This window comes from Streptomyces lavendofoliae (genome assembly GCF_014649735.1).
Taxonomy (GTDB): domain Bacteria; phylum Actinomycetota; class Actinomycetes; order Streptomycetales; family Streptomycetaceae; genus Streptomyces; species Streptomyces lavendofoliae.
The window spans coordinates 54,922-109,125 of the sequence record NZ_BMTP01000004.1; the positions used below are offsets into that span (position 1 = coordinate 54,922).

Annotated in this window: 57 protein-coding genes and 2 tRNA genes (2 of these 59 cut by a window edge); 26 read left to right on the forward strand and 33 right to left on the reverse strand. The window is 71.6% G+C overall.

From position 1 onward, the window contains the following. The 4 genes from IE109_RS08670 to IE109_RS08685 form a co-directional block, all read left to right on the forward strand. On the forward strand, positions 1-142 hold the 3' portion of the coding sequence (locus tag IE109_RS08670) for a HelD family protein (protein WP_189550197.1). 1,838 nt of this gene lie to the left of the window's left edge; the window shows 142 of its 1,980 coding nt (coding positions 1,839-1,980); its start codon lies beyond the left edge, outside the window; it ends in the stop codon at positions 140-142. A 238-nt stretch (positions 143-380) separates the two neighbouring features. Further along, positions 381-785, forward strand: a complete 405-nt coding sequence (locus IE109_RS08675) for a helix-turn-helix domain-containing protein (protein ID WP_189550198.1) — start codon at positions 381-383, stop codon at positions 783-785. A 26-nt stretch (positions 786-811) separates the two neighbouring features. Next, the gene (locus tag IE109_RS08680) at positions 812-1,363 is read left to right on the forward strand and encodes a hypothetical protein (RefSeq protein WP_189550199.1); all 552 of its coding nucleotides are present in this window, start codon (positions 812-814) and stop codon (positions 1,361-1,363) included. A 209-nt stretch (positions 1,364-1,572) separates the two neighbouring features. Next, a complete protein-coding gene (locus IE109_RS08685) occupies positions 1,573-1,911 on the forward strand; it encodes a DUF2516 family protein (RefSeq protein WP_189550200.1) in 339 nt (112 codons plus the stop codon). Between the two features lie 48 nt (positions 1,912-1,959). Here the strand turns inward: IE109_RS08685 and IE109_RS08690 are convergent, their stop codons facing one another. From IE109_RS08690 to IE109_RS08700, 3 genes are all read right to left on the reverse strand, one after another. Next, entirely contained in the window at positions 1,960-3,327 is a 1,368-nt protein-coding gene (locus tag IE109_RS08690; RefSeq protein ID WP_189550201.1) for a PP2C family protein-serine/threonine phosphatase, read from the reverse strand. Between the two features lie 228 nt (positions 3,328-3,555). Next, positions 3,556-4,641, reverse strand: a complete 1,086-nt coding sequence (locus IE109_RS08695; protein WP_189550202.1) for a C40 family peptidase — start codon at positions 4,639-4,641, stop codon at positions 3,556-3,558. A 177-nt stretch (positions 4,642-4,818) separates the two neighbouring features. Then, entirely contained in the window at positions 4,819-5,634 is an 816-nt protein-coding gene (locus tag IE109_RS08700) for a class I SAM-dependent methyltransferase (protein WP_189550203.1), read from the reverse strand. A 283-nt stretch (positions 5,635-5,917) separates the two neighbouring features. On the opposite strand from IE109_RS08700, the gene mshA reads away from it, so the two are divergent. Together mshA and IE109_RS08710 are read left to right on the forward strand one after the other, a co-directional pair. After that, entirely contained in the window at positions 5,918-7,297 is a 1,380-nt protein-coding gene (mshA, locus tag IE109_RS08705; protein ID WP_189550204.1) for a D-inositol-3-phosphate glycosyltransferase, read from the forward strand. Then, positions 7,290-7,778 (forward strand): type III secretion system chaperone family protein, encoded by a 489-nt coding sequence (locus tag IE109_RS08710; protein ID WP_189550205.1) that lies wholly within the window; start codon positions 7,290-7,292, stop codon positions 7,776-7,778. The genes mshA and IE109_RS08710 overlap by 8 nt, the downstream gene beginning before the upstream one ends. Positions 7,779-7,915: 137 nt before the next feature. Here IE109_RS08710 and IE109_RS08715 read toward each other — a convergent pair whose 3' ends face one another. Continuing rightward, positions 7,916-9,214, reverse strand: a complete 1,299-nt coding sequence (locus IE109_RS08715) for an MDR family MFS transporter (protein WP_189550206.1) — start codon at positions 9,212-9,214, stop codon at positions 7,916-7,918. 116 nt (positions 9,215-9,330) lie between these two features. Here IE109_RS08715 and IE109_RS08720 point away from each other — a divergent pair, with 116 nt between their 5' ends. Further along, a complete protein-coding gene (locus tag IE109_RS08720; protein WP_189550207.1) occupies positions 9,331-10,092 on the forward strand; it encodes a phosphoglyceromutase in 762 nt (253 codons plus the stop codon). 153 nt (positions 10,093-10,245) lie between these two features. On the opposite strand, the gene IE109_RS08725 is transcribed toward IE109_RS08720, so the two are convergent. Both IE109_RS08725 and phoU read right to left on the reverse strand, forming a co-directional pair. Further along, on the reverse strand, positions 10,246-10,395 hold the full coding sequence (locus tag IE109_RS08725) for a hypothetical protein (protein WP_189550208.1): 150 nt from the start codon (positions 10,393-10,395) through the stop codon (positions 10,246-10,248). Between the two features lie 141 nt (positions 10,396-10,536). Then, complete coding sequence (phoU, locus tag IE109_RS08730) at positions 10,537-11,217, reverse strand: phosphate signaling complex protein PhoU (RefSeq protein WP_064067559.1); 681 nt, start codon at positions 11,215-11,217, stop codon at positions 10,537-10,539. A gap of 201 nt (positions 11,218-11,418) precedes the next feature. Here phoU and phoR point away from each other — a divergent pair, with 201 nt between their 5' ends. Both phoR and phoP read left to right on the forward strand, forming a co-directional pair. After that, the gene (gene phoR, locus IE109_RS08735; RefSeq protein ID WP_189550209.1) at positions 11,419-12,645 is read left to right on the forward strand and encodes a two-component system sensor histidine kinase PhoR; all 1,227 of its coding nucleotides are present in this window, start codon (positions 11,419-11,421) and stop codon (positions 12,643-12,645) included. Continuing rightward, positions 12,642-13,322 carry a two-component system response regulator PhoP gene (gene phoP, locus IE109_RS08740; RefSeq protein WP_064067557.1) on the forward strand — a complete coding sequence of 227 codons (681 nt, stop codon included), beginning with the start codon at positions 12,642-12,644 and terminating at the stop codon, positions 13,320-13,322. Before phoR ends, phoP begins: the two co-directional genes overlap by 4 nt. A gap of 127 nt (positions 13,323-13,449) precedes the next feature. Here the strand turns inward: phoP and IE109_RS08745 are convergent, their stop codons facing one another. Next, a complete protein-coding gene (locus IE109_RS08745; protein ID WP_189550210.1) occupies positions 13,450-14,136 on the reverse strand; it encodes a DUF461 domain-containing protein in 687 nt (228 codons plus the stop codon). Between the two features lie 639 nt (positions 14,137-14,775). Here IE109_RS08745 and IE109_RS08750 point away from each other — a divergent pair. The 6 genes from IE109_RS08750 (at position 14,776) to IE109_RS08775 (ending at position 20,923) form a co-directional block, all read left to right on the forward strand. Beyond that, positions 14,776-15,258 (forward strand): CarD family transcriptional regulator, encoded by a 483-nt coding sequence (locus tag IE109_RS08750; protein WP_003953493.1) that lies wholly within the window; start codon positions 14,776-14,778, stop codon positions 15,256-15,258. 271 nt (positions 15,259-15,529) lie between these two features. Beyond that, the gene (gene ispD / locus IE109_RS08755; protein WP_189550211.1) at positions 15,530-16,267 is read left to right on the forward strand and encodes a 2-C-methyl-D-erythritol 4-phosphate cytidylyltransferase; all 738 of its coding nucleotides are present in this window, start codon (positions 15,530-15,532) and stop codon (positions 16,265-16,267) included. Continuing rightward, positions 16,257-16,745, forward strand: coding sequence for a 2-C-methyl-D-erythritol 2,4-cyclodiphosphate synthase (gene ispF / locus IE109_RS08760; RefSeq protein WP_189550212.1), 489 nt, complete (start codon positions 16,257-16,259; stop codon positions 16,743-16,745). Before ispD ends, ispF begins: the two co-directional genes overlap by 11 nt. A gap of 45 nt (positions 16,746-16,790) precedes the next feature. Further along, the gene (gene cysS / locus IE109_RS08765) at positions 16,791-18,188 is read left to right on the forward strand and encodes a cysteine--tRNA ligase (protein WP_189550213.1); all 1,398 of its coding nucleotides are present in this window, start codon (positions 16,791-16,793) and stop codon (positions 18,186-18,188) included. A gap of 63 nt (positions 18,189-18,251) precedes the next feature. Further along, on the forward strand, positions 18,252-19,202 hold the full coding sequence (gene rlmB, locus IE109_RS08770) for a 23S rRNA (guanosine(2251)-2'-O)-methyltransferase RlmB (RefSeq protein WP_189550214.1): 951 nt from the start codon (positions 18,252-18,254) through the stop codon (positions 19,200-19,202). 95 nt (positions 19,203-19,297) lie between these two features. Continuing rightward, positions 19,298-20,923: a DoxX family protein gene (locus tag IE109_RS08775; RefSeq protein WP_189550215.1), complete on the forward strand. Its 1,626-nt coding sequence runs from the start codon at positions 19,298-19,300 to the stop codon at positions 20,921-20,923. Positions 20,924-21,266: 343 nt separating this feature from the next. On the opposite strand, the gene IE109_RS08780 is transcribed toward IE109_RS08775, so the two are convergent. The 3 genes from IE109_RS08780 to IE109_RS08790 all read right to left on the reverse strand — a co-directional run bounded on the left by IE109_RS08780 (position 21,267) and on the right by IE109_RS08790 (position 23,741). After that, positions 21,267-21,977 carry a nucleotidyltransferase family protein gene (locus IE109_RS08780; protein ID WP_189550216.1) on the reverse strand — a complete coding sequence of 237 codons (711 nt, stop codon included), beginning with the start codon at positions 21,975-21,977 and terminating at the stop codon, positions 21,267-21,269. 39 nt (positions 21,978-22,016) lie between these two features. Next, positions 22,017-22,430, reverse strand: coding sequence for a hypothetical protein (locus IE109_RS08785; RefSeq protein ID WP_189550217.1), 414 nt, complete (start codon positions 22,428-22,430; stop codon positions 22,017-22,019). 213 nt (positions 22,431-22,643) lie between these two features. Continuing rightward, positions 22,644-23,741 (reverse strand): ABC transporter ATP-binding protein, encoded by a 1,098-nt coding sequence (locus IE109_RS08790; protein ID WP_189550218.1) that lies wholly within the window; start codon positions 23,739-23,741, stop codon positions 22,644-22,646. Positions 23,742-23,925: 184 nt separating this feature from the next. On the opposite strand from IE109_RS08790, the gene IE109_RS08795 reads away from it, so the two are divergent. Beyond that, positions 23,926-23,999 (forward strand) — tRNA-Thr (locus IE109_RS08795). Positions 24,000-24,045: 46 nt separating this feature from the next. Here IE109_RS08795 and IE109_RS08800 read toward each other — a convergent pair. The 5 genes from IE109_RS08800 to IE109_RS08820 form a co-directional block, all read right to left on the reverse strand. After that, a complete protein-coding gene (locus IE109_RS08800) occupies positions 24,046-25,443 on the reverse strand; it encodes a tyrosine-type recombinase/integrase (RefSeq protein ID WP_189550219.1) in 1,398 nt (465 codons plus the stop codon). A gap of 63 nt (positions 25,444-25,506) precedes the next feature. After that, complete coding sequence (locus IE109_RS08805) at positions 25,507-25,710, reverse strand: helix-turn-helix domain-containing protein (protein WP_031135784.1); 204 nt, start codon at positions 25,708-25,710, stop codon at positions 25,507-25,509. A 462-nt stretch (positions 25,711-26,172) separates the two neighbouring features. Continuing rightward, positions 26,173-27,648, reverse strand: coding sequence for an AICE element replication initiation protein (locus IE109_RS08810; protein WP_189550220.1), 1,476 nt, complete (start codon positions 27,646-27,648; stop codon positions 26,173-26,175). Between the two features lie 2 nt (positions 27,649-27,650). Further along, complete coding sequence (locus IE109_RS08815) at positions 27,651-28,499, reverse strand: bifunctional DNA primase/polymerase (protein WP_189550221.1); 849 nt, start codon at positions 28,497-28,499, stop codon at positions 27,651-27,653. Further along, the gene (locus IE109_RS08820) at positions 28,496-29,197 is read right to left on the reverse strand and encodes a DNA cytosine methyltransferase (RefSeq protein ID WP_189550222.1); all 702 of its coding nucleotides are present in this window, start codon (positions 29,195-29,197) and stop codon (positions 28,496-28,498) included. The genes IE109_RS08815 and IE109_RS08820 overlap by 4 nt, the downstream gene beginning before the upstream one ends. A 256-nt stretch (positions 29,198-29,453) precedes the next feature. On the opposite strand from IE109_RS08820, the gene IE109_RS08825 reads away from it, so the two are divergent. Then, positions 29,454-30,431 (forward strand): HNH endonuclease, encoded by a 978-nt coding sequence (locus IE109_RS08825; RefSeq protein ID WP_229890795.1) that lies wholly within the window; start codon positions 29,454-29,456, stop codon positions 30,429-30,431. Positions 30,432-30,440: 9 nt separating this feature from the next. Further along, entirely contained in the window at positions 30,441-31,070 is a 630-nt protein-coding gene (locus IE109_RS08830; RefSeq protein WP_189550223.1) for an HNH endonuclease, read from the forward strand. A 77-nt stretch (positions 31,071-31,147) separates the two neighbouring features. Here the strand turns inward: IE109_RS08830 and IE109_RS08835 are convergent, their stop codons facing one another. The 8 genes from IE109_RS08835 to IE109_RS08870 form a co-directional block, all read right to left on the reverse strand. Further along, positions 31,148-31,594: a hypothetical protein gene (locus tag IE109_RS08835; RefSeq protein ID WP_189550224.1), complete on the reverse strand. Its 447-nt coding sequence runs from the start codon at positions 31,592-31,594 to the stop codon at positions 31,148-31,150. Between the two features lie 156 nt (positions 31,595-31,750). Then, complete coding sequence (gene traB / locus IE109_RS08840; RefSeq protein WP_229890797.1) at positions 31,751-33,817, reverse strand: plasmid transfer protein TraB; 2,067 nt, start codon at positions 33,815-33,817, stop codon at positions 31,751-31,753. 13 nt (positions 33,818-33,830) lie between these two features. Beyond that, positions 33,831-34,376, reverse strand: a complete 546-nt coding sequence (gene traA, locus IE109_RS08845; protein WP_189550225.1) for a plasmid transfer protein TraA — start codon at positions 34,374-34,376, stop codon at positions 33,831-33,833. 17 nt (positions 34,377-34,393) lie between these two features. Further along, complete coding sequence (locus IE109_RS08850; protein ID WP_189550226.1) at positions 34,394-34,891, reverse strand: hypothetical protein; 498 nt, start codon at positions 34,889-34,891, stop codon at positions 34,394-34,396. A 27-nt stretch (positions 34,892-34,918) separates the two neighbouring features. Continuing rightward, positions 34,919-35,257, reverse strand: a complete 339-nt coding sequence (locus tag IE109_RS08855; RefSeq protein ID WP_189550227.1) for an RRQRL motif-containing zinc-binding protein — start codon at positions 35,255-35,257, stop codon at positions 34,919-34,921. Next, positions 35,257-36,267 (reverse strand): DUF2637 domain-containing protein, encoded by a 1,011-nt coding sequence (locus IE109_RS08860; protein WP_189550228.1) that lies wholly within the window; start codon positions 36,265-36,267, stop codon positions 35,257-35,259. The genes IE109_RS08855 and IE109_RS08860 overlap by 1 nt, the downstream gene beginning before the upstream one ends. After that, positions 36,264-36,788, reverse strand: coding sequence for a hypothetical protein (locus IE109_RS08865; protein WP_189550229.1), 525 nt, complete (start codon positions 36,786-36,788; stop codon positions 36,264-36,266). The genes IE109_RS08860 and IE109_RS08865 overlap by 4 nt, the downstream gene beginning before the upstream one ends. Beyond that, positions 36,785-37,048, reverse strand: coding sequence for a DUF6284 family protein (locus tag IE109_RS08870; RefSeq protein ID WP_189550230.1), 264 nt, complete (start codon positions 37,046-37,048; stop codon positions 36,785-36,787). Before IE109_RS08870 ends, IE109_RS08865 begins: the two co-directional genes overlap by 4 nt. Positions 37,049-37,756: 708 nt before the next feature. Between IE109_RS08870 and IE109_RS08875 the strand changes: the two genes are divergently transcribed. Beyond that, a complete protein-coding gene (locus tag IE109_RS08875; RefSeq protein ID WP_189550231.1) occupies positions 37,757-38,515 on the forward strand; it encodes an XRE family transcriptional regulator in 759 nt (252 codons plus the stop codon). 2 nt (positions 38,516-38,517) lie between these two features. Then, positions 38,518-38,991: an NUDIX domain-containing protein gene (locus tag IE109_RS08880; RefSeq protein WP_189550232.1), complete on the forward strand. Its 474-nt coding sequence runs from the start codon at positions 38,518-38,520 to the stop codon at positions 38,989-38,991. Here IE109_RS08880 and IE109_RS08885 read toward each other — a convergent pair. Continuing rightward, on the reverse strand, positions 38,979-39,545 hold the full coding sequence (locus IE109_RS08885; RefSeq protein ID WP_189550233.1) for an HD domain-containing protein: 567 nt from the start codon (positions 39,543-39,545) through the stop codon (positions 38,979-38,981). The genes IE109_RS08880 and IE109_RS08885 overlap by 13 nt on opposite strands. 1 nt (position 39,546) lies before the next feature. Next, positions 39,547-40,008, reverse strand: coding sequence for a GntR family transcriptional regulator (locus IE109_RS08890; RefSeq protein ID WP_189550234.1), 462 nt, complete (start codon positions 40,006-40,008; stop codon positions 39,547-39,549). A gap of 142 nt (positions 40,009-40,150) precedes the next feature. On the opposite strand from IE109_RS08890, the gene IE109_RS08895 reads away from it, so the two are divergent. Beyond that, entirely contained in the window at positions 40,151-40,774 is a 624-nt protein-coding gene (locus IE109_RS08895; protein WP_189550235.1) for a hypothetical protein, read from the forward strand. Positions 40,775-41,011: 237 nt separating this feature from the next. On the opposite strand, the gene IE109_RS08900 is transcribed toward IE109_RS08895, so the two are convergent. Continuing rightward, positions 41,012-42,775 carry an AIPR family protein gene (locus tag IE109_RS08900; protein WP_189550236.1) on the reverse strand — a complete coding sequence of 588 codons (1,764 nt, stop codon included), beginning with the start codon at positions 42,773-42,775 and terminating at the stop codon, positions 41,012-41,014. A 504-nt stretch (positions 42,776-43,279) separates the two neighbouring features. Here IE109_RS08900 and IE109_RS08905 point away from each other — a divergent pair. Further along, positions 43,280-43,372 (forward strand) — tRNA-Ser (locus tag IE109_RS08905). Between the two features lie 101 nt (positions 43,373-43,473). Here IE109_RS08905 and IE109_RS08910 read toward each other — a convergent pair. Next, positions 43,474-44,865, reverse strand: coding sequence for an NAD(P)/FAD-dependent oxidoreductase (locus IE109_RS08910; protein ID WP_189550237.1), 1,392 nt, complete (start codon positions 44,863-44,865; stop codon positions 43,474-43,476). A gap of 47 nt (positions 44,866-44,912) precedes the next feature. Between IE109_RS08910 and IE109_RS08915 the strand changes: the two genes are divergently transcribed. Further along, a complete protein-coding gene (locus IE109_RS08915) occupies positions 44,913-45,812 on the forward strand; it encodes an aminoglycoside phosphotransferase family protein (protein ID WP_189550238.1) in 900 nt (299 codons plus the stop codon). 161 nt (positions 45,813-45,973) lie between these two features. Continuing rightward, complete coding sequence (locus tag IE109_RS08920) at positions 45,974-46,450, forward strand: GNAT family N-acetyltransferase (RefSeq protein ID WP_189550239.1); 477 nt, start codon at positions 45,974-45,976, stop codon at positions 46,448-46,450. Here IE109_RS08920 and IE109_RS08925 read toward each other — a convergent pair. From IE109_RS08925 to IE109_RS08950, 6 genes are all read right to left on the reverse strand, one after another. Beyond that, positions 46,447-47,391, reverse strand: a complete 945-nt coding sequence (locus IE109_RS08925) for a hypothetical protein (protein ID WP_189550240.1) — start codon at positions 47,389-47,391, stop codon at positions 46,447-46,449. The genes IE109_RS08920 and IE109_RS08925 overlap by 4 nt on opposite strands. A 162-nt stretch (positions 47,392-47,553) precedes the next feature. Next, complete coding sequence (locus IE109_RS08930; RefSeq protein ID WP_189550241.1) at positions 47,554-48,552, reverse strand: zinc-binding dehydrogenase; 999 nt, start codon at positions 48,550-48,552, stop codon at positions 47,554-47,556. A 193-nt stretch (positions 48,553-48,745) separates the two neighbouring features. After that, on the reverse strand, positions 48,746-49,951 hold the full coding sequence (locus IE109_RS08935) for an FAD-dependent oxidoreductase (protein WP_189550242.1): 1,206 nt from the start codon (positions 49,949-49,951) through the stop codon (positions 48,746-48,748). Positions 49,952-50,292: 341 nt separating this feature from the next. Next, a complete protein-coding gene (locus IE109_RS08940) occupies positions 50,293-50,793 on the reverse strand; it encodes a hypothetical protein (protein WP_189550553.1) in 501 nt (166 codons plus the stop codon). Between the two features lie 194 nt (positions 50,794-50,987). Continuing rightward, the gene (locus tag IE109_RS08945) at positions 50,988-51,593 is read right to left on the reverse strand and encodes a response regulator (RefSeq protein ID WP_189550243.1); all 606 of its coding nucleotides are present in this window, start codon (positions 51,591-51,593) and stop codon (positions 50,988-50,990) included. Further along, positions 51,590-52,654, reverse strand: coding sequence for a sensor histidine kinase (locus IE109_RS08950; RefSeq protein WP_189550555.1), 1,065 nt, complete (start codon positions 52,652-52,654; stop codon positions 51,590-51,592). Before IE109_RS08950 ends, IE109_RS08945 begins: the two co-directional genes overlap by 4 nt. 212 nt (positions 52,655-52,866) lie before the next feature. Here IE109_RS08950 and IE109_RS08955 point away from each other — a divergent pair, with 212 nt between their 5' ends. Both IE109_RS08955 and IE109_RS08960 read left to right on the forward strand, forming a co-directional pair. Continuing rightward, entirely contained in the window at positions 52,867-53,439 is a 573-nt protein-coding gene (locus IE109_RS08955) for a GlcG/HbpS family heme-binding protein (protein WP_229890799.1), read from the forward strand. A gap of 29 nt (positions 53,440-53,468) precedes the next feature. Next, positions 53,469-54,204: the 5' portion of a M1 family metallopeptidase gene (locus tag IE109_RS08960; protein WP_189550244.1), read on the forward strand. It continues 650 nt past the right edge of the window; only the first 736 of its 1,386 coding nucleotides appear in the window; the start codon lies at positions 53,469-53,471; its stop codon lies beyond the right edge, outside the window.

Genomic DNA, 54,204 nt, shown 5'->3' on the forward strand with positions numbered 1-54,204 from the left:
CGTCGTCGTGGCCGAGCCGGCCGACGTCGTCGCGGCCGAACCGCGTGGGCTGAACCGTCTGTACGTGGTCCTCACCCGCGCGGTCTCCCGCCTCGACGTCCTGCACAGCGCGCCGCTGCCCACGCCGCTGCGACGGTCCTGAGCGCCTCGCCGGCCGGGTCCCGCGGCACGCCGCGCGGGCGGCGCGGCGCGGCGCGGAGGACGCGACGGCGAGGGAGACGACGAGGAGCCCGTGCCGACACCGGAGGCCGACCGGTAGCCGCCGTGAGTGCCTCGGCCGGTCCGCCGGCGCCCGCGAGGGGCGCTCGGCCCGGGACGCCACGTAACACTTTTGCAAGCACTCGCTTGCAAAAGTTAGCAAGTGGGTGCACCATCGGGGCATGGCATCGCTCAACGTCGGCAATCTCGGTGAGTACCTGCGCGAACAGCGGCGTAACGCCCAGCTGTCACTGCGTCAGCTCGCCGATGCCGCCGGGGTGTCCAATCCGTATCTGAGCCAGATCGAGCGCGGGCTGCGCAAGCCGAGCGCGGAGGTCCTCCAGCAGGTCGCCAAGGCGCTGCGGATCTCCGCCGAGACGCTGTACGTGCGGGCCGGGATCCTGGACGAGCGGGAGCGCGAGGAGCTGGAGACGCGTGCCGTCATCCTCGCCGATCCGTCGATCAACGAGCGGCAGAAGCAGGTGCTGCTCCAGATCTACGACTCGTTCCGCAAGGAGAACGGACTCGATACGGAGACGAAGACGGGTGCCGACACCATCGAGGACGGCACCTCACCCGAAATCTGACTCCGCTATCCGGGAGGACCACAGTCGTGGCCATCATCGAAGAACTCCGCACGCCCCTCTACTTCGCCGCCGGTACGGCCGACCTCGCCGTGCAGCAGGCCAGGAAGGTGCCCGGCCTGATCGAGCAGATCGCCGCGGAGGCGCCCGCCCGCATCGACGCGGTGCGCAACACCGACCCCAAGGCCGTGCAGGAGAAGGTGAGCGCCCAGGCCAAGGAGGCCCAGGCCAAGGTCACCGAGGTGCTCGGCTCCCTGGACACGGACCTGAAGAAGCTCGGTGAGAGCGCCCAGCACCTGGCGCTGCGTGGCGTCGGCGCGGCGGCCGAGTACGCGGTCAGGGCCCGGGAGGCGTACGAGAAGGTCGCCGAGCACGGCGAGCAGGCCGTCAGGCAGTGGCGGGGCGAGGCGGCCGAGGAGATCAACGAGATCGCCATCGCCGTCGAGCCGGACCCGGAGCCGAAGGTCGCCGAGCCGGAGCCCGAGCCCGAGGCGCCCGCCGCGAAGAAGACCCCTGCCGAGAAGAAGGCCCCGGCGCCGCGCAAGCCCGCCGCGAAGAAGACGACGGCCTCCGAGTCCTGAGCGCCCCGTGCCGGCGCGGGGCCCGGGTGAAGCCCGGCCCGCCGGGCACGGCCCGCCCCCGCCGAGGCCCGTCCGCCGCCCGCCCGTCGGCCGCCCACCCGGCCCGCCCGCCGTCGGCGGGGCCGGCCGGGCACGTTCGGGGTGGCCGGGGCGTTGTACGGGTACCTTGGCCGCGAGGTGTCCCACCCACTGACTAGGCGGTGCTCAGCATGTTGCTCGCTGGATTCAGCACGTTTCTCTTCCTGCTCAACCTGGCGATGCTCCTGATCGCCGTGATCGCCCTGTTCATCGCCGTCACGGCCCGCGAGGACGCCTACCGCGCGGCCGACAAGCAGACCAAGATGTTCTGGCTCGTCATCCTGGGCGTCACGGTCGCGGTGAACCTGCTCGTGCCGATGCTGTTCCTCCAGATCGCCGGGCTCGTCGCGTCGATCGTGTTCATGGTCGACGTCCGCCCGGCCCTCCAGCAGGTCTCGGGCGGCAGGGGCGGCCGGCGCGGCGGGTCCAGCAGCGACGGGCCGTACGGCCCCTACAACGGCGGTCGCTAGCCCGGGCCGGCACACCCGCGGGCACGCGGGGCGCCGGTAGCCCCCGGGTCAGCGGCGCCGGGGCGCCCGGTGGCCCGTCGCCGGGTCCGGGCGCGCAGACCGGTCGGCCGCCGCGGTGGCCGCCTTCTCGCGGGCGAGCAGCACCACCGCCACGTCGTCCGTCAGCTCCCCGCCGTTCAGCTTCCGCACCTCCGCCACCGCGGCCTCCAGCAGCTCCTCGCCGCCCAGGCCCCGCGCCAGCTGGCGGTTGATCATCTCGACCATGCCGTCCTGGCCCAGCCGGGGCGTGCCCGGCCCCGCCGAGCGGCCCTCGATCAGACCGTCCGTGTACATCATCAGGCTCCACGCGCCGCCCAGCTCCACCTGGCGCCGGGGCCAGCGGGCACGCGGCAGCAGCCCCAGTGCGGGGCCACCGTCCTCGTACGGCAGGAGCCGTGCCGCGCCGCCGGGCCGGGCGATCAGCGGCGAGGGGTGGCCCGCCAGGCACAGTCCGGCGCGGCGCCCGTCGGGCGCGATGTCCACCGTGCAGAGCGTCGCGAAGATCTCCTCGTTGTCCCGCTCGTGCTCCAGCACCTGCTGGAGCGTCGAGAGGAGCTCGTCACCGCACAGGCCCGCCAGCGTCAGCGCCCGCCAGGCGATCCGCAGCTCCACGCCGAGCGCGGCCTCGTCCGGCCCGTGCCCGCACACGTCGCCGATCATCGCGTGCACGGTCCCGTCGGGCGTGCGGACGGTGTCGTAGAAGTCGCCCCCCAGCAGTGCGCGCGAGCGCCCCGGCCGGTACCGGGCGGCGAAGCGCAGCTCGGAGCCCTGGAGCAGGGGGGTCGGCAGCAGACCCCGCTCCAGGCGGGCGTTCTCCTGCGCGCGCAGCCGGGACTCGGCCAGCTTGACCTGCACCGAGTCGGCGCGCTTGCGCTCCACCGCGTACCGGATGGCCCGGCTGAGCAGCGGTCCGTCGAGCTCCTCGCGGCACAGGTGGTCCTGCGCCCCGACGCGTACCGCCTCGGCCGCCAGCGCGGCGTCGCCGGAGGGGATCAGCGCCAGGACGGCGTGGCGCGGCGCGAGGCGCAGCACGTGGTGGAGCGGGGCGAGCCGGTCCCCGTCGTCCGTCCGGCAGGAGGCCAGGTCGAGGTCGACGAGTACGCAGTGCACGTCGTCGGTGAGCAGCCGCTCGGCCTCGGTGAGGTTGCGGGCGGTACGGACGCGGACCCGGTTCCCGGACGCGTCGATCAGCTCGGGGACGGTGAACGTGCCCGCGGGGTCGTCCTCGATCACCAGGAGGACGAGGTCGGTGCCGCCGGCGGCCGGGGCGGCCGGCGCCTGACCCGGCGTGCGCGAGCCGCCGGTGGCGTCCGGCGTGCCCGGGGTGCCCGGCGTGCTCGGTGTGCTCACCCTCTGTCGCGGTACGGGTACGGGCATCGGTTCGGTTTCCTTCCCTCCCCCCGAGGGCACGGCGGCGCGTCGGTCGACACACCACCGACGGGGACCATAGCGGTCCGCGGCGGCCGAGCGGAATGGTGATCGGCGAAGAGCCGATGGCATATGCCGCGCAGCGGGAGGTAGTTGGGCAGCCCGTCATGACGAACGTCACGCGGAGCGTGTAGGCCCGGTCACATCCCGGACGTATACGACACGCGTGCGCGCCTCTCACTTGTCCGGGCGCACGACTCCGAGGATCGCCATCGAGCCCGCGCCCGCCACCGTCACGTTCCGTCCCGGCCGGGGGGCGTGGATGATCGCCCCGCCGCCGATGTAGAGGCCGACGTGGCTGGCGTCCGCGTGGTAGATGATCAGGTCGCCCGGCCGCATGTCCTCGACGGCGATGCGGGGCAGCAGCCGCCACTGCTCCTGCGAGGTGCGCGGGATGCCCGTGCCCGCCGCGGCCCACGCCTGCGACGTCAGCCCCGAGCAGTCGAAGGACCCCGGGCCCTCCGCGCCCCACACGTACGGCTTGCCGAGCTGCGCCTTCGCGTACGCGATCGCCTTCCTGCCCTGCGGGCCGGCGTCACCGCCCGCCCCGCGGAGCACCCCGGACCCCAGCCACGCGGTCTGCGCCCGCGCCTGCTCCGCCCGCTCCAGCCGCAGGAGCCGCTCGCGCTCCTCGGCCGCGAGCCGGGACTCCAGCCGCTTCGCGGCGGCGATCTTGGCCTCGATCCGCTTCTTCGCCCCGGCCTGCTGGAGCCGGTTGGCCTCCAGCTCGGTCCAGTGCGCGCCGGCGTCCTTGGTGTACGTCTCCAACTCGGCCTGCTGGCGGCTGAGTTCGCCGAGAAGGTCCTTGGTCGCCTTCTGGCCCTGCTGGAGGCGGCCCACGCCGTTGAGGAAGAGCTGCGGGTCGTCGGTGAGGACGAGCCGCGCCTCGTCGGGCATGCCGCCGTTGCGGTACTGGGCGCGGGCGGCGGCCCCGGCCCGGTTCCTCAGGTCCTCGATCCGGGCCCGGCCGTCCACGATCGCCCGCCCCAGCCGCACGATCTCGGCCGACTGCTCCTTCGCCCGCTCGTCCGCGAGGTTGTAGGCGTCGGTGGCGGAGGCGGCCTGGCGGTACAGGGCGTCGATCTCCCGGCGTACCTCGTCGAGGCTCTTGCCCGGGGCCGGGGAGGTGGGCGGGGCCACCGGGAAGCCGGGGGAGGCGGGGGGCGGGGTGGGCGCCGCGTACGCCGCCTGGGCCGGTGACGCCAGCACGGTCAGCGCGCAGACCACGGTGAGCGCGGCGGTGGCACAGCGGCGTCGGTTCACAGAGACCCCCATCTCCCCATCTGATTTACCGTCAGTAACTTTGGGTGTCGACCGAGATGGTGCCACGGCGGTGGCGAAAACGACAGGGTCGCGCCCACAGGGAGGGGACGAAGGTCCGGCGCGAAGCGTTCCGTTCGGGACGAGCCGGTTCACGGCGAGCCGGTTCCGCACACGCCTTCAGTACGCGCCCGGCGCCAGCGCCGACCAGCGCACCGTCACCTCGCCCTGGCGCCACCGCCGCCGGCCGTCCTCCAGCGGCCAGTCCGCCGCCAGGTCCCGCGCCGTCCTGATCCACCGCTGCCGGGCACCCAGCGAGGCGTACGGCGCCGCCGCCGCCCACGCCCGGTCGAAGTCCCGCAGGAACGCGTGCACCGGCTCACCCGGCACGTTCCGGTGGATCAGCGCCTTCGGCAGCCGCTCCGCCAGGTCCGAGGGCCGCTCCAGCGACCCCAGGCGCGTGGCGAACGTCACCGTGCGCGGCCCCTCGGGCCCCAGCGCCACCCACACGTGACGCCGCCCGATCTCGTCGCACGTCCCCTCCACCAGCAGCCCACCGGGCGCGAGCCGCGCGCACAGCCGCGCCCACACCGCGGCGACCTCGTCCTCGTCGTACTGGCGCAGCACGTTCGCCGCCCGGATCAGCGCCGGGGAGCCGTCCACCGGCACCTCGAAGCCGCCGTGCACGAACGTCAGCCCGTCGCGCTCGTACGGCCGGGCCGCCTCCACCCGGGCCGGCTCGATCTCGACACCCACGACCCGGACGCGGGGGTCGGCGTCGCCGCGCAGCCGGTGCAGCAGCTCCACCGCGGTCCAGGGGGCGGCCCCGTACCCGAGGTCCACCGCCGTGGGCGGTCGCTCGCCGCGGCGCAGCTCCGCGCCGTGCGCGGCGGCGATCCAGCGGTCCATGCGGCGCAGGCGGTTGGGGTTGGTGGTCCCGCGGGTCGGGGTGCCGACGGGGCGGGTCCCGGCGGGGCGGGTGGTGCGCGGGGCCATGGGGACGAGGGTAAGCGGTACGGGACGCCCGCCCGCCACACACGCGTGGCGCCGTCTCCCGGAGGCGCGGCGCGGCCGCCCCGGCGCACCGCACGCGCGGCCGCCCCGGCGCACCCTGCGGCCGGCGTCGGCCCGCGCGCGGGCGTCGTCACGCGCGCGTAATGAATTGGCAAAGCGGAAATGCGGCGGCCCGGTCCGCTGTTGTCGCTGACGGGAGGGCCGTACGCACAGGCGCGGGCGTGTCCTCCGCTTGCCATGCCCGCACAGCGGAAGGACTGCCGACGTGAGCCAGTACGTGTCCCGGTTCGCCGGCACCCTGGCCGGGCCGCACCGGACCGCCGGACCCCACCGGCTGCCCTCGTCGCACCGGCTCCGGCTGCCCGGCAGGGCGCGGGTGCCGCGCCGGGTCGCCATGCTCAGCGTGCACACCTCCCCGCTGCACCAGCCCGGCACGGGCGACGCGGGCGGCATGAACGTCTACATCGTCGAGCTGGCCGAGCGCCTCGCGGCGATCAACATCGAGGTCGAGATATTCACCCGGGCCACCACCGGCGGGCTGCCCCCGGCCGTGGAGCTGTCGCCCGGCGTCCTCGTCCGGCACGTGGACGCCGGCCCCTACGAAGGGCTCGCCAAGGAGGAGCTGCCCGCGCAGCTGTGCGCCTTCACGCACGGCGTCATGCGGGCCTGGGCGGGCCACCGGCCGGGCCACTACGACCTGGTCCACTCCCACTACTGGCTCTCCGGTCATGTCGGCTGGCTCGCCGCCGAGCGGTGGGGCGTCCCGCTCGTGCACGCCATGCACACCATGGCCAAGGTCAAGAACGCGGCGCTCGCCGAGGGCGACACCCCCGAGCCCCCGGCCCGGGTGATCGGCGAGACCCAGATCGTGCGGGCCGCCGACCGGCTGATCGCCAACACCGCGGGGGAGGCGGACGAGCTGGTCCGCTTCTACGAGGCCGAGCCCGCGAAAGTCGCCGTCGTGCACCCGGGCGTGAACCTCGACCGGTTCCGGCCGGCCGACGGACGGGCCGCCGCCCGCGCCCGGCTGGGGCTGCCCGCCGACGCGTTCATCCCCGTGTTCGCCGGGCGCATCCAGCCCCTGAAGGCGCCCGACATCCTGCTGCGCGCCGCCGCCCGGCTGCTGGACGAGGACCCGTCCCTGCGGTCCCGGATGCTCGTCCCCGTCGTCGGCGGACCCAGCGGCAGCGGGCTCGCCAGGCCCGAGGGCCTGCAGAAGCTCGCCGCGCGCCTGGGCATCGCCGACGTGGTGCGCTTCCACCCGCCCGTGGGCCAGGAGCGGCTCGCCGACTGGTTCCGGGCGGCGTCGGTGCTCGTCATGCCGTCGTACAGCGAGTCCTTCGGGCTCGTCGCCATCGAGGCGCAGGCGGCCGGCACCCCGGTCGTCGCCGCGTCGGTGGGCGGGCTGCCGGTGGCGGTACGGGACGGCTCGACCGGCTACCTGGTGCGCGGCCACGACCCGGCTGACTACGCGGTCGCGCTGCGCCGCTTCGTCGACGACCCGTCACTGACCGACCGCCTGGGCGCGGCGGCGGCACGGCACGCCGGATCCTTCGGCTGGGACACGGCGGCGGCGGGGACGGCGGACGTGTACACCGCGGCCATGCACGAACACCGCCGTGCCGTACGCTCACGTCATGGCTGACGCCCGGAAGATCATCGAGTCCGCGCTGACCGACGCCGAGCTGACCTGGGAGTCCCCGGAGCCCGGCTCGTACGTCGTCACCCTTCCCGGTACGCGCAAGCTGTCCACCACGCTGTCACTGCGCCTGGGCCGGCACTCGCTGTCCCTGAACGCGTTCGTGATCCGGCACCCCGACGAGAACCAGGCGGCCGTCCACCGCTGGCTGCTGGAGCGCAACCTGCGGCTGTACGGGGTGGCGTACGCGGTCGACGGACTCGGCGACATCTATCTGACCGGCCGGCTGCCGCTCTCCGTGGTCACCCCGGAGGAGCTGGACCGGGTGCTCGGCTCGGTCCTGGAAGCGGCGGACGGCGCGTTCAACACGCTCCTGGAGCTGGGTTTCGCGACGGCGATCCGCAAGGAGTACGCCTGGCGGGTCTCGCGCGGCGAGTCCACGCGCAACCTGGACGCCTTCAGCCACCTGACCCGCCCGGAGAAGTGACCCCGGTCCGGTGACCCGGTCCCCTCGCGGGACCTCACCCGTGCGCACCGCCCGCCGCCCGCCACGCGCGTGACCGGGGCGTACGGCACCCCCGTGACCGTACGGCCCCGGAACCCCCACGCGGCGAGCGCGCCCTCTCAGGCGCCGACGGCCTCCCGGGGCGCCGACGCCGACGCCGGCACGGGGGCCGTCTCCCGGCCCTTCACCGCGTCCGCGTCCGCGTCCGCCTCCTCCGGCAGGCTGCGCATCAGCAGCCAGTAGCCGAGCCCGGCCGCCGTCCCGAGGACCGCGCACGCCCCCCACAGCCACTCCGCGCCGAACCGGTCGATCGTCCACCCGGACATCAGCGGGGCGATCAGCGCCGCGACCGACCACGACATCGTGTACACGCCCTGGTAGCGGCCACGCCCGTGCACCGGCGACAGGCGCACCACCAGACCCGTCTGGGTAGGGGCGTTGACGATCTCGGCGAGCGTCCAGACGCAGACGGTGAGCGCGTACGCGGCCACCGACCCGGCGAACGCGGTGAGCCCGAACCCGTACCCCGCGAGCAGCGACGAGACGATCAGCAGCCGTCGCGGGTCGCGGTGCTCGATGTACCGGGTGACGGGGATCTGGAGCGCCACGATGAGGACGCCGTTCACCGCCAGGGCCAGTCCGAAGTCCGCCGCGCCGAAGCCGTCCGCGCCCATGGCGACGGGCAGCCCGACGTAACCCTGCTGGAAGATCAGCGAGACGAGGAAGGACAGGCCCACCACACCCATGAACCGCCCGTCGCGCAGCACGGTCCCCATGCCCGTGACCGGCTCCGCGGACTTCCCGCCGGCGGCCGGGGTGTGCACGGGACGGGACTCGGGAATCCGGAGGAACACGAGCACCGCGCAGGTCAGGGTCAGCACCGCCTCGCCGAGGAAGCCGGCGAGATAGCTGTACTCGGCGAGGAAACCGGCGCCCGCCGCCGAGACGGCGAACCCCAGGTTGATCGCCCAGTAGTTGAGGGAGAACGCCCGCACCCGGTCCTCGGGCCGGACGATGTCGGCCATCATCGCCTGCACGGCGGGCCGCGAGGCGTTCGAGGCGGCACCGACGACGAACGCCACCGCGGCGATGGCGACCGGGTGCTGCATGAACCCGAGCACGGCGACCGAGACGGCCGTCGACACCTGTGCGATCAGCAGAGTGGGACGCCGGCCGAGCCGGTCGGTCATCACCCCCGCCCCGATCGACGACACCACGCCGCCGAGCCCGTGCAGCGAGGCGACGAGACCGGCGTACGAGGCCGAGTAGCCGCGGTCCAGGGTCAGGTACAGGGCCATGAAGGTCGCGACGAAGGCGCCGAGCCGGTTGATCAGGGTGCTGACCCACAGCCACCAGAACGCCCGCGGCAGGCCCGCGACACTCTCCCTGGCCGCCCGTCTGAGCGCGGTGATGGACATGCGTGACCCCCCGTAAGTGGCTGAACCGGTGATCGAAAATTACGGGCCCCTGCCCGGGGGATCCACTGGATTGACGGGAGCCGTCAAGTGTCATCGCGTCCATTAATCTCGTACGCATGGCCGACGCACCGTACAAGCTGATCCTCCTCCGCCACGGCGAGAGCGAATGGAACGCGAAGAACCTGTTCACCGGCTGGGTGGACGTCAACCTCACCGAGAAGGGCGAGAAGGAGGCCGTCCGCGGCGGTGAGCTGCTCAAGGACGCCGGTCTGCTCCCCGACGTGCTGCACACCTCCCTCCAGAAGCGCGCCATCCGCACCGCGCAGCTCGCGCTGGAGGCCGCCGACCGCCACTGGATCCCGGTCCACCGCTCCTGGCGCCTGAACGAGCGGCACTACGGCGCGCTCCAGGGCAAGGACAAGGCGCAGACGCTCGCCGAGTTCGGCGAGGAGCAGTTCATGCTGTGGCGCCGCTCCTACGACACCCCGCCGCCGGTCCTCGCCGACGACAACGAGTTCTCGCAGGCCGGCGACGCGCGGTACGCCACGATCCCGCCGGAGCTGCGCCCCCGCACCGAGTGCCTCAAGGACGTCGTCGTCCGCATGCTGCCGTACTGGTACGACGGCATCGTCCCGGACCTGCTGGCCGGCCGCACGGTCCTGGTCGCCGCCCACGGCAACAGCCTGCGCGCCCTGGTCAAGCACCTGGACGGCATCTCCGACGAGGACATCGCGGGCCTGAACATCCCGACCGGCATCCCGCTCTCCTACGAGCTGGACGCCGACTTCAAGCCGCTGGTCAAGGGCGGCACCTACCTGGACCCCGAGGCGGCCAAGGCGGCCATCGAGGCGGTCAAGAACCAGGGCAAGAAGAAGTAGCGACAGCCACCCGCCCCTGACCTGCGCGAACGCGTGCCGGTCAGGGGCGGTTCCGTTCTGTCGAGGGCCCACTCCGGGCCCGGCGCGGGCCTCGTGACGCCGAAGGCCCCGTCCACCGAGGTGGACGGGGCCCGGCGTGGCACGCCCGGCCGGTCAGCCGCAGCAGCCGCCGCACTGGCACGGTGCGCCCGACTGGCAGCCGCAGCCGCAGCCGGAGCCGCAGCCACAGGCCCCCAGCACGGGCAGGCGGAGCACTTCGACGGGTACTTCCTGCGCGGGGTCGGTCATGGGCGTATCTGCCATGGGTCCCTCCTCGAAGGCGTACGTTCCAAGGCGTACGTCGCCTCTCCCCATTGCATGCCCAGTCACCAGGGCGCATCAACGGCGCACTGAGGTGCGAACGCCCCCCGGCGCGCCCTCGGCCTGGACCCCGCCGGGCGCCGCCTACGCGCCCTCCACCGGCGCCTCCGACTGCTGGAGCTCGTCGGCGTGCTCGCCCGTCACCAGGTAGACGACCCGCTTGGCCACCGACACCGCGTGGTCGGCGAAGCGCTCGTAGTAGCGGCCCAGCAGGGTGACGTCGACCGCCGTCTCGATGCCGTGCTTCCAGCGGTCGTCCATCAGGTGCTGGAACAGCGTCCGGTGCAGCCGGTCCATCTCGTCGTCGTCGTGCTCCAGCTGGAGCGCCAGGTCGACGTCCTTGGTGATGATGACCTCCGCCGCCTTCGCCATCAGGCGCTGCGCCAGCTGCCCCATCTCCAGGATGGTGGCGTGCAGGTCCCGCGGCACCGCCGCGTCGGGGAACCGCAGCCGGGCCAGCTTGGCGACGTGCTGCGCCAGGTCGCCGGAGCGCTCCAGGTCCGCGCTCATCCGCAGCGAGGTCACCACGATCCGCAGGTCCGTCGCGACGGGCTGCTGGCGCGCCAGGAGGGCTATCGCCCGGGCCTCCAGTTCGTGCTGAAGGTCGTCGACCTTCTGGTCGGCCGCGATCACGGCCTCCGCGAGCTTCAGATCCGCGTCGAGCATCGCCGTCGTGGCGCGCCCGACGGCCGACCCGACCAGCCGGGCCATCTCGACCAGACTCTCGCCGATCGAGTCCAGTTCCTCGTGGTACGCGTCCCGCATGGATGTCCCTCTCTCACTACGGCAAACAGGAGTCCGGGTGGGGCTCGGACCCCCACGCTCACACGGTCGGAGGGCAAAAAGTCCGGGGCCTCCCCCACAAGTGAACCGTCACTTTCCCCTTGGTGAACTCTGGGCGACGACTGTCCGAGGTCGCCCCCTGACGGCTGGGAGAGTGTCCGAGCACCCGCATAACCTGGACTCATGGACGTGAACGCGGCGGTCGCCGCATTGGCAGCGATCGCCGGAGCGTGTACCGGCGTGATCGCCATGCTGGCGTTCCGGTGGAGCGAGCGCGACCAGGCGCGGCCCACCAGGACCTCCCTCCACACCGACGCGGTGCTGCCGCCGGGCGTGGACACGGTCCTGTCCGTACTGCGGTCCTCGGCGGTCGTCCTCGACGAGGGCGACTCCGTCGTCAAGGCCAGCTCGGCGGCGTACGCCCTCGGGCTCGTCCGCGGCGGCAAGCTCGCCGTCGAGCCGATGCTCCACATGGCCCGCGACACCCGGCGTGACGGGGAGATACGCCAGGTCGAGCTGGACCTCCCGCGGCGCGGCACCGGCCGCGGCGAGGCGCTCGCCGTCTCCGCCCGTGTCGCCCCCCTCGGCTCCCGCCTCGTCCTGCTCCTGGTCGAGGACCTCACCGAGGCCCGCCGCATAGAAGCCGTACGCCGGGACTTCGTCGCCAACGTCAGCCATGAGCTCAAGACCCCCGTCGGCGCGCTCTCCCTGCTCTCCGAGGCCGTCATGGACGCCTCCGACGACCCCGAGGCGGTCATGCGCTTCGCCGGGCGCATGCAGATCGAGGCGACCCGCCTGACCAACCTCGTACAGGAACTCATCGACCTCTCCCGGGTCCAGAACGACGACCCGCTGGAGGACGCCGAGCCGGTCCGGGTCGACGAACTGGTCGCCGAGGCCATCGACCGCTCCCGGCAGCCCGCCTCCACCAAGCAGATCACCATGGCCGCGGGCGGCACCGCCGACCTGCACGTATGGGGCCACCGCGGCCAGCTCGCCGCCGCCCTCGGCAATCTCGTCGAGAACGCCGTCAACTACTCCCCGGCCCACACCCGCGTCGGCATCGCCGCCCGCCGCGTCACCGCGCCCGGCGGCGACCTCATCGAGATAGCCGTCACCGACCAGGGCATAGGCATCCCCGACAAGGACAAGGAGCGCATCTTCGAGCGCTTCTACCGCGTCGACCCGGCCCGCTCCCGCGCCACCGGCGGCACGGGACTGGGCCTCGCCATCGTCAAGCACGTGGCCGCCTCGCACGGCGGGGAGGTCACCGTATGGAGCACCGAGGGTCAGGGCTCCACGTTCACTCTCCGCCTCCCCGAGGCCGGCACCGGACGGGACCGCTCCAGCCGGTCCTCCCACGACCACACCACCATCGAACCGCTCACAGCCCCGGAGGTCCTTCCGTGACCCGAGTGCTCGTCGTCGAGGATGAGGAATCCTTCAGCGACGCCCTGTCCTACATGCTCCGCAAGGAAGGCTTCGAAGTCGCCGTGGCGACCACCGGGCCCGAGGGGCTGGATGAGTTCGAGCGCAACGGCGCCGACCTCGTCCTGCTCGACCTCATGCTGCCCGGCCTGCCCGGCACCGAGGTCTGCCGCCAGCTGCGCGGCCGGTCGAACGTCCCGGTCATCATGGTGACCGCCAAGGACAGCGAGATCGACAAGGTCGTCGGACTGGAGATAGGGGCGGACGACTACGTCACGAAGCCCTTCTCGTCCCGCGAGCTGGTCGCCCGCATCCGCGCGGTCCTGCGTCGCCGAGGCGAGCCGGAGGAGGTCGCCCCGGCGGCCCTGGAGGCCGGGCCGGTCCGGATGGACGTCGACCGTCACGTGGTGACCGTCGCGGGCGGCAAGGTCGACCTGCCGCTGAAGGAGTTCGACCTGCTGGAGATGCTGCTGCGCAACGCGGGCCGGGTGCTGACCCGGATGCAGCTGATCGACCGGGTGTGGGGCGCGGACTACGTCGGCGACACCAAGACGCTCGACGTGCACGTCAAGCGCCTCCGCGCCAAGATCGAGCCCGACCCCGGCGCACCCCGGTACCTGGTCACGGTCCGGGGCCTGGGCTACAAGTTCGAGCCGTAGACCGCCCGGCGGCCCGCCGCCGAGGACGGCGCGGAGCCGCCCCGCCGGCCCGCCGCGCGGGCACGGAGAACGCCAAGGGGGCGCCCCACCGGCCGGTGGGGCGCCCCCTTGGCGTTCCAGGCGTACGTCAGTGGTTCTCGCCGTGCGAGGCCGAGGCGGAGTCCGACGGGGCCTCCGGGGCCCGGTCGCCCTCGTTGGGGGCGTCCGGCGCGGCGGGGGAGCCGCTGGGGCTGCCGGTCGGGGCGCCCGACGGCGGCGCCGGCGGGGTCGACGACGGCTGCTCCGCGGGCCGCTGCTGCACTTCGTCCGGGCCGAAGCCGGCGAAGTAGCTGCTCGCCGGGACGACGAGGGCCTTCAGCCTGACGTCGCCGGTCTCGCTGAGCTTGAAGACGACCTCCTGCGCGGCGCCGTCCTTCGCCGCCTCGCGGCCCTTCTCGATCACGGCGGACGCGTTGCCCCTGCCGCCGAGGAGGACGGAGCCGCCGGCCGGAACGGTGATCGGGCCGGAGCCGCTCGCGGCGGTGAGCTTGACCGGGCTGTTCGAGCCGGGCAGCTCGACGGCCTCCAGCGTCTCCGCCTTGGCGCCGTTGTTGAAGAGCATCGCCGAGACGACGGCGGGACCCTCCGCGTCCAGCTTCGGCTGCGTGATCACCACGGCGTTCTGGACCTTGACGGTCCCGACGGAGGTGGCGGCGTTGTCCGGCCTGACGCCGAGGGTCTGGGCGTCGTTGCCCGCACCGCAGGCGGAGAGCGAGGCGATCGAGAACACGATGGCGGTGGCGGCGAGGGCGCCGCGTCGAAGGCTGCGGCTCACGGCGGCGGCAACTCCTAGGACGTACGGACGGAGGGACGGGCACGGTCTGGTGGTACCGGCTGTGCGGCCGGCCCCCGGTCCGGCCTTGCGAGACGGGCCGGGGATCGGTCGCGCTCAGGTTACCGACCCCTCCACCCCGCCCCGCACCCGACCCGCCCCAGTCCGCCGTCGGGCTCGGCGGCCTCCGGGGCGCGTCCGCCGCCCGGCGGTTCTTCGCACCGCGTTCACATAACCCCTCTTGATCAATTCCGGTGCGCTCCCGCATTCCCCGGGAAAAGCCCTCCCGATCAAGCTCCGGGGTTCACCGCGCGGGCCGCGCCCGTCAATTTCGACAATCGTCGGGACTGCCGTCCGTACGGGTGAGCGGCGGCCGAACGGAGTACGGGAAGTTCACCTCCGGGAACCCGGCAAAACGGGATGATTCGCCCGTCAGGGCCGCGCACCGACGGGTGTGACGCGGTCGTTTCCGGCTGCCCGCGCAGCCGCTCCGACCTGCGGATACCCCCTCCGGGAAGCCCCGCGCAGCACGTTCCTGTCGCTGTTGTCAAGCCCCGAGATATGCCCTGACCTGCGAAAACGCCATTCAGAAGAAGCCGTATCCGTGTTACCCTGGATAGCCACGGAAGGGGTACCTGTCACATGACGTTCAAGGTTGGCGACACCGTGGTCTATCCCCATCACGGGGCCGCGCTGATCGAGGCCATCGAAACTCGCCAGATCAAAGGCGTGGACAAGACCTACTTGGTGCTCAAGGTCGCCCAGGGCGACTTGACGGTTCGTGTGCCAGCGGACAACGCGGAGTTCGTCGGCGTGCGCGATGTGGTCGGTCAGGACGGACTGGACCGGGTCTTCGAGGTGCTTCGCGCGCCGTACGCCGAGGAGCCGACGAACTGGTCCCGTCGCTACAAGGCAAATCTCGAGAAGCTCGCCTCCGGCGACGTCATCAAGGTCGCCGAAGTGGTGCGTGACCTGTGGCGCCGTGAGCGTGAGCGCGGTCTCTCCGCCGGAGAGAAGCGCATGCTCGCCAAGGCGCGCCAGATCCTGGTGAGTGAGCTCGCACTCGCCGAGAACACCAACGAGGACAAGGCCGAGGCCCTGCTCGACGAGGTCCTCGCGTCCTGACGCGTCCCACGCGGCCGGTGGCCGATGTGACGCGTAGCTGATGTGAAGCGATGCCGCGGTGCCCGCTGACATGCTGTGAACAGCAGCCATGTCGCCGGGCGCTGCGGCATGTCCAGCTCCATGTCCGGCTGAAGCCCGCACGGGCCCTGCCCGGCGGCCGGCGCACCCGACTCGCCCGGGGTCACGGAAGGGTCCCGGCCGAGGCGTCGCGCCGCCCAGCAGAGGCCATACCCAGATCGGCCGAGTCGACAAACCTGCCGGAGTGCAACCGATGTCAGACGCAGCACCCCCCGCCCGTACCGCCGTGGTGATCCCCGCGGCCGGCCGCGGAGTACGGCTCGGGCCTGGCGCCCCCAAGGCGCTCCGCGCGCTGAACGGGACCCCCATGCTCATCCACGCCGTCCGCGCCATGGCGGCCTCCCGCGCGGTCTCCCTCGTCGTGGTGGTCGCCCCGCCCGACGGCGCGCCCGAGGTCAAGAACCTCCTCGACGCGCACGCGCTGCCCGAGAGGACCGACTACCTGGTCGTCCCCGGCGGCGAGACCCGCCAGGAGTCCGTCCGCCTCGGCCTGGACGCGCTGCCCGACGACGTCGCCACCGTCCTCGTCCACGACGCGGCCCGCCCGCTCGTGCCCGTCGACACCGTCGACGCGGTCGTCGAGGCCGTCCGCGACGGGGCCGTCGCCGTCGTGCCCGCCGTGCCGCTCGCCGACACCGTCAAGCGGGTCGAGCCCCGCGAGAAGGGCGAGCCCGAGCCGGTCCTGGCCACCCCCGACCGCGCCACCCTGCGCGCGGTGCAGACCCCGCAGGGCTTCGCCCGCGACACCCTGGTCCGCGCCCACGCCACCGTCACCGACGACGTCACCGACGACGCGAGCATGGTCGAGCGGCTCGGCGAGCCGGTCGTGGTCGTGCCCGGCCACGAGGAGGCGTTCAAGGTGACCCGCCCGCTCGACCTCGTGCTCGCCGAGGCGGTTCTCGCCCGGAGGAGGGCCAACGATGGCTTCTAGCCTGCCCAGCGTCGGCATCGGCACCGACGTCCACGCCTTCGAACGCGGCCGTGAGCTGTGGTGCGCCGGCCTGCTGTGGGAGGGCGAGGAGTACGGCCTGGCCGGCCACTCCGACGGCGACGTCGCCGCCCACGCCGCCTGCGACGCGCTGTTCTCCGCCGCCGGCATCGGCGACCTCGGCGCCCACTTCGGCACCTCCCGCCCCGAGTGGTCCGGCGCGTCCGGGGTGACGCTGCTGGCCGAGGCCGCCCGGATCGTCCGCGCCGAGGGCTACGAGATCGGCAACATCGCCGTCCAGGTCATCGGCGTACGCCCGAAGATCGGCAAGCGGCGCGATGAGGCCCAGAAGGCGCTGAGCTCGGCGGCCGGCGCTCCCGTCTCGGTGTCCGGCACGACGACCGACGGCCTCGGACTGACCGGGCGCGCCGAGGGTCTCGCGGCCGTCGCCACAGCGCTCCTCGTCCGCGGCGCCCCGTAGCACCTGGGGCACGGGGCACTGGCACCGGCCCACTACTCTGGAGTGGTGACTATTCGTCTGTACGACACCAGCGCCCGGCAGGTCCGCGACTTCACCCCGCTCACGCCGGGCTGCGTCTCGATCTACCTCTGTGGTGCCACCGTGCAGGCGGCCCCGCACATCGGGCACATCCGGTCGGGACTCAACTTCGACATCATGCGCCGCTGGTTCGCCCACCGCGGCTACGAGGTGACGTTCGTCCGCAACGTCACGGACATCGACGACAAGATCATCGCCAAGTCCGCCGACCAGGGCCGCCCCTGGTGGTCGATCGGGTACGAGAACGAGCGCGCGTTCAACGACGGCTACCGGGCCCTCGGGTGCCTGCCGCCCACCTACGAGCCGCGCGCCACCGGCCACGTCCCCGAGATGATCGAGATGATGCGCGGCCTCGTCGAGCGCGGCCACGCGTACGAGGCCGACGGCAGCGTGTACTTCGACGTCCGGTCCTTCCCCGAGTACCTGGCGCTGTCCAACCAGGACATCGACGACCTGCGCCAGCCCACCGAGGAAGGCATCACCGGCAAGCGCGACCCGCGCGACTTCGCCATGTGGAAGGCCACCAAGCCCGGCGAGCCCGACTGGGAGACGCCGTGGGGCCGCGGGCGCCCAGGCTGGCACCTGGAGTGCTCGGCCATGGCCCACAAGTACCTCGGCTCCGCCTTCGACATCCACGGCGGCGGCATCGACCTGATCTTCCCGCACCACGAGAACGAGATCGCCCAGGCCAAGGCGTACGGCGACGAGTTCGCCCGCTACTGGGTGCACAACGCCTGGGTGACCATGAGCGGCGAGAAGATGTCCAAATCGCTGGGCAACTCGGTGCTGGTCTCCGAGATGGTCAAGCGGTGGCGCCCCATCGTCCTGCGCTACTACCTGGGCACCCCGCACTACCGGTCCATGATCGAGTACAGCGAGGAGGCCCTGCGCGAGGCGGAGTCCGCCTTCGCCCGCATCGAGGGCTTCGTCCAGCGGGTCGTCGAGAAGGCCGGGCCCGTCGAGCCGGCCGCCGAGGTCCCGCTCGCCTTCGCCGAGGCGATGGACGACGACCTGGGCGTCCCGCAGGCGCTCGCGATCGTCCACACCACCGTCCGGCAGGGCAACAGCGCGCTGGCCGCCGACGACAAGGAAGCCGCCGTGGCGCGCCTCGCCGAGGTCCGCGCCATGCTCGGCGTCCTCGGCCTGGACCCGCTCGACCCGCACTGGGCGGGCGAGACCGACCGCGGCGAGGACCTCCACGGCGTCGTGGACAGCCTCGTACGCATGGTCCTGGACCAGCGCGAGGCGGCCCGGGCGCGCAAGGACTGGAGCACGGCCGACGCCATCCGCGACCAGCTGGGCCAGTCCGGGCTCGTCATCGAGGACGGCCCCGACGGGCCGCGCTGGACGCTGGGCGCGCGCTGAGCGCGGCGCTGGCACACTTCATATACACGTATGTACGACACGCATCGACAGAGCAGGTAAGTCATGGCCGGGAACAGCCAGCGCAGGAACCGCCGCACGTCCAACAAGAAGGGCGCGACGGTCGGCAGCGGTGGCCAGCGGCGCCGGGGCCTGGAAGGCAAGGGCCCCACGCCGCCCGCGTCCGCCCGCAAGGGCCATGTGAAGAACCGCGTCGCCAACGCCAAGGCCAAGCAGGCGCACCGCCGCCAGGTGGCCCGCCGCGGCGGCAAGGGCCTGTCCGAGATGGTGGTCGGCCGCAACCCGGTCTTCGAGGCGCTGCGCGACGGCGTACCGGCGACGACGCTGTACGTCCAGCAGTTCATCGACAACGACGAGCGGGTGCGCGACGCGCTGAAGCTCGCGGCCGACCGCGGCGGCATCAACCTCATGGAGGCCCCGCGCGCCGAGCTGGACCGGATGACCAACGGCCTCAACCACCAGGGCCTCGTCCTCCAGGTCCCGCCCTACGAGTACGCCCACCCCGAGGACCTGGCCGCGGTCGCCTTCGACAACGGCGAGGACCCGCTGATCGTCGCCCTCGACGGCGTCACCGACCCGCGCAACCTCGGCGCCGTCGTACGCTCCGTCTCCGCCTTCGGCGGCCACGGCGTGGTCGTGCCGGAGCGGCGCGCGGCCGGGATGACCGCCGGCGCCTGGAAGACCGCCGCGGGCACCGCGGCCCGTACCCCGGTCGCCCGCGCCACCAACCTCACCCGCGCCCTGGAGGCGTACCAGAAGGCCGGCATCACGGTCGTCGGCCTGGCCGCCGACGGTGACATGGAGGTCGGCGAGCTGGGGGCGCTCGGCGGCCCGGTCGTCATCGTCGTGGGCAGCGAGGGCAAGGGCCTGTCCCGCCTCGTCGGCGAGACCTGCGACCACCTGGTGCGCATCCCCATGCCGGGCGGCGCGGAGTCGCTCAACGCCGGTGTCGCCGCCGGTGTGGTGCTGTACGAGGCGGCCCGCCGCCGCGCCTGACCGAGCACCGTTTCCGGGACCCGTCATGATCTTGACGGGTCTCGGACATTTCCCGGCCGTCAAGGCAGTGTCCTAACCCCACGTCACTCGGTTAGATGAGTGTGGACACCAGAACGCCCCGGCCCGGTTTCGACGATCAGCCTGCGCTGAGCATGGTCAAGGTGGATTGCGATCCCGCGCAGGTCATCGTGAACCACGCCAGTTTCCGTGTGCAGCTCGCCCCGGTGAACAAGCCCCGGTCGGCCGGCCCCGCCCGCGTGCCCGCCATGAGCGGCGCCACCGGCGCGGTTGCCCGGCGGCGCGCGCCCGTCGTCTGGAGCGGGAAGTCCTCGCCCGGCGACCCCGGCGCCACCGGGCTGCTCCAGGCCGTGCGGGAATCCACGGCCGTCGGCACGATCGACGCCGGGGCCACCCAGGTCATCCCGCGCCTCGACGACACCATGCCGACCCCTGTCGTCGGGGGCGGCGGACGAGGCCCCGACGCGCCGCCGCTGCTGCCTCCCATGCGCCGGGCGGAGAGCGCCTACGACGAGCAGCCCGGCCCGTACGCCGACTCCTACGCCGATCCGTACGGGGGCGACGACCGCCGCCACGGCCGCGACGACGGCGTCACCGACGCCCGTGACGCCGGCCGCCCGGCTGACGGGGCGTACACCGGCCCCGCCCACCGGCACGCGTACTACCCCGGCCGCCGGATGAACCTCGGCGTCGTCCTGCTGCCGCTGCGCGTGTTCCTCGGCTTCATCTCCATCTACGCCGGCATGGGCAAGCTCTGCGACCCCGTCTACTTCGACGGCGGCGAACGCGGCTCCATGGTCAAGTGGCTCAACTCCCTCCACCCCTGGGCCCTCGCCGAACCACTGCGGGACTTCGCCCTGGCCCACCCCGTAGGCGCCGGCCTGACCGTCGCCTTCGCCCAGGTCATCGTGGGCGTCCTCACGGTGCTGGGACTCTGGCAGCGGGTCGCCGCCGTGTTCGGCGCGGTGCTGTCCGCCGCCCTGATCCTCACCGTCAGCTGGAAGACCGTCCCCGTCTACGACGCGCCCGACATCATCTACCTCGCCGCCTGGTCGCCGCTGATCATCGCCGGCGCGCCCGTCTACTCCATCGACGGACGCCTCGCCGGCGAGGCGTGGCGCACCCTCGGCCCGCGCTCGGCGCTGTGGGACCTGCGCCGCCGGGTACTGCGGCGCGGCGTGGTCGTCGCCACCGTCGTGGTCGGCCTGACGCTGCTGATCGGCTCCGTGCTCGGCGGCGCCGTACGGTCCACGGAGATGGTCACCGTCCCCGGACCGAACGACGACCCGACCAACCACCTGCCCGGCCGTCCGCTCCCCGAGGAGCCCAGCGAGCGCGTGCCGTCGGCCCGGGAGTCCTCCCCGAGTCCCGAGCCCTCCGCGTCGGCGACCACCGGCCCGACCGCCGAGGAGGAGACGTCCTCCCCGGCCGAGACCGTCCCGGAGGAGGAGCGCGTCCAGGAGGAGCGGCCGACCGCCTCCCAGGGCACCGGCCAGGAGGAGCCGGAGCAGTCCGAGCCGGTGCCCCCGCCGACCAGCAGCGCCGGCCCGACATCCACGGGCGGCTCCGGCACCGGTGGCAGCACCGGCGGCGGTGGCGGCGGCGACGACAGCGGCACGAGCGGCGGCAGCGGCTCGGGCGGCAACGACGGCGGCTCGACCACCGGCGGCAACCGCAATCCGATCGGCGGCCTGCTCGGCTGACGGCCCCCACCGGGAGGGGCGGGCACCGCGACGCGGTGCCCGCCCCTCTTCCCGTCCCCGGCGCGGTTCCTCCCATCCCCGAGGCGGTCCCGCCGCGTTGCCGTGCGGTACGCCCCTGCCCGCCGCTGTCGCCCATGCCCGTACCGCAGGACGCGCACTGCCGCGCTCGGCGCGGGCGCCGGGCCTTCGGGTGGCCCCGACGGCTGTGGGCGCGTGTCGGGGGGCCGGGGCGGCCCGCCGGGCCCCGTGGGGCTACCGCCGGGTCGGGGGCACCGCTGTGCCCGGCGCCGGGTCCGAGGCGGCTTCGCCACCTCGGCGACGTGCCGCCCGGGCTCGCGGGCGCTCAGGGGGTGGCGAGTTCCTTCGCCGCCTCGCGCAGGTCCTTCGCGGTGTCGATGGCCCTCCAGTAGGCCCCCTGCGGCAGCGGGAAGCCCGCCAGGCGCCGTTCACGGGCGAGCCGGGGGAAGGTGGTGCGCTCGTGGTCCCCGCGGTCGGGCAGCGCGTCCGTGAAGGCCGGGGAGAAGACGTACACACCCGCGTTGATGAGGTAGGGCGACGGCGGTGACTCGATGAAGTCGGTGATGTGCCCGAAGGCGTCCGTCTCGACGGCCCCCCAGGGGATACGGGGACGGGCCAGGGCGAGCGTCGCGGTGGCGTCGCGCTCGGCGTGGAACGCGGCCATCTCACGCAGCGAGAAACGGGTCCAGATGTCACCGTTCGTGGCGTACCAGGGTTCGTCGGGGTGCGGCAGGCGCGCGGCCGCGTACTTGAGGCCGCCGCCACGGCCCAGCGGCTCCGGCTCCACGACGGTGGTGACGCGCAGGGGCAGTTCGGTCGTCGCCAGCCACTGCTGGAGCACCTCGGCGAGGTGGCCGCAGGAGACCACGGCGTCGGTCACGCCCTCGGCGGCCAGCCAGGAAAGCTGATGGCCGATGATCGGGGTCCCGGTTCCCGGGATCTCGACCATCGGCTTGGGGCGGTCGTCGGTGTACGGGCGCAGTCGCGAGCCCTGGCCGCCCGCCAGGACCACGGCCTGCGTCGGAGAGGTGTGCATACCGCGCACGATAGGCGCACCTCGGTGCGGCTGACAGCCTCAGCTCTCGTGGGCGACGCCGGCGGCGTAGGACGTGTCGCAGACGGGCCGGGAGTAGGTCTGGGCGCGGACGGGGCCGTAGTGCTGGACGGCGGCCTTGCCGAGCGCGCGGGCGATCGACATGCAGTGCCTGGCGAGCGACGGGCGCTCCTCCACGGTGCGCTGGAGGTGCGTCAGCGCGACACCAGGGTCCTTTTCCTGAAGCTCTGCGAGGAGCTTGTCGCGGAGAATATCCTGCGGGGCACGGGGCTTGGCCCGTACCGAGACGTTCTCCGAGGACGCGGTGAGCATCTGGGTCTGGGAGCTTCCGCCCGCCCACGGGACGCTGGTGACCGCGAGAGTTCCGGAGAGCACCAGGACGACGGGCAGGACGAGGGCGAGGGAGCGGCCGATTCGGCGTGCTGTGTGGGTCACGGACGTGAGCGTAGCGGGCGGTAATGATTTGGAGACATTTAGTCACCCCCACGGGGGATGGTTCGATGCTCCTTTTCGAATCGGGCGTTGACGAACAGGGTCCGAATTGACCCATGTGCCGGGGTATTTGTCGACATCCCAGGCGGGTGTACGGCGGGATACGCGGACGGCCCCGCACCGAAGTGCGGGGCCGCGCAGGCGTTTTGTCCCAGGTCAGCCGGAGAGGCGCTCACCGGTCGAGGTGGAGAACACGTGGATCTCGTCCGGGCGCGGCACGACGTGCAGGACGGAGCCCTTCTCCGGGATGGAACGGCCGCCGACGCGGACGACCAGGTCCTTGTCCTCGCCGCTGACCCCGGCGGAGCCGTAGACGTACCCGTCGGCGCCGAGTTCCTCGACGACGTTGACGGAGACGGCCAGGCCCTGGTCGCTCTCGGCGCCCGCGACGTCGAAGTGCTCGGGGCGGACACCGACCGTCACGGTCCGGTCGCCCTTGTCGGCGGCGGCGGACAGCGCCTCGCGGGACACCGGCACGACGCTGTTGCCGAACTTCACGCCGCCGTCGGTGATCGGGACCTCGACCAGGTTCATGGCCGGGGAGCCGATGAAGCCGGCGACGAAGAGGTTGGCCGGGCGGTCGTACATGTTGCGCGGGGTGTCGACCTGCTGGAGCAGACCGTCCTTGAGGACCGCGACCCGGTCGCCCATGGTGAGGGCCTCGACCTGGTCGTGCGTGACGTACACGGTGGTGATGCCGAGGCGCCGCTGGAGGCTGGCGATCTGCGTACGGGTCGAGACGCGGAGCTTGGCGTCGAGGTTCGACAGCGGCTCGTCCATGAGGAACACCTGCGGCTCGCGCACGATGGCGCGGCCCATCGCCACACGCTGGCGCTGACCGCCGGAGAGCGCCTTGGGCTTGCGGTCCAGGTACTCGGTGAGGTCGAGGATCTTCGCGGCCTCTTCGACCTTCTTGCGGATCTCCGCCTTGTTCACGCCGGCGATCTTGAGCGCGAAGCCCATGTTGTCGGCGACGGTCATGTGCGGGTACAGCGCGTAGTTCTGGAACACCATGGCGATGTCCCGGTCCTTCGGCGGCAGGTGCGTGACGTCGCGGTCACCGATGCGGATGGCGCCGCCGTTGACGTCCTCCAGGCCGGCGAGCATGCGCAGCGAGGTCGACTTGCCGCAGCCGGAGGGGCCGACGAGGACGAGGAACTCGCCGTCGGCGATCTCGATCTCGAGCTGGTCGACGGCGGGCTTGGTGCCCCCCGGGTAGATCCGGGTCGCCTTGTCGAACGTGACAGAAGCCATGGTGATGCAGTCCCTTCACCGGCAGGAACGTGCCGGACGATCCGAGTAGAGGGAGAGAAGTGGTCTGGTCCACGCCGGTGGACCTGGGGTGACGCTACCCGGCCGGACGGCTTCTGTCAGCAGTCGCCGGACGCGGGATTTTTCGACCGGGGGCACATGCTGTCCGGTTACACTCGTGCGACGTGCCTCCTTAGCTCAGCTGGCCAGAGCAACGCACTTGTAATGCGTAGGTCGTCGGTTCGAATCCGACAGGGGGCTCTGCTGAAACCCCAGGTCAGATGCGGTCTGACCTGGGGTTTCGTCGTCAGCGGATCCGGCGGCGGCGCCGGGCGCGAGCCGCGCGGGTGTCGGTGGTCTCAGTTCTGGTCTCAGTGGGCTCCGGATCCGCGGTGGTGGGAGCGGGCACGAAGAACTCGCCCATACGTCGCATGGCGTCCTTGGACAGGTGGGATCGCCCCTTCACGTACCTCCGGGTCTGGCTGATCTGGGTGTGTCGGAGAATCTCCATGATCGTGGGCATGTCCACGCCCAGCTCGTTGAGGATGGTGCCGGCGGTGTGGCGGCTTCCGTCGTAGAGGCGGCGGTCATCGATCCCGGCCTCCTTGAGCAGCTCCTTGAATTCCTCGTAGTCGGCGCGTGGGTCGAGCGGGCGTCCGTCCGGCCGCGAGAACACGACGTCGTGCTCCTGCCACAGTTCGCCGGCGGCGGCCCGCAGTTCCTCCTGCCCGGCCTTGTGCTCGTGCAGGAACGGAATGAAGACGGGCGGGATAGGGACGGCGTTCCGGCTCTTCTTGGTCTTGGGGCGGGTGAAGACGAGCCCACCCTCCTTTCGCTGCGGGCAGGCGCTCGCGTGCCTCGTGCATGCCTTGGGGCACGGCTTCGGGCAGCCGCGCTTGTAGCTTTTGTGCCGGGCGCATCCTGCAGGGCACGGCTCGAAGCGGTGGAGGCGTGCCCCGCAGGCATGCGGGTCGGAGCAGCCGTGCCGCCAGGTGAGGCGCTGCAGCTGCCACTCGGGGCGGAACAGCTCCGCCTCCAGATCGACGTATGACCAGCGCAGGCCGAGCGTCTCGCCCTGCCGGAACCCCATGCCGACACCGACGATCCACCGCATGAACGTAGGTCGCTTCGACGCGGCTTCCAGGAAAGCCTTGGCCTCCTCCTTGGTGAAGGGGTTGGCCTCGATCTCGTCGATGCTCGGCGGGTCCACGAGCGTGGCCACGTTCTCGCCGACGATGCGGCGCCGGTGGGCAATCTTCAGTGCCCGGGACAGGATGCGGTGCACCTTCACGACGTGCGAGGGAGCGCGGCCGGCGTCGAGCATGGCCCGGTACATCCGCTCCAGGTGCTCGGGCTGCAACTTGTCGATGCGGTGCTGGCCGACGCCGGGGATGATGTCGTTCCGGGTCTTCGACCAGTAGTCATCGAGCGAGCGCGGCTTGAGCTTCAGGCTCGCGATGTCGGTGAGGTAGGTCTCCATCCACTGCGCGACGGTGGGCTTGCGCCCCGCGGTGGTTGCGCGGCCCTGGTCGCGCAGACGCTCCAGCTCCCGGACTTTGCGGCGTACCTCCGCCTTGGTCTTGGCGCGGCGGTGACGGCGGTCGGGGCTGCCGTCGTTCTTCACGCCCATCGTGACGCGTCCGTGCCACCAGCCGTCCGCACCGAAGTAGATGGTCGATTCCATGTTGGGCTTGCGGGGGCTCATGTACTCCTCCATGCAGGAGGCGCCCCGAGCGGAGTGCTCGGGGCGCCTCAGGGCGTGCTGGGGTCAGTTGGGCAGAGGGGCGAGGTTCGCCACGTACTCCTCGAGGTCCGTTCGCCGGATCCTGCGGGTGCGGCCCAACTTGATGTACTTCAGGGCGCCTTCTGCCATCAGCTCGTAGACGGTGGATCGGCCGATGGCGAGCGCTTCGGCAGCTTCCTCGGGCTTGTACAGGAGTCGGTCGACGGGGGCGGCAATCGCCGTGCTCATCCGGGGTGCCTCCTAGGCGGGAGGGTCTTGGGCGCTCTCAGGTCTCGTGTCTGTCCGAAGTGCGGATTTCTGCGTCATTGCGTCATCAGCGTCATTCGCGCCTCTGACCTGCGGCTTTGCGTGACGCAGTGGTTTGCAGGTGCGTCACTGGGGCGTCATGGGCTGCGTCATCCGGTGACGCAGATGACGCAGGATGACGCAGACACCGGCGTCTGCGTCATGCCTCTAGCCGCAGGTCAGGGGGTGTTTCTCGGCCTGCATGACGCAGATGACGCAGCGTCCCTCCCCTTGGGACAAAAGAGGGGGTGGTCTCTGTTGTGGTGCGGTGCCGCTTCAAGCGTGAAGAAGGAGCCGCTGCGCGGCGCGACCATCGCAGGGCGGCGGTCGCCGCCGAACAGCAAGAAGAGCACCACCGCCAGGCGTGCTCTTCTTGCTTGCCTGGGCGACCGTGAGGGGTGCGGATCAGAACATCCGCTTCTCCTCGTGGGGCGGTGAGGCTTGCAGGCGGGTCATTTCGAGGTAGCGGCCCTCGCTGGTGCGGCCCGACTCGATCAGCACGCCCCGGGCGGAAAGCGTGGGCTGGAGGCGCTTGAGCCGGTCGGAGAGGACCTTGCCCGTGGTCGGCCACCCCTTGGGCAGCGCACGCAGTTCGTCACCGCTGTAGAGGCGACTGAGGCAGTGCAGCCACTCGGTAGAGGTCATCCGCTGTTCCCCGCCCGGTTCGATTGTTTCGGCGTGCTTGAGGACGGTCTGCGCGAGCAGGTCGCCCTCGATCACGTCGTCGTTGAGGTCGTCGAGGCTGCGACGGTAGGCGGCGAGTGCGCCCAGGCCGGTCGCTGCGTCGAGCTGCGCGCACAGGTGCGCGAAGTCCGCCATGCGTAGATCGGTAGGGGTCTCTGCCTCAGCCGCGCGGACCTTGACCGTGAGGTCGAGCAGGGACCCGAGAATGACCGGCAGGGCTTCGGCGTACTCCGCCCAGAGCTCCGCTTCGGTGCGCCGGATGCGCGGGCGCTCCAGACGCAGGGGCAGGAGCCGTTCGGCGAGGTCGGGCCGGATGACTCCTACGTCGATGCCGGTCAGGAGCATGGGGCGGCGGTAGCGGGCGCGGACGACGTCGCCGTCGGTGTACAGGGCGCGTTTGACGTTCTCGGCGCCGGTGACGATGCAACACATCGCGTCGGACAGGTCCGGGGTCATATGGGAGAGGTTGTCCAGGGCGGTGACCCATCCGGCGGCTACGGCCGCGATCAGGTTCTCCTCGTCCTTCGGGGCCCGGCGCAGGTCGCCGCTCATGCCCTCGATGATCCGCACGAGCATCCGTCCGCCGGTGGACTTGCCCGCGCCCTGGGGGCCGGTGAGGAAGGGAGCGGGCACGGGCACGGACGGCCCCAGGCACCCGATGAGCCATGCGATGGCCAGGCACTCGGTCTCGGCGCCTGCGAAGTTGCACAGCCGCAGAAGGAGGTCGATGCCCTTGCCGTCGGTGTCCTTGACGGGCAGGGGGAGTTCGCCGGTGAGCTGGGTGCGCCTCCAGCACACCTCACGCGGGTCGGGGATTCTGATATCCCATCCGGTGGGGTGGATGCGGACGGACTTCCCGTCGGTCCGTCCCAGGTCCAGCCAGGTCGCCCCATCGAACCCGGGGGCCACGCGGATGTGGACCGGCTGCACGTCCTCGGTCAGCGCGAGAGCCTCGATCAAATCCAACGCCTCCTTGAGCGCGGTGCCGTTGAACACGCCGTGCCCGTCGCGGTAGAGGCCGACCATGAGTTCCTGGCGGTGGCTGCCGGTCGTGCCCTGGGAGCGGATCGGACGGGCCACGGGGTGGCCGTTCTTCTGCGCGTACACGGTGCCGTCGGCTGTGCGGAAGTACCGGAAGTGGGCCTGCGCGTAGTCGGTGATGACCTCACGAGCCGGGGTCTTGTCGTCGTCGGACATGTTCACAGTCCCAACCGGGTGCGGGCGTTGGTCCAGGCGTCGGTGCAGTGCCGTGGCGATTCGCCCTTGGCCTGCGCGGCGGTGAACAGCCGCGCGACGTGAGCGTCGGTGAGGCAGCCGCACTGGCCGTGCGTGGACAGCACTGCCAGGAACGTCCCATAGACGGTGGCGTGGATCGCGCTGCGGGCCTTCGTGATGCGCTGCTCCGCCATGGCGATGCCGCGTTCCAGGAAGACGGGCGTGCGGTGCGGGCACTGCCCGCCGCCGGACCGTGCAGGCACGGAGACGGAACGGGGTGCCGGCCGGACGGCGGGCGGTTCCTTCACGGCCAGCGCGCGGACCGCGTCGGGCAGGGCGGTCATGGTTCCGGTGCCGGGCCCGAGGTAGCGGGCGTAGGCCATGGTCGACTTGATGTCGACCCCGGGCCGGACCGCGTTGTGCGACGTCATGGCGCCTCGGTAGACCCAGTGCTCACCCCGCGTCGTCTCCACGACGCGGGTGGCGGGCAGGGTCTCGCGGGCCCAGTCGACGGCCGCCGCGTCGTCCAGGTCCACCACGGTCAGCCCAGCGGCGCCGGGGTGGTATGCGACGCAGACGGCCCGCCGCCACGCGGCCGTCCACGCCGGGGAGGTGAGAACGGCCGGGGCGGTGGTTGCGGCGGCCCATGCGTGGCAGACGCCGGGGCAGCGGCAAGGGCCCGCGCTCTTCATGTTCGGCCGGCCGCCGCAGGCGTTGCCGGTGCAGTCGGGGCAGTTGCCGAACGGCGCCTTCCCGACGTGCAGGGGCAGTACCGGCACACCGGTAGCGGCGAGCCTCAATGCGACGCTGAGGAGGTGGGGCGTCGTGCTCATGCAGCGGCCCTCCCTTCGAGGGCGAGGAACTGGGTGCCGATCCACTGCGCGTAGGCAGGCGGGATGGCCTCGCAGACGCCCCGGATGGTGGTGATCCAGGGCGTGCCCATGGCCTCGGCCGCGGCGCGCTGCCAGGCCCGGGAGTGCCGGCCGCCGGTGATGGTCATGAACGGCCGCTTCGGGGTGGGCAGGTAGCCGTTGCGGATACACCGCGCGACGTGGGCCGGATGGGGCGGCGGAACGAGGGGGAACGACGCCTCGAACAGTCGGTGGCGGTACATGCGCAACCCGAACATCGGGCCGCACAACATCACCGGGTCGACCATTGCCGGGCGTGCGGCCTCCACGTTCTCGATGACGTAGGGCCGGCCGACGGCGCGCATCGCGGCGCGGGTGGGGGCGATCAGGTCGGGATAGGTCTTGTGGTTGTAGGCGTTGAGCGGCGTGTACGCCTGGCAGGGCGGGGAGCCGTGAACGAGGTCGTACTCGTGGCCGTGCGCGAGCAGGTACTCGATGGCGTCGCCGTGGACGAACGTGAAGGGGTACTCCTCGGCGCAGCTGGCGTCGAGGTCGACGCCGACGATGTCGAAGCCGGCCTGGTGGTAGCCCATGGCCATGCCGCCGCGGTGGCAGTACAGGTCCAGCACCCGGGGCCGTAGGAAGGCGTGTGGTGGGCGTAGGGGGGTGGGGTGGGTCATGCTGGAGACCTCCATCAGGTCAGTCCCGTGACGGGTGGAGAAAGGGGCGGCCGCCGTCTTGTGGTGAGGGGCGGCCGCCCACCAAGAGCCCCGGACCTGCGCGTGACACGCGCATGCGCCCGGGGCCCCGGGCGGGGGATGTCTGGCTTATTCGGGGGGAGCTGTCAGTGGTGCCCGATACGTTGATCACGAGCGTGCGCGCGGGTGCGTCCGTGCTCGCTCGGGTGTCGTTCGGTGTGTCCTATGGGAGGGCTTGATGACGGCGTGGCTGGTGCTGGCGAAGGCCGGGAGTAAGCGGATCAGTGAGGGCTACGACGACAGCCCCGCCACCCACTACAGCTGGGACAGCACCGTCCCCAATCACGCGACACTGAAGGTCGGTGACGTGATCGCCCTGTGGGACAGCGTCGAGCTGCTGGGCCTGTCCGTGATCGAGGCCATCGAGGTCGGCCAGGGCGAGAAGGAGACCCCGTACTGCGTCAAGTGCGGCAAGGCCGACGTGGCCGAACGGAAGAAGAAGCTGCCCCGGTTCGTGTGCTGGAACCAGAACTGCAAGCACGAGGACGACAAGGCCGGCTGGAAGACCAAGAAGGTCACCACCTACCGCAGCCAGCACGAAGCCGGATGGGTCGACGCCCGCGGCACCCTGACCGCACCGGAGCTGCGGGCCCTGTGCGTGCAGCAAGCCTCGCAGAACTCCCTGCGCGAACTGCGCTGGGACGACTTCCACCACGCCCTCACCCACGGCGGCGTCCCCCTGCCGCTGCGGGTCGTCGATACCGCCCGGCAGGTGATCGCCGAAGGCCACGGCACGGCCACCATCCGAGTCCGCAAGGGACAGCCCGCCTTCCGCAAGCACCTGCTGGAAGTGTTCGGCGAGGTGTGCGCGTTCACCGGCCCCGCGCCGGTCCAGGCATTGGAGGCCGCGCACCTGTACAGCTACGCGGCCAACGGCAAGCACCACAAGGGCGGCGGCCTGCTGCTCCGCCGCGACCTGCACCGCCTCTTCGACCTCGGGCTGATCGCGGTCAACCCGAAGACCAAGACGCTGCACCTCGCCGACGAGCTGAAGACGTACCCGGACTACGCCAAGCTGGACGGGGCCCCGCTCACCGTGTCGGTGACGGCCGACCACACCAAGTGGCTGACCAAGCACTGGTACATGCACCGCTCGAACCTGTCGGTCACCGTCATCCCCGGGCAGACCGGCGCCGCTGAGACGGTCATCGCCTAGGGCGGCGCCATGATCAGTGAAGCCGGTGCGGAACGCCTGGGCCAGCGGCGGCGGCCCAGGCGCCGCTACTTTCCCCTGTGGGAGGAGTTAGCGGTGCTGACCGCACACGGTGGCCGGTGTGTGTACTGCCTGGCCCCGTCCGAGGTGAAGGACCACGTCATCCCTCTCGCGCGCGGCGGCGACGATGCCCCGCGCAACCTGGTGCCGGCGTGCAACGCCTGCAACGACGCCAAGGGGGATCGCACGCCGCTGGAGTTCGCCGCATTGCGGCTCCACCCCGGCGTCTGGAAGCCGGGTGGGCACCCGGGGAGTCAGCGACTGGTCAACGAGTTTGACCGTCTGCGGCACACCTACCCGATCTGGGTGGAGCGGATCGAGTTCACCCAGATCGAGATAGTGGACTCGCGCCGACGGGCGTGGTTCCACCACGACCTGCGCAGCACCTACTTCAACGCCCCCACGACGCCGACCATCAGGGTTAAGGCGGCGATATGCCGCGCCCTGGGCGCGGGCCACACCGCCGCGGCCCAAGCCGCCGGATGGCCCACCGAGACCCGGCCGCCCTTCCGGGTTCTACAACCGCGTCAGTGGCATCAAACGCTCTCCGAGGACCCCCGTGACTGGCACAGGGTTCTGTAGACCCGCACGAGACCTGGAGGGCCGAGGGCTGCCTCGGATCTCTGCCAAGACGAGGAGGTCGCCCTTACCCGTGCTGTTCAGCCGTGGAAGTGGTTGCGCTTGAAGACGGCCTTGCGGATGTTCACGGTCGTGCCGCCCGTGGGGCCGCTCGCGGTGAACACCTGCACGGCGATCCAGCCGCCGAAGATGACGGCGGCGAGGGTGATGAGCTGTGTGACGAACGCGGTCAGGGCCGCGATGAACGACGTGAGCAGCAGCAGCCCGCCGCATACGGCGAGGAACCCAACGCCTCCGAGTGCGACGTTCACCGCCGCGCGGGAGACCGGCGGCTTGGCCGCGACCGGTTCGGGCTTGGTGGGTTCGATGGCGTAGCCGGTGACGATCCGCCCGTCCTGGAGGACGACGCTCGCGACGGCTGGCACGGCGGGCGATTGGGCGGGGACGATCGGCGCGGCCGGCGGGTGCACGGTGATGGGTTGCGGCTCGTGGACTTCGACGGCCGTGGGCCGTTCGGGGTCGCTCATCAGGTCTCCCTGGGATGGCGGCGGGCCCGCGCGACGGTGGTGGCGCGGGCCCGTTCGGGTGGGGTGTCAGGGGGTGTCAGCGGGCGGTGTCAGGAGTGCGTGACACCGCGTCTGCCTAGGGGGTTGTGTGTCAGGCGGCCGTGACGGTGTCAGGCGTCAGGCGGCCGTCAGGGCGGGGACGATGCGCCACCGGCCGGTAGTGTTCGTCGGCTCCAGGCGGCCCTCCAGGGCAGCCTCCTTTAGCCGCGCGGAGACCCACGGCCGGGAGAGGTTGTTCCGGTCGCACCAGTCCATGAAGTCCTTAGGGCCGACGACCATGTGCCCGGCCCGCTCGAACTCCTCCAGCGCCTGAACGAACAGGCGCCGGGCCTCCTCCGGTGACGGCTTGCGGCCGCTCTCCTGGCCGAAGATCGGGGCGTCATCGCCCGGTTCGTCGTCGGGGAGTTCGGCTTCGGGGTCGATGTCGGCGTCTTCGGGGTCGACCAGCGGCCCGTACCCGGTGCCGTCCATGTCGTCCTCGTCGTGGGCGGTAGGGGTGTCGCCGGGGGTGGGGCGGCCGGTGTAGGCGTTTCCGGCGACGCTGGAGGCGGCGCCGGCGGTGACGGGGTCGGCGGTCGCGCCGTTGCGTTGCGCCCAGTCGGCGAGGACCTCCATCAGGGAGACCGCGTTGGGACCGAATCCCCAGGTGCGGCCGGGTGAGGCGTAGCGGGTCTCGTCGATGCCGGGGGTGACGAGGTAGCAGTAGCCAGGGCGGCGGTTGCCCCAGGCGCCGGGGTGGGCGCCCGCGTCCAGCACCGTGTCGGGCAGGGAGAACGACTCGTCACGTGGGTCGCAGCCGAGCGCGATCACGGACGGCAGGGAGGCGCGGGTGCTGGTGGACATCTGGTCGTAGGACGGCCTCTGGAGGGACACGATCAGGGACACGCCGGCGGAGCGTGCCTCCTGGGCGATGCCGGTGAACGCGTCGTCGCCCAGGTTCCGCAGGGTGCTGGCGGCCTCTTCCATCCAGGCCACCAGGTAGGGCATGCCCGCGCAGCCGCAGGCGCGGCCGTCCGTGCGGCACGAGTGCTGGGGGTCGTTCTGCACCTGGGCGGCCGCGGGGATCCACTGGCGGTAGTTGTGGCGGCCCAGCCACCGGGTGCGGGCGGGGATGACGGCCTGGATCGCTTCCACCATGACCTCGGTGGGGGTTCCGCCCTCGGCGGCCCAGTCGATACCGGGCAGCAGCGGACGGAAGTCCTGGAACATCTTCGGATCCGACAGCCACAGCAGCACATCTCGCCTAGACAGGATCTCCGTTTGGAGGTTGAGGGCGGTCTCTCCCTTGCCCGATCCGGTTCCGCCGGCGATGAGGACGTGGGTGCCGTTGCGGCCGGCGTCGGGGTCGCCGGGCAACCACAGGAACATCGGGGAGCCATCGTCGTAGCGGCCGATCAGCAGCGGATCAGCGATCGAGCCGCCCAGGTTCGACGGCCCCTCCCAATAGGCGGCCTCGGCCAGCATGTCCTCAGGGACGATGACCAGCTCGCCGCGACGGGAGGAGTCGGGGTCGGGCTGGTAGCGCACGGCGGAGGTGGGCAGGTCCAGCGCGGAGGCGATCCGGCCCAGGGCCTTGCTCACGTCGTCGTTGGTCTGCTCACCGGCCTCCACCGCGAGCGGAGCGGTGACCCGGTTGGGCTCCACCTTGGCGTTGCCGATCTGCGCCCGCGCCAGACCGACCTTCTCCAGCAGACCCTTGTCGCCGCTCTGGTCGGCGGGGGAATCGTTGCGGCGCAGGATCACGCGGATGTTCCACGACAGCGCTACCGCCGGGGCGCCCATCAGGTATAGGTCGGGCAGCGGGCCCGCCGTGGGCCCGGCCAGGCACGCGGCCGTCGTCCACGCCGACGCAGCCGCCACGGTGATAGCCGAGTGGAGGCGCCGCTGGGGGGTGGTGACCTTCCCCATCCACCACGTGGCGCCGGTGAGACCGACGGAGACGAGGGTCAGGCCGACCCCGGCCGCCGCGCTCTGGGCCCACTGGAGGCTGCCGAGCCCGCCGGCGATGCCGATACCGGCCGCGGCCACCCACGGCGGCAGGTGCGGCATGGCCCGCTGCACGAGGTAGGCGCCGCCACCGGCGGACTGGCCGGGCAGGAGACCGGAGCCGGTGTATTCGGCGACCAGGCCGTTGTCGAGGAAGTCCGTATGCCGCACGCGACGGCCATTGCTGTTCCTTGCCATGGGTCGACCTCCTCTACTGCTGGGCCCAGTTCATGACCGGCTGCTGCGGCTTACGGGCACGGTGACGGACGCGGTTGATCTCTTCCTCAAACTCCTGCTGGAACGTCGCGTAGCAGGCAGCGGCATTCTTCGCCGCGCTGCGCAGGTCCTCAGCGGCTCGGTTCATCTTCCGGGCGACCTTCTGCGCACGGATCCGGGAGCCGAACGCGCGGCCCTCCGGGTCCGGCACGGCCGCCAGCACGCCCTTGAGGATCTCGGTGCCCATGGCGACCTCGATCGACAGCGTCACGGCCGCCGCCCGCAGGGTGTTGCAGTAGTTCCGCAGTTGCGCCGGAGAGCTGAAGTCAGGGGCCGGGAGCAGGGCTTCGGCGTGCGGCCGGCGCCCGTTCGGGTTGGCCGCACGCTTGTTGTTGTTCACGGTGACGTTGATCGGCGGGACGATCGAGCCGCCGAGCGCCCCGACGAACCCGCCGGCGGCGGCCCCGGCGTTGGCGAACTTGCCGGTCTTGGGGTCGTTCACGGGCCCGCGCGCACGCTGGCCGTTGGTGTTCTGCGCCATCAGAGGATCTCCTCAGGTCAGCGGGAGGGGCGGATGATGAGCCACGCGGTCTGCGCGGTGATGAGGATGAGCAGCCACAGCAGCGCGAGGGGCCCGTCCAAGGGCCCGAACCCGGCGGCCAGGGCCAGCCACACGGCGGCCACCGTGGCGAGGGCGGCCAGGCCGATGCGCCAGGCGAGCGCCGCGCTGCGGGCCGGGCGGCGGCGCTGCATGACCAGCAGCCACACCAGCGGCACGGCCGCCACCGGGGCGATGACGAGTGCGGACCACCAGGCGATCGCGTGCAGCAGCCCGGCCACCAGGAACGCGAGCACGGACAGGCCGGTCGGGGCGAGCGCGCGACGGATACTCCACAGGCCACGGCCCACGAAGCCGAGGGCTTCGCGGGTCAGGGAGGGGCGTTCGGGGACAACGATCACGAACGGATCGGAGCGGCGACCACGCTGACGGGGGATACGGACGGTGTGGACACCCGCCGTCGTCTTCACGGAGCGGGTACGGGTACGGCTGGACACAGCGAAACTCCAAGGCGTCAGAGGGGTTCAAGCGGCGCGCTGTTCTTCGGCGACCAGGCACAGGCCGCAGATGCCGTGCGAAGTGGGGATGGGGTAGCCGACGTCCAGCCGGCAGCGCGGGCAGGTACGGCGGGCGGCGTTGGCTTTGGCCAGGGCCGCCCAGCGGGCCGGGGTCATCGCACGCACTGGCTTCGCGGCGTCGATGCGGTACAGGTAGGCGACCAGCGGGCCCCGTCGCCGGCGAGGCCGTTCCAGCTGCGCAGCCACCTCCTGACCACCCGGGCGCAGGCCCAGGGCGCGGAGCTGGCGGCGGGTGGCCAGGCCATCCGGGGCCAGACGCCACCGGTAGACGGGAATGGCGCCCATCACTGGCCTGCGATCGCGAGTTCAGCGTGACGGCCGGCGGCGGGGTCGCGCTGTTCGGCGTAGCGGTGGGAGACCCAGCCGACCGACCAGCCGCACAGCTCCGCCGCCTGCCGCACCGACAGGCCCGACGCGAACCCGGCCGCCACAATCCGGCGCGCCTCATCCTCCGGCAGCTTCACCTCCGCCGGGCCGCGCTCCAGCAGCGCGGCGCGTTCACGCTCGGCCCGCTGCTCGCGTTCACGGCGTTCACGCTCGGCCTTCTCGGCACGCTCGCGCTGCTCGGCCTCGGCCTGCTCCCGGGCCTGCTGTTCACGGCGCAGCCGCTCCTGCTCACGCTGTTCACGCTCGCGTTCACGGCGTTCACGGATCTCCCGCTCGGCAGCCTCCGCCCGCTCCCGGGCCTCGCGCTCCTCGCGTCGCCGTTGCTCGTCGCGCTCTGCCTGCTCGCGGACCAAGCGGGCTTCATGTTCACGCTGTTCACGCGCCAGCATGGCGGCGTGCTCGCGCTCCTCGCGGGCCTCGGCACGAGCTTGCGCGGCACGCTCCCGGGCCGCCTGCTCCCGCCGCTCCCGCTCGGCCTGCTGCTGAGCTTCCAGGGCCGCCACCGCAGCGGCGATAGCGCGGCGGTATGCCAAACTGGTCTCCGCCGTGACGATCAGCAGCAACGGCGCCACCGCATGGACGGCCACGCCGACCAGGTCTTTCTTCAACGCGGAGTCGGCCGTGTTGAGCGCGAGGGTCATCAGGCCGGTCATCCACCGCAGCGTGACGGGCCACCGTCCGCCGTGCCCGCCCAGGCGTGCCAGCACGTCATCGAGCTTGACCACGATGACGACTGCCGCGTCGACCACGAGGGGCAGGATCGGCGCCGTCCAGTCCCACTTCTCGGCCGTGTGCTTGGCCATCAGAGGCGTGACCGTGAGGATGGAGTAGAGCATCGCCCCACACACGATCAACCACGTGCCGCCCGACAGGGCGCGCTCCGCTGAACGCGTCTGAACACTGTTCACGCCGCCCCCTCGACCGGCTTCGGAAGGGGCACCTGAGCGCGACGGAAGCCGTTGGAGGCGGGGTTGTAAATGAACGCCTCCCCCCGCCACTTGAACTCCGCTGCCGGGCGTTCACCGCAGGGCTTCCACACGTGGTTTGCCGGCATGCTGTGCGTGGCGGTGTCGGCGTGGGCCTCCTCGCGGGTCGCGTAGATGGTGTGCGGCTCGCCGTAGTGCAGCAGCACCGTCAGCGTCCGCCCCTCCAGCGACTCGCCCTCCCGCTCCGCGCGCAGCCGGCGGATCTCGATGTCCCGCAGCAGCAACTCCTGCTGCGCGGCGGACAGCTCCTCCATCGCACGAGCCAAGAGTGCGCTCACCTCGGCCGCGGTCGCTTCCGCCCGCTCTGTGACGGCGTAGAGCTCGCGGACGTGCCGGCCGAACGCCTCGTTCGCCACTCCACTGGTCTGTCGTGCCTGCTCAACGGCAGCACGAGCCTCGTTCTCAAGCCGGGCGATGTGAGCGCGGGTGACGATGCGGATCATGCGGCACCGCCCGTCTGCTCGGCCAGGCCGTTGGCGAGGTCGCGGTGCGCGGCGAGTACGCGCCGGCGGGCCCGGCGGATACGCCGCTCGTCGAGCATGGTCGGCGTGCGGTCGATGACGACGATCTGAGCATCCAGCAGGTCGACGTCCGCCACGATCAGCGGCATCTCCTGCTCGATCGCGTCCAGCTCCGCATTCGTCGGCTCCATGAAGTCCGCGAACGCGGTAACAGCGTCCTGAACAGTGACGATGTGGTCCATGGGTCGTGGTTCTCCCTCGCAGGTGGAACGGCCCGAACGCGGCTCCCGGGTGGCACCCCGGGGGCCGCTCGCCGTTGAAGTCGGTAGATCCGGCTCCCCACGCCCCGCCCGTACGGCCCCCGCGCGGTGCGCGGGCCCGGACGGGCGAGGGAGGCAACCGGCCGCAGCGCTAGCCGCTGCGATGGCAGGAAGAGAGCGGACCGGATGGGCCGCGAGCGCGCGTTCCGCTCACGGGCCGGGATGCCGCACTGGCGCCCGCCGGCCGGTCCATCGCGGCGGCGCCCAAAGTCTTCGTCGGTGCACTGGAATGCCTCTCAGTCGAGATCAGCAGGGATGAATCACTGCAAGGGGGACCACGTCCCCACCCTCCGGCCGTTGCTCGCGGTCGCCGGGCCACCTCGCCAGTACGGGCCGAAGCCCTGTTCTGCCTGACCTTCAGCGGGATTGCAGCGTCCCCGCCTTCTGCGCATGCGGCATGAAGCCGCCTTTCGACCGAGGCGTCGCGTCGGTCGATGCAGTACCTGTTTTACAGGTACTGCACGAGGGTCCGTCAAGTACATCGACGGAACCTTCGGTTTTCGTGCCGGGACTTCTTGGCGCCCATTCAGGATCGCTGCAGGGCAAGGGAGTTGGGCACCCCGCACCTAGACAGCTAGCGGCCTTCTGGCTACGGTCAAGAAGTCCCTAGAAGTCCCTACGGGGGTGCAGATGTCGAACGAGCGCTTACGGTCCGCCCTCCTCGCCCGCGGCATGACCGTGCAGAGCCTCGCCGAAGAGATCGGCGTCATTCCAAAGACGGTCGAACGCTGGATCACGCAAGGCAAGGTCCCGTACCGGCGTCACCAGTACGCAACGGCGGCGGCGCTGAACGTCGACGTGACGACGCTGTGGGATGACAGCCGTGCTGTCGAGAGCGCAGCGGATCTGACCAAAGCCGAGATCGTGGCTGTCTACCCTCATCGGCACGTCGTGCCGTCAGCCCTCTGGCGTCAGATGTGCGAGCGCGCGACGGAGCGCATCGACATCCTCGTGTACGCCGGCATCTACCTGGCAGAGGACCCGCTCTTCTTCTCGACCTTGAAGGAGAAGGCCGAGAGCGGTGTCCGTATCCGAGTGCTCATGGGTGATCCAGAGTGCGAAGCCGTCATCCGCCGCGGCATCGACGAAGGGCACCGCATCATGGACGGCAAGATCCGCAACGCGCTGGTCAACTACCGCCCGCTGTTCACCAGCCACCCCGAGATCACTTTCCGCCTGCACGACACGGTGCTCTACAACTCGATCTACCGTGCTGATGACGAGATGTTGGCCAACACGCACGTGTACGGCATCGGGGCCTACATGGCGCCTGTGTTCCACCTGCGGCGACTCCCCGGAGCTGGCCTGTTCGACACCTTCGCCAATAGCGTTCAGCAGACCTGGGAAGGCGCCAGGCCGGTAACAGAACGCGACCTCACCGGAGCTTGAGCATGGGACGCATCGACTACCTGCACGACCCGGACGCCCCGCCGGCCAACTCGGTCGTGCCGTCCGTCGTTGCGTTCGTGCAGAACGACGCGGGACAGGTGCTGATGATTCAGCGTTCCGACAACGGGCGCTGGGCGCTGCCCGGTGGTGGTCACGACGTGGGGGAGTCGATCAGCGACACAGTTGTCCGCGAAGTCTGGGAAGAGACCGGTATCAAGGCGGAGGTCGTCAACATGTCCGGGATCTACACGGACCCCGGGCATGTGATGCAGTACGACGATGGCGAGGTCCGCCAGCAGTTCAGCATCTGCTTCCGCGCGCGGCCGGTTGGCGGCGAACTCCGTACGAGCAACGAGACGACTCAGGTCCGCTGGGTCGACCCAGCGGACCTGACGACGTTGGACGTGCACCCCACGATGCGGCTTCGGATCGAGCACGCCATGGACCGGGCGCGCACGACTCCCTACATCGGCTGACGCTTGGCCGCGGCGACCCGCTCGAGCACGCGGGACGTGCAGGCGAGGATCTCCGGTTCGGCCCGGCGGATGAACTGCCCGATCAGGCTGTCCGGCCCGTACCGGCCGGCGATCTCGTTGATCCGGTCGATCGGGTTCGTGGACGTGCCGTCCGGCGTGGTGTTCATGTCGCAGTAGCAGAGCGCGTCGTTCAGGTGCGCGCTCTCGCGGGGGAACTCGCCCTCCAGTTCCTCGCGCATGCCGCGCGCTTCCGCCTCCATCCAGGCGCAGGAGTGGTGGGCGACCAGGTTGATGACGCGCTTGTCGGCGTCGGCCACGTCCCGGAGGTAGCGGGCCCCGTCCAATGGGTGGAAGCCGGTCTTGGCCAGGTCCGGCGCGTAGCCGATGTCGTGCAGGACCGCGGCGGCCTCCAGCAGATCGGCATCCTGGTCGAGTACGAGCGCAATCGTGCGGGCCCTCTCGGCGACTCCGAGGCAGTGCTTCCACCGCCGCGGCAGTGGCTCGGCGAGCAGTGACTCAGCCAGGGGATAGGCCCACTCCGTCAACTTCGGCAAGCTACGAACGCTCCTCTCGCGTAGGCACAGCGCGGACCGTCCGCACCCTGCCCTGTCCGCCCCCCGCCAGCACGCCGGCGGTCTCCAACTTTTCCAGCGCCTTGGTAACCGTGGGACGGGAGACCCCGAACCGTTCGGCCAGGGCGGTAGCGCTCGGGAAGGCTTCCCCTACTTCGAGCCCCTCAGCCGTGATGATGTCGGCGATCTGGTGGTCGAGCGGGCGCCGGTCGACTCGTACGCCCGACCGCACGACCCGCCACCGTTCGCCCGGTGCCGGTTCGGCCACGCCTTCTTGTCGCAGCACGCCGAACGCGCGGAGTGCGACCCCGCGTGACACCTTATGGTCGCGCATGATCTCACCCAGGGACGGCAGCTCCGTCATGGTCGGGTCATCCTCGATCTGCTTCCTCACTGAGTCGGCAATCTTCAGGAAGGTTCCCCGAGGGTTGGCCTGCTGCGACACTCGTTCTCCCTCTCCATATTCCCGTCGCCTGGATCCAGCTTCCCACTGTCGGCGTTTGGTGGTCTGCGGCTTGAGCTTGGCCTCCCGTCGCTCTTCGTCGGCGCGGCGCAGCTGTCCTGTATGCGCGATACCCTCGCGCGCCATGAGCATCCCCTGGACGGACATAGGCACCGTGTCCACTGCTGGTCTTAGCGCGATTGCCACCTGGGGCGCCTGGAGGGCTGCAGCGCGCTCGGCTAAAACGGCGAACACTGTGGCCCGGATCGAGCGGCAGCGCTGGCATGCAGACCTCACACCGGAGTTCAGTATCTCCATCGAACCAGGGGAGGGCGACCGGGCCACCCTCAGCGTTCGGCTTGTCGGTCCGGTGCCTCTGAAGCGGCTGGACGAAATCGCGATCCAGATCATCAGCAGCGACGACATGGAGCGCACGGCGCGGCTTCCGGGCTCGCCCGCGCAGGAAGCTCTGGACGCGCAGGTCTGGGGCCCCTACCGCTTCTCCTATGGCCCTGACGGTGCTGACGTCAACGGACAGACGGTTGCGCCGTTCTCTCTGAGGGTGGGGGTCGGGCGTCCGTTCAGCATCGAGCGAACGCGGCCGCCTCGCTGGCAGGAGGGACAAGACGTTGGGCGGAGGTGGCGTGATGAGTGGCTGAATCGCCCAATGCGCCTTCTGATCACTTGTAGGCATGAAGAGTTCGAGCCGTGGGTGGTGCCTTTCGACGTTGAGGTTCCTCGAGCCACACGGGCGCAGTGGCTGAATTGATGGCTATGGAAGGCCTGACCAAGTGCCCAGCATCGAGCGGGGTGCCCACGTCCTGCTCGCCATCAATGCCGCGCGGCCCCGGCGACGTCTCCGTGTCCGGAGCCCCGGCTTACTCTGCTACTTGGCAGGGCCCAACGGCTCACTCTGTGCTCCGGGCCTGCGGAAGCAGGTGAGGGCCGACGGGTGAGGATAACTAAGGACGTGACGGTCGCTTTGACCCATTCGGCGAGTGATGAATCAGAAGTCGAGCTCGGTCAGGACCGACTCCTTAACGGTATCGCTGAGCCTAACCCATAGTTTATCGTCACGGGCTAGGTTGTACTCGACCTGCACACCGGATCTACCTTCCTGAATCCTGCGCCATTCGTGGCGAAGAACTGTTCTTGCCTCACGCAGGATTGGATCCACGTATTTATCAAACGTTGGGGTAGAAGCAATGAGGGTCTGATAATCGTTAAAATTGCCCTCTCGTACAGCTTCCAATCCCACGGCGACCAAGCCGGTTACGTACCGCGCGAGACGGTACAAGTACTTAGCCTCGGGCAGGTTCTTTGTCGACTCCTTTCCCTTCAGTTCCTTGCCGATACTCTGAACTCGTTGATGGATAGTAATGGCTGCGGCGACCTGGGCAACTTCCTCTGCGTTCCAGCTATTTACGGACCGGCCGTTGACTCCGAATGCCTCCCAATATCGGAGGCTGCGATCGAAGAACTGTGCAGGCTCTCGATAACTCACCACGGGCCCGTAAAGGAAGGCGTGCCTGATACTGGCGAGCTGTTCGATCTTGATGCCTCGCCCGGAGGCGCCCTTTGGCTTGTACCCCGACTTATGGATGTAATAGAAGGCGGGAACGGGGCCCTTACCTGAAAGTTTGGGAAGATTGTCGCGAATCCAGATCTGAATCTCGTCATTGGAGAAGAAATCTGAGACTTTAACCGGATTCTGGGTATTGTTATAGCGAATGATGTTTTCGGTGAAAGTGCCCCCATATTGCTCACTCGTCTCTGTGAGGCGGAACAGGACGTAGACGTCCGAGTTCGGTTCCTTCCGTCGAGCCTTGGCTAGAGCGCTCACTGTTTGAGCCCCGTTGATGATTTGGAATCTCTCGGCCGTAATTTTGTTGCCGTCGAGGGTGTACTTGCTGCAAACCGCAGCCACTCCGTTGTTGTAATAGAAGAAGTGGGGGCCCTCGACGTCACTTATGGCTGTTTCGACCATCTTTGGATTGACCTTGAGGCTGGTCAGAGGCAGCCTGATGTTTAGATTGAATAGTTTACTACCCACATCGCGGCGGCGATATAGATCAACGAGCTCGTTAGCCTTGATGACGGCAATTACGGTCCTATACGGCTCTAGAAGCTCGATGAACTTGCTCTTTTGGATGCTCAATTCGACGGAATTGACGTGGCCGCCACGCACGGCAGACTGCAGCTCGCGATCGCGTTGCAGCAATTCTGCGGATCCATACAGCTCGCAGGTAACCGCCTGATCCGACTCCTCATACGCTTGATTGCGCGCCTCGGTCAGCGCTTGGAGTCGATCTTTGTCTGCAACGCTGACATTAGTCACAAACTTGAGTTGAATCTCGTATCCGTCCTCGATCTTCTGGCGCAAGTCAGCCAGAAGCTCTTGAACCTGCTCGTCGCCGGTCTGTAGGTAGTCAGTTGAGGAGATTCGAGATGGGCAATCAAAGAAGGATGCAATTTTATCCTCCTCTAGGCGCTTACTTCGCCAAGCTGCCTGAAGAAGGATGATCTTCTTGCTCATTGAGTTTTCGAGCGCGGCGTCGATGCCGAGGTCATTCTTCCGAAAAATGTACTCACTCAAGTCGGCTGAGGCCGTTGACTCGCCTTCGAGGAGAGTGTCAAAACCATCTTCCTGTGCGAAAACGTGTGCCGCGTAGGCTTCAAGGCCACGTTCGAGATTGCTGACGCTGTACCCATATTTGGCTGCGTAGTGCTCGCAATTTCTACGAAGATCCTGATTGGAGGTCTTGGTCATCGACTCTCTACTCTCAAATTAGAAAGTTTGCCACGCAGGCCATCCTTGGAGTGCACACACCGTGTGGCACCTGAGGGTCTACAGCTACCAGCAAGGTGCCCCCGCTGTCCCCGAGTTACTCCAACTGTAGTGTCAACGGACCTCCTTTACGCGCTTGCCTTCAGTCTGCCCTGAGATCATTAGAACTGCCTGATCAGCCCCCTGCAGGGGACGGCGAAGCGTGGCGAATGGCTTCGCAGGCCGCTGAGTGGGTAGGGCGAGTCACAGTGGCCACTTGGAGCGGCCCGTCACAAGGCCGAACGAGATGGCAGGGCCAGATCGATCGGGGCTGGCGGACCTGCGCGACGACCCCGAGCAGCACGGGCCTACGGGCGCCGCGCATGCGAGCACACCTGAGCTGAGAAGTCAGAGACTGAGTCTCAATCGTGGTCTCAATCCGTGTGGAGTCCAAGTGCGTCCGCTGGCGTACGTCAGAGTCCGGCAAGCTCTCTGATCAGGTATCGCGCCCTCTTCCCGGACGTCTACGAACACCAACGGAGCAAGATCGAACAACTTGTAATGCGTAGGTCGTCGGTTCGAATCCGACAGGGGGCTCCAGTGCTCATGCGCGAGGCCCCGGACGGTGTGTCCGGGGCCTTCGTCGTGGGCGGGTGGTGAGGCGTGGCGGGTCGGGGTGGGGCTGGGGCCGGGGTGGTGGCTCAGTGGCGGCCGGAGACGCGGTCGGCGAGGGTCGCGATGCGGTCGGTGGTGGCGGTGCGGGCGGTGGCCTCGCGGCGGTCGGCGGCGCGGTAGGCGGCGTAGAGGGCGTGGACGCCGAGCCAGCGGAGGGGTTCCGGTTCCCAGGAGCGCACCTTGTGGTTCACCCAGGGCAGGGTGGTGAGATCGGTGGGGCCGGACTGGCCGGAGTCCTGCTGGATGAGGTCGCGCAGGGTGCGGGCGGCGAGGTTGGCGGTGGCGACGCCGGAGCCGACGTAACCGCCGGCCCAGCCGAGGCCGGTGGAGCGGTCGAGGGTGACGGTGGCGCACCAGTCGCGGGGGACGCCGAGGACGCCGGACCAGGCGTGGGCGATGCCGGTGCCGGCGAGCCGGGGGAAGAGGCGGACGAGGACGTCGCGCAGGGCGTCGACGGTCGCGGGCCGGGTGCGGCCGTCGTTGTCGGTCGCGGAGCCGTAGCGGTAGGGGATGCCGCGACCGCCGAGCGCGATGCGGTCGTCGGCGGTGCGCTGGGCGTACATGTAGGCGTGGGCCATGTCGCCGAGCGTCTCGCGGCCGGTCCAGCCGATGTCGTCCCAGAGGGAGGCGGGGAGCGGGTCGGTGACGATCATGGAGGAGTTCATGGGGAGCCAGGTGCGCTTGTGGCCCTTGATCCCGGCGGTGAACCCTTCGGTGCAGCGCAGCACGTAGGGGGCGCGCACCGTGCCGTACGGGGTGATGGCGTGCTTGGGCCTGATCTCGGTGACGGGGGTGGACTCGTGGATGGTGACGCCCAGGGCCTCGGCGGTGGCCGCGAGGCCCCTGACCAGTTTGACGGGGTGGACGCGGGCGCCGTGCGGGGTCCAGGTGGAGCCGACGGCGCCGGTGACGCGGACGCGGTCGGCGGTCTCGCGGGCGCCGAGCAGCCGGCGGTCGGTCTCGCCGAAGGCGACGTCGACGGAGTGGTACGCCTTCAGGCGCTCGAGCTGTGCGGGGGTGTAGGCGACTTCGAGGACGCCGCCCCGGTGGATGTCGGCGTCGATCTTCTCTGCGGCGGCCGTCTCGATCACTTCGGTGACGGTGTCGTTCATCGCCCGCTGGAGGCGCACGGCGGCGTCGTGGCCGTGGGCCTTGGCGTAGCGGTCGCGGCCGGCGATGCCGTTGTACAGCCAGCCGCCGTTGCGGCCGGAAGCGCCGTAGCCGCAGAACTTGCCTTCCAGGACGATGATGTTGAGGAAGGGCACGGCCTTCTTCAGGTAGTACGCCGTCCACAGGCCGGTGTAGCCGCCGCCGACGACGCAGACGTCGGCCGTGGTGTCGCCGGGGAGGGGTTCGCGCGGAGCGGGGGTGCCCTCCTGGGCGTACCAGAACGATATGCCGCCGTTGACGGTGTTCATGTGGTTCCTCGGGTGCGTCGCCGGTGGGTGGGTGTGGACGTTATCGGATGGGGTGTGTGGTGATCGAGGTGCCGGCCGGACTGGCCGAGACGCAGAGCCTGTTCAACGGTGAGGCGGGGCGGGCGTTCGTCGCGGCGCTGCCGGGGCGGGCGGAGCGGTTCCTCCAGGAGTGGGGGCTGCGGCTGACGGGGCCGGTGATGCATGGGGCGGTGTCGCTGGTGCTGCCGGTGACGGTGGCGGCGGACGGGTCGCGTGCGGCGCTGAAGCTCCAGCTGCTGGACGAGGAGAGCGAGGGGGAGGCGGCGGCGCTGCGGGCGTGGGACGGCGACGGCGCGGTGCGGTTGCTCGCCGAGGACCCGGACACGGGCACGCTGTTGTTGGAGCGGTTGGACGAGGCGCGGCAGTTGGAGGGGGTGGAGGACGCGCGGGAGGCGACGCGGGTGCTGGCGGAGCTGATGGCGCGGCTGGTGGCCGTGGAGGCGCCGGCCGGGATGCGGTCCCTGGGGGACATCGCGGCGGAGATGCTCGACGAGGTCGGCGACGCGGTGGGGGAGCTGGAGCGGGAGGAGGACCGGCGGCTGCTGCGGGACTGCGCGGCGGCGGTGCGGGAGGTGGCGGGTGAGCCGGGGGACCGGCTGCTGCACTGGGACCTGCATTTCGGCAACGTGCTGGCGGCGGAGCGGGAGCCGTGGCTGGTGATCGATCCGAAGCCGCTGGCGGGTGATCCGGGGTTCGAGTTGCTGCCGCCGCTGTTCAACCGGTTCGACCGGGGCGAGGTGCTGTGGCGGTTCGACCTGCTGACGGAGGTGCTGGGGCTGGACCGGCAGCGGGCGAGGGCCTGGACCCTGGGCCGGGTGCTCCAGGACGCGTTGTGGGGTGTGGAGGACGGGGAGACCGTGCTGGAGGGGGAGCGGCCGGAGGTGGCGCGGCTGCTGCTGGGCCGGTAGGCGGGTGGGCCCGTGGGCGGTGGGGCGGCAGGCTGGGCCGGTGGCTCGGTCCGGTGGCGGGCGGTCCGATGGGCCGCAAGCCGGTGGGCGGTGGGGCGGTAAGGGGTTCACGGTTCGGACGCTGCTGGCGCCGAGGGGGGTGGGCCGGGCAGGCTGCGGTCATGATTCGTAGCGCTGTCGTCGACGACGTACCCGCCCTCCACGCCATGATCCGTGAGCTCGCCGAGTACGAGAAGGCCCTGCACGAGGTGCGGGCGAGTGAGGAGCGGCTGCGGGAGGCGCTGTTCGGTGAGCGGCCGGCGGCGTTCGCGCACATCGCGGAGACGGAGGAGGGCGAGGTCGCGGGCTTCGCGCTGTGGTTCCTGAACTTCTCGACGTGGCGCGGGGTGCACGGCGTCTACCTGGAGGACCTGTACGTACGCCCCGGACTGCGCGGCGGGGGGTACGGGAAGGCGCTGCTGCGGGAGCTGGCGCGGATCTGCGTGGCGCGGGGGTACGAACGGCTGGAGTGGTCCGTCCTGAACTGGAACACCCCGTCGATCGGCTTCTACGAGTCGCTGGGCGCGCGGCCGCAGGACGAGTGGACGGTGTACCGGCTGACCGACGAGGCGCTGGTGGAGCTGGGCGGCCGCGGTTAGGCGCGGTCGCAGGTGAGGGTGGGGCCGGTGAGCATCCCGTCGGTGCCCTCCTGGCCCAGGGGCGCCCAGTAGCCGAGCCTGGACACGACGGTGGAGCAGGTGGCGCCGAGTGTGGCGCGGACGGTGACGGTCGCCGGGCGGCCGGGCTGGAGGTCGGTGAGCGCGCAGTCGAGCGCGTACATGCTCCTGGCGGTGGAGGGGTGGCGGCCGGGGAGCGGGTTGACGCAGCGCGGGTCGGTGGTGGTGAGCCGGATGCCGGTGGCCTCCTCGCCGATGAGGCCGAGGCGGGCGCCGCCGTCGCCGTCGTCGCTGACGCGGGCGACGGTGTAGGTGAGCGTGGTGGTCGTGCCCGGTCGCAGGCCGGCCGGGCGGCCGCCGTTCGGGCCGGCGACGTCGATGCGGTGGGTGGCCCGCGGTACGGGTGCGGTGAGGGTGACGGTGGCGTGCGCGGTGCCGCGCAGCTCGGTCTCCTGTTCGTCGGAGCGTACGTGGACGGCGGCCTCGATGCCGTAGGTGCCGGGGCCCGGGTAGTCGGCGCGGCCGGCGAGGGTTCCGGTGGCGGTCGGGGCGTCCGCGGGGCCCTCGGCGCGGTGGGCGGTCCAAGTGCCGGAGGTGTGGCAGACGGGGCGGACGCGGGTGGTGCCCCGGCGGCAGGTGGCGGCGGCCGTGACGGTCATGGTGGCGCCGGTGTGGGTGACGCACAGCGCGATGTCGGCGTACTGGCCGTGCGGGCCGCGCAGGGTGCCGCCGGGGGCGCAGTGGGTGACGGGGGGCGAGGCGGCCGGGGCGGGGGCCGGTGCGGTCTGGGGCCGGGCGGTGGCCGGCGTGGCGGGGCGGCCGTGGGTGGGCGGTGGCGTGGCGTGGGCCGTGGTGGCGGTCCACAGCAGTAGCGCGGAGAGGGTGCCCAGCGCGTGGAGCCTGGTGGGACGTCTCGTGGTCATCGGTGCCTCCTGCTCGGCGGGCCCGGCCGGCCCGGCGGACTCGGCGGATCCGGCGGCCGGGCCGGCTCGGTCGGCTTGGATGGTGCGGGAGGCGCGCGCCGGGCGGGCTCGCCCCACGCGGGGACTGCGCCGGTTCCCTTACGCCGGTTCACCCGGGCGGGGTCATGGGACGAGGACCACCTTGCCCATGGTGGCGCGGGTCGCCAGGGCGCGGTGGGCGGTTGCCGCGTCGGCGAGCGGGAAGCGCTGGACGGCGGGGCGCAGGCGGCCGGCGGCGGCTTCGGCCAGGGCGCGGAGCTCCAGGACGCGGACGTCGCCGCCGGCCTTCCGCAGCATCACCGGTCCGAGGACGGACATGGAGGTGATGCCGCGTTCGGCGAGCTCGGCGTCGGTGAGGGTGAGCGGCTCGCCGTCGTGCGGCCCCTTGCCCGCCCAGCCGTAGACGACGTGCTGCCCGCCCCTGCCGAGGAGGTCGACGGCGGCGCGGCCGGTGGCGCCGCCGACGGCGTCGAAGAGGACGGTGGCCGACCGGTCCTCCAGGTACGCGCGGACCTCCTCCGGCCAGTCGGGCCGCGTGTAGTCGACGGCGAGGTCGGCGCCGTTGGCCAGGACGCGGGCGACCTTCTCCGGGCCGCCGGCCAGACCGATGACGGTGGCGCCGGCGTTCTTGGCGTACTGGACGAGGAGCGTGCCGATGCCGCCGGCCGCCGCGGTGACCAGCGCGACGCCGCCGGGGCCGAGTTCGGTGAACTGGACGATGCCGAGGGTGGTGCGGCCGGTACCGATCATGGCGACCGCCTCGGCGTCGTCGAGGCCGGGCGGTATCTCGTGCAGCCTGGTGGCGTCGGTGACGGCGAGCTCGGCGTAGCCGCCAGGCGCCATCCCCAGGTGGGCGACGACGCGCTTGCCGAGCCAGGCCGGGTCGGTGCCCTCGCCGAGGGCGTCCACCGTGCCGGCGACCTCGCGTCCGGGGACGGTGGGCAGTTCGGCGGGGGCGGGGAACGGGCCGGGCACGCCCTGGCGCAGCGCGGTGTCGAGGAGGTGCACCCCGGCCGCGGTGACGGCGACGCGGACCTGGCCGGGGGCGGGGAGGGGGTCGGGCGCCTCCTCGTAGGTGAGGTTCTCGGCGGGGCCGAAGGCGTGGAGACGGATGGCGTGCATGGTGGCTCTCCTCTGCTGCGGGGTGACGGAGAAGAGCGTTCATCCTCAGGTTTGCTTGAGGTCAAGTGGTGGGTGGGGCGGACCCGGGGGACGGACCGCGGGCCGGGCTCCGGGGGCGGACCGCGGGCCGGGCTCCGGGGGCGGACCGCGGGCCGGTTTGCGTCGCTCGCGCGGCGCGGGGGGTTTCCTGGGCTCAGGGGGTCGGGGCTTGAGGGGTTCGAGGGGCTCGCGGGCTCTGCGCGGTTGGTGCGGCCCGGAGGGCGCGCAGGGCCAGGGACGCCGCGCGGAGGGCGCTGGTGAACGACACCTCGGTGAGGACACCGGGTGCCGCGACCTGGTCGCCCGCCAGGAGGATGCCCTCGCCCCGGTCGATGGCCGGGCGGTCGCGCCAGGTGGTGCCGGGGTGGTCCACCGCACCCGTACGGCCGTCGGCGAGGGCCTCGCGGCGCCACAGCGTGCGGTCGCGCCACCCGGGGAAGCCCTGGTCGAGCAACCGCTCCGCGCGGGCCACGCCGTCGGCCCCGGACTGGTGCGGGGCGACCGGGAACTGGCCCTGGAGGAGCGTCTCGCCGGCCGGGGCCAGGGAGGGATCCTGGGCGGTGAACCGCTCCAGCCAGCCGGGTGCCTCCAGGTCGGAGATCACGAACGGATCGTTCCGGTGCGCCCGCAGCGCCAGGTCGAACAGCACGGTGCGGCCACTGGGCCAGGTCAGGCCCGGGTCCTTCAGGAGGCCGCGGGCGGCGTGGAGGGACGTGGCGACGATGACGGGGCCGTCGCGGTCGGGCAGGGCGTCGACGCGGGCGGAGGTCTCGACGCGTACGCCGAGGCTCCGGGCGTGGGCGGCCATCCGGTCGATGACCGCGCCCCAGCCGCCGCGCGGGTAGTGGGCCTCGGGCGGCAGCGCGGTGGCCCGGCGCAGCCGCTCCTGCACGAAGCGGGCGGAGAGCGAGCCGGGGTCGTGGTGGAACAGCGCGACGGCCGCGTAGTGGGCGGCGGCGACGGCGGCGGGCTCCGGCACCCGGGTTCGCGCCCAGGTGGCGAAGTCGGTGTCGACCGGGGCCCGTTCGGGCCTGCACCGGGCCAGGCGGAGCATGCCGAGGGGCGGCGTACGGCGCAGTTCGCCGTGCAGGTGGAAGCGGAAGCGGGCGCCCTCGCGGGGCGGGACGGCCGCCATCGGCCCGAGTAGACCGCGCCGCCGGAGCCAGGCCCAGTGCGGGCCGCGGCGGTAGAGGGCGTGCGGGCCCTCGTTGGTCCGGTACGGCCCTTCGGCGGTGCGGGCCCGCCCGCCGAGAGTGCGGTGGGCCTCGTGGAGGGTGACATCGGCACCGGCCTCGGCGGCGGTGATGGCGGCCGTGAGGCCGGCGAAGCCGCCGCCGACGACGGTGATGCGGGTGGGCATGGCGTCTCTCCCGGTGGGTGCGGGGGCGCTCGTCCTGGGCGCCTCGTCACAGGGAGGACGGGTGGAGGGGCGTGCGGTGTGACATCGCGGTGGGGGGAAGGGGTGGGGGGCGTGGCTGGTGCGGGTGCCGGGGACGGGCCCCTCCGGGCTCGTCCCGTCGGGGCCGGCGGCCTCACGCCCTGGCCGGGGATCCCCCGCCACGCCGCCGATCCCCGCGGCGACGCTCCTGTACGGCCCCGGCCCGGACGCCGGGTGGCGGTGGCACCGGTACGCCCCGGGGTGCGCCGTCCGGGGGGGTGGAAGACCTTCCGGGCGTCGTCCTGGCCGCCGCGAGGGGGCCGTCAGGGCAGGCGCGGGAAGCGCGACTGGAGGGTCCAGATCGCCGGGTTGTCCGCCAGGCCCTCGTGCATGTCCGTGAGGTCGGCGATCAGGTCGTGGAGGAAGTCGCGGGCCTCCCGGCGCAGCGCCGTGTGGCCGAACGTGAGCGGCGGTTCCTCGGCCGGCATCCAGTCGGCCTCGATGTCCACCCACCCGAAGCGGCGCTCGAAGAGCATCCGGTCCGTGGACTCGGTGAAGTCCAGCTCCGCGTACTGCGGCCGGGAGGACCGGCTGCCGCGCGGGTCGCGGTCGAGCCGCTCGACGATGTCGCACAGCGCCCACGCGAAGTCGAGCACGGGCACCCATCCCCAGGCTGTGGACACCTCGCGGTCGGCCTTGGTGTCGGCGATGTACACGTCACCGCAGAACAGGTCGTGCCGCAGCGCGTGGACGTCCGCGTGGCGGTAGTCCGTCTGCGGCGGGTCCGGGAAGCGGCGGGAGAGGGAGTAGCCGATGTCGAGCACGTACTCGATGGTGTCACGGCCGAGCGTGCGCTCACACGTGCGCGTGAACGGCACCCGACCTCCCGGACGAGAAGCGGCCTACGCCGGGAACGTCGGGGGAGGGCTACGGCGCCAAGGCCGCGTACAAGCCGGGCGAGGTGGTCCCGCTGCCCGAGCCGCTGGGGTTCGGCCTCGACACCGGCCGGTTCCGGGCGTCACGGCAGCAGGCGCTGCTCCTTGGCGACGGCCACCGCGCCCGCGCGGGTGTCGACGCCGAGCTTAGTGTAGATGCGGCCCAGGTGGGTCTTGACCGTCGCCTCGCTGATGAACAGCGCGCGGGCGATCTCGCGGTTGCCCAGCCCACGGGCGAGCTGGCCGAGGATGTCCCGCTCCCGGTCCGTGAGGGCGGGGGCGGGCGCGGAGGCGGCGCGGCGGGCGACCGGGGCCGACAGGGCGGTCCGGCCCTCGGCGGCGGCGTGGATGGCGGCGAACAGTTCCTCCGGCCGCTCGGCCTTCAGGAGGTAGCCGGTCGCGCCCGCGCCGATCGCCCGGGTGACGTCGGCGTCCGTGTCGTAGGTGGTGAGGACCAGGACGCGGACGCCGGGGGAGGCGATGCGCCGGGTGGCCTCCACGCCGTCGATGCCGGGGCCCAGCTGGAGGTCCATCAGGACGACGTCCGGCTTCAGCTTGGCGGCCGTCGCGACGGCCTCCTCACCGCTGCCCGCCTCGCCGACGACCTCGATGCCGGGCGCGCTGCCGAGGAGCGCGAGGAGCCCGGCGCGTACGACGGCGTGGTCGTCGCAGAGCAGGACGCGGATCACCGGGGTTCCTCCAGGGGGACCGCCACGGACAGGACCGTGCCCTCGCCGGGCGCGGACTCGACGGTCAGGGTGCCGCCGAGCTGCTCGGCGCGGGCCCGGACGGCGGGCAGACCGTGGCCCCGGGCGCCGGGAGGCGGCACGGCCCCCGGGTCGAAGCCGCGCCCGTCGTCGGCGACGTCCAGCACCACCTGGTCGTCCAGGTAGGTGAGGGTCAGCGCGGCGGAGGTGGCGCCGGCGTGCTCCCGTACGTTGGCGAGGGCGCCCTGCGCGATCCGCAGCAGCGCCGCCCCCACCCGGTCGGGCAGCGCCACGGGCGGGCCGTCGACCCGGAAGCCGACCGGGAGGTCAGCCGACTCGCGGGCGGCGAGCGCGCGCAGCGCCTGCTCCAGGCCGCCGCCCCCGGCGAGGTCGGCGGGCGCCAGGTCGTGCACGAACCGCCTCGCCTCGGCCAGGCTGTACTCGGCGATCGAGGCGGCGGTACGGACATGGCGGCGCGCCGCCGCCGGGTCGGTGTCCCACGTGCGGTCGGCCGCCTGGAGCAGCATCCGCTGGCTGGACAGGTTCTGGGCCAGGCTGTCGTGGATCTCCATGGACAGCCGCTGCCGTTCGGCGAGGGTGCCCTCGCGGCGCTCGGTCGCGGCCAGCCGCTCAGCCTGCCGCCGGCTGTGGACGAACACGGCGGTGGCGATGGCCGCCACGGCGGGCGGGGCGACCAGCAGGTTCGGGTCGGGGGCGCCGTCCGCGAGCTGGAGCTGCGCGGCGACCACGAACACCGTGAGCAGGGCGACCAGCACGAGCGCGGCGCGCGGGCGCAGCGTACGCAGGCCGGTGTAGAACAGCGGGACGGCGCACCACGCGAAGCTCGGCGCCAGGACCACCAGCACCATCCACACCGCGACCACCGAGCCGAGCCAGGGCAGGCGGCGCGGCACGGGCAGGACGTACAGCACCGCCAGCGCCGCCGTGAGCGCCACCACCCAGGGGCCCAGCTCCAGCCAGGGGTGCCGCAGCAGGAACCGCGCCAGTGAGGCGCCCAGCAGCGCGAAGAACGCGGCGTGCATCACCCGGGCGAGCCGGCGGGCGTCGGGGTCCCGCTCCACGTCCCGGCGGGCGTCGGGGTCCCGCTCCACGTCCCGGCGGTGGCCCGGGTCCTGCTCCACGTCCAGACCTCCTCGTCACGGTCGTCCGCACCCATCCTCACCCGCGCGGCCCGGCCGGGCATCAACCGATCGGCTGACCCCCGGCGCCCCCGTCCGCCCGCACGATCGAAGACATGACGAAGCACACGAAGAACACGATGTCGCTGCGCGCCCGCCTCCTGACCGGCACCGTCGCCGCCGCCGCGCTCGGCGCCGGGACCTTCGGCGCGATCTCCGCCAACGCCGCCGAGCCGGCCCAGGCTCCCGCCGCGGTCACCGCCGACACCACCCACCCCCGCGACCTGCGGCAGTCCACGCACCTGACGATCGACGCCGCCACCCGGGCCGCCCGCGCCGCCCTGGACGCCGCCGAGAGCGAGAACCAGCGGGTCACGGTGGCCGTCGTCGACCGCGACGGCAACACGGTCGTCACCCTGCGCGGTGACGGCGCCGGACCGCAGTCCTACGAGTCGGCCGTCCGCAAGGCGTTCACCGCCGTGTCATGGAACGCGCCGACGTCGGAGCTGGTCAAGCGGCTGGAGAGCGCCCCGAACCTCAAGGACATCCCCGGCACCCTGTTCCTCGCGGGCGGCGCCCCGGTCGCCGCCAAGGGCGCGCCGATCGCCGGGATCGGAGTGGCCGGCGCGCCCAGTGGCGCCCTGGACGAGCAGTTCGCCCGGGCGGGTGTGGCCGCGCTCACCCGCTGAGGCGCCCGTTCCGCCCCTACGATCATGGAGTGGACCCACGCCGACCCCGCGCCCTCGCCGCCGTCGCCGTCCTCCTCGGTGCCACCCTCCCCGGCTGCGCCGGGGACGGAAGCGGCGGCGCGGGCGGCGGGCCGGGGGCGGCCGGCCTGGGAGACCCGTACTTCCCCCGGCTCGGCAACGGCGGCTACGACGTACGCCACTACGCCCTGACCCTGGACTACGAGCCGCGCACCGGCCGCCTCACCGGCACCGCCGACATCACGGCCCGCGCCACCCAGACCCTCGACGCCTTCAACCTCGACCTCACCGGGCTCACCGTCCACAGCGCCACCGTCGACGGTGAGCCCGCCGCCGTCCGCCGCTCGGACGGCGAGCTCACCGTGCGGCCCGCCGGTGACGTCGCCGACGGCGCCACCTTCCGCACGGTCGTGCGCTACTCCGGCGCGCCGGCCACGATCACCGACGCCGAGGGGGCGCGCGAGGGCTGGCTGCGGACCGCCGACGGGGCGGTCGCGCTGGGTGAGCCGACGGGTTCCACGGCCTGGTTCCCGGGAAACCACCACCCCTCCGACAAGGCCACGTACACGGTGACGGTCACCGTCCCCCGCGGGCTGAGCGCCGTCTCGAACGGCGAACCGGCACCGCCGCGGACCAGCGGCGACCGCACCACGTTCACCTGGCGGTCCACCGAACCGATGGCGAGCTACCTGGCGACGCTCGCCATCGGCCGGTACGACACCAGGACCTCCCGGACCCCGGACGGCA

Excerpts from the sequence above, each read along its gene's own strand:
- IE109_RS08675 (WP_189550198.1), top strand. The coding sequence starts at position 381 with ATGGCATCGCTCAACGTCGGCAATCTCGGTGAGTACCTGCGCGAACAG.
- IE109_RS08685 (WP_189550200.1), top strand. The coding sequence starts at position 1,573 with ATGTTGCTCGCTGGATTCAGCACGTTTCTCTTCCTGCTCAACCTGGCG.
- IE109_RS08690 (WP_189550201.1), bottom strand. The coding sequence starts at position 3,327 with ATGCCCGTACCCGTACCGCGACAGAGGGTGAGCACACCGAGCACGCCG.
- IE109_RS08700 (WP_189550203.1), bottom strand. The coding sequence starts at position 5,634 with ATGGCCCCGCGCACCACCCGCCCCGCCGGGACCCGCCCCGTCGGCACC.
- IE109_RS08710 (WP_189550205.1), top strand. The coding sequence starts at position 7,290 with ATGGCTGACGCCCGGAAGATCATCGAGTCCGCGCTGACCGACGCCGAG.
- IE109_RS08715 (WP_189550206.1), bottom strand. The coding sequence starts at position 9,214 with ATGTCCATCACCGCGCTCAGACGGGCGGCCAGGGAGAGTGTCGCGGGC.
- IE109_RS08720 (WP_189550207.1), top strand. The coding sequence starts at position 9,331 with ATGGCCGACGCACCGTACAAGCTGATCCTCCTCCGCCACGGCGAGAGC.
- IE109_RS08725 (WP_189550208.1), bottom strand. The coding sequence starts at position 10,395 with ATGGCAGATACGCCCATGACCGACCCCGCGCAGGAAGTACCCGTCGAA.
- phoU (WP_064067559.1), bottom strand. The coding sequence starts at position 11,217 with ATGCGGGACGCGTACCACGAGGAACTGGACTCGATCGGCGAGAGTCTG.
- phoR (WP_189550209.1), top strand. The coding sequence starts at position 11,419 with ATGGACGTGAACGCGGCGGTCGCCGCATTGGCAGCGATCGCCGGAGCG.
- IE109_RS08750 (WP_003953493.1), top strand. The coding sequence starts at position 14,776 with ATGACGTTCAAGGTTGGCGACACCGTGGTCTATCCCCATCACGGGGCC.
- ispD (WP_189550211.1), top strand. The coding sequence starts at position 15,530 with ATGTCAGACGCAGCACCCCCCGCCCGTACCGCCGTGGTGATCCCCGCG.
- ispF (WP_189550212.1), top strand. The coding sequence starts at position 16,257 with ATGGCTTCTAGCCTGCCCAGCGTCGGCATCGGCACCGACGTCCACGCC.
- rlmB (WP_189550214.1), top strand. The coding sequence starts at position 18,252 with ATGGCCGGGAACAGCCAGCGCAGGAACCGCCGCACGTCCAACAAGAAG.
- IE109_RS08775 (WP_189550215.1), top strand. The coding sequence starts at position 19,298 with ATGAGTGTGGACACCAGAACGCCCCGGCCCGGTTTCGACGATCAGCCT.
- IE109_RS08780 (WP_189550216.1), bottom strand. The coding sequence starts at position 21,977 with ATGCACACCTCTCCGACGCAGGCCGTGGTCCTGGCGGGCGGCCAGGGC.
- IE109_RS08790 (WP_189550218.1), bottom strand. The coding sequence starts at position 23,741 with ATGGCTTCTGTCACGTTCGACAAGGCGACCCGGATCTACCCGGGGGGC.
- IE109_RS08800 (WP_189550219.1), bottom strand. The coding sequence starts at position 25,443 with ATGAGCCCCCGCAAGCCCAACATGGAATCGACCATCTACTTCGGTGCG.
- IE109_RS08805 (WP_031135784.1), bottom strand. The coding sequence starts at position 25,710 with ATGAGCACGGCGATTGCCGCCCCCGTCGACCGACTCCTGTACAAGCCC.
- IE109_RS08810 (WP_189550220.1), bottom strand. The coding sequence starts at position 27,648 with ATGTCCGACGACGACAAGACCCCGGCTCGTGAGGTCATCACCGACTAC.
- IE109_RS08815 (WP_189550221.1), bottom strand. The coding sequence starts at position 28,499 with ATGAGCACGACGCCCCACCTCCTCAGCGTCGCATTGAGGCTCGCCGCT.
- IE109_RS08820 (WP_189550222.1), bottom strand. The coding sequence starts at position 29,197 with ATGACCCACCCCACCCCCCTACGCCCACCACACGCCTTCCTACGGCCC.
- IE109_RS08825 (WP_229890795.1), top strand. The coding sequence starts at position 29,454 with ATGACGGCGTGGCTGGTGCTGGCGAAGGCCGGGAGTAAGCGGATCAGT.
- IE109_RS08830 (WP_189550223.1), top strand. The coding sequence starts at position 30,441 with ATGATCAGTGAAGCCGGTGCGGAACGCCTGGGCCAGCGGCGGCGGCCC.
- IE109_RS08835 (WP_189550224.1), bottom strand. The coding sequence starts at position 31,594 with ATGAGCGACCCCGAACGGCCCACGGCCGTCGAAGTCCACGAGCCGCAA.
- traB (WP_229890797.1), bottom strand. The coding sequence starts at position 33,817 with ATGGCAAGGAACAGCAATGGCCGTCGCGTGCGGCATACGGACTTCCTC.
- traA (WP_189550225.1), bottom strand. The coding sequence starts at position 34,376 with ATGGCGCAGAACACCAACGGCCAGCGTGCGCGCGGGCCCGTGAACGAC.
- IE109_RS08855 (WP_189550227.1), bottom strand. The coding sequence starts at position 35,257 with ATGGGCGCCATTCCCGTCTACCGGTGGCGTCTGGCCCCGGATGGCCTG.
- IE109_RS08865 (WP_189550229.1), bottom strand. The coding sequence starts at position 36,788 with ATGATCCGCATCGTCACCCGCGCTCACATCGCCCGGCTTGAGAACGAG.
- IE109_RS08870 (WP_189550230.1), bottom strand. The coding sequence starts at position 37,048 with ATGGACCACATCGTCACTGTTCAGGACGCTGTTACCGCGTTCGCGGAC.
- IE109_RS08875 (WP_189550231.1), top strand. The coding sequence starts at position 37,757 with ATGTCGAACGAGCGCTTACGGTCCGCCCTCCTCGCCCGCGGCATGACC.
- IE109_RS08880 (WP_189550232.1), top strand. The coding sequence starts at position 38,518 with ATGGGACGCATCGACTACCTGCACGACCCGGACGCCCCGCCGGCCAAC.
- IE109_RS08895 (WP_189550235.1), top strand. The coding sequence starts at position 40,151 with ATGAGCATCCCCTGGACGGACATAGGCACCGTGTCCACTGCTGGTCTT.
- IE109_RS08900 (WP_189550236.1), bottom strand. The coding sequence starts at position 42,775 with ATGACCAAGACCTCCAATCAGGATCTTCGTAGAAATTGCGAGCACTAC.
- IE109_RS08910 (WP_189550237.1), bottom strand. The coding sequence starts at position 44,865 with ATGAACACCGTCAACGGCGGCATATCGTTCTGGTACGCCCAGGAGGGC.
- IE109_RS08915 (WP_189550238.1), top strand. The coding sequence starts at position 44,913 with ATGGGGTGTGTGGTGATCGAGGTGCCGGCCGGACTGGCCGAGACGCAG.
- IE109_RS08920 (WP_189550239.1), top strand. The coding sequence starts at position 45,974 with ATGATTCGTAGCGCTGTCGTCGACGACGTACCCGCCCTCCACGCCATG.
- IE109_RS08925 (WP_189550240.1), bottom strand. The coding sequence starts at position 47,391 with ATGACCACGAGACGTCCCACCAGGCTCCACGCGCTGGGCACCCTCTCC.
- IE109_RS08930 (WP_189550241.1), bottom strand. The coding sequence starts at position 48,552 with ATGCACGCCATCCGTCTCCACGCCTTCGGCCCCGCCGAGAACCTCACC.
- IE109_RS08935 (WP_189550242.1), bottom strand. The coding sequence starts at position 49,951 with ATGCCCACCCGCATCACCGTCGTCGGCGGCGGCTTCGCCGGCCTCACG.
- IE109_RS08950 (WP_189550555.1), bottom strand. The coding sequence starts at position 52,654 with ATGCACGCCGCGTTCTTCGCGCTGCTGGGCGCCTCACTGGCGCGGTTC.
- IE109_RS08955 (WP_229890799.1), top strand. The coding sequence starts at position 52,867 with ATGACGAAGCACACGAAGAACACGATGTCGCTGCGCGCCCGCCTCCTG.